Source organism: Micromonospora sp. NPDC047793 (genome assembly GCF_040642635.1).
Classification (GTDB): Bacteria; Actinomycetota; Actinomycetes; order Mycobacteriales; family Micromonosporaceae; genus Micromonospora.
In genome coordinates, this window is record NZ_JBEYSG010000003.1 from 1 (window position 1) to 57,671 (window position 57,671).

51 protein-coding genes and 1 riboswitch (1 of these 52 running past the window's edge) are annotated in these 57,671 nt (G+C 71.5%); of the genes, 25 read left to right on the forward strand and 26 right to left on the reverse strand.

Translation table 11 applies throughout. The features are described 5' to 3' along the window. Positions 1-365: 365 nt before the first annotated feature. From ABZ738_RS07735 to mshC, 4 genes are all read left to right on the forward strand, one after another. On the forward strand, positions 366-1,079 hold the full coding sequence (locus tag ABZ738_RS07735) for an MSMEG_4193 family putative phosphomutase (protein ID WP_357211805.1): 714 nt from the start codon (positions 366-368) through the stop codon (positions 1,077-1,079). 52 nt (positions 1,080-1,131) lie between these two features. Continuing rightward, positions 1,132-1,707 carry a DUF3090 domain-containing protein gene (locus ABZ738_RS07740; protein WP_131053436.1) on the forward strand — a complete coding sequence of 192 codons (576 nt, stop codon included), beginning with the start codon at positions 1,132-1,134 and terminating at the stop codon, positions 1,705-1,707. After that, positions 1,704-2,522, forward strand: a complete 819-nt coding sequence (locus ABZ738_RS07745) for an SCO1664 family protein (RefSeq protein WP_131053435.1) — start codon at positions 1,704-1,706, stop codon at positions 2,520-2,522. The genes ABZ738_RS07740 and ABZ738_RS07745 overlap by 4 nt, the downstream gene beginning before the upstream one ends. 66 nt (positions 2,523-2,588) lie before the next feature. Then, positions 2,589-3,821 (forward strand): cysteine--1-D-myo-inosityl 2-amino-2-deoxy-alpha-D-glucopyranoside ligase, encoded by a 1,233-nt coding sequence (mshC, locus tag ABZ738_RS07750; protein WP_131053434.1) that lies wholly within the window; start codon positions 2,589-2,591, stop codon positions 3,819-3,821. Positions 3,822-3,986: 165 nt separating this feature from the next. Here mshC and ABZ738_RS07755 read toward each other — a convergent pair whose 3' ends face one another. Together ABZ738_RS07755 and ABZ738_RS07760 are read right to left on the reverse strand one after the other, a co-directional pair. Continuing rightward, positions 3,987-4,778 (reverse strand): GntR family transcriptional regulator, encoded by a 792-nt coding sequence (locus ABZ738_RS07755; RefSeq protein ID WP_176094325.1) that lies wholly within the window; start codon positions 4,776-4,778, stop codon positions 3,987-3,989. Positions 4,779-4,928: 150 nt separating this feature from the next. Beyond that, on the reverse strand, positions 4,929-5,798 hold the full coding sequence (locus ABZ738_RS07760) for a PAC2 family protein (protein ID WP_117229830.1): 870 nt from the start codon (positions 5,796-5,798) through the stop codon (positions 4,929-4,931). 282 nt (positions 5,799-6,080) lie between these two features. Between ABZ738_RS07760 and metH the strand changes: the two genes are divergently transcribed. Beyond that, a complete protein-coding gene (gene metH, locus ABZ738_RS07765) occupies positions 6,081-9,596 on the forward strand; it encodes a methionine synthase (RefSeq protein ID WP_176094324.1) in 3,516 nt (1,171 codons plus the stop codon). A 12-nt stretch (positions 9,597-9,608) separates the two neighbouring features. On the opposite strand, the gene ABZ738_RS07770 is transcribed toward metH, so the two are convergent. Then, positions 9,609-10,388, reverse strand: a complete 780-nt coding sequence (locus ABZ738_RS07770; protein ID WP_131053432.1) for a glucose 1-dehydrogenase — start codon at positions 10,386-10,388, stop codon at positions 9,609-9,611. A 126-nt stretch (positions 10,389-10,514) separates the two neighbouring features. Here ABZ738_RS07770 and ABZ738_RS07775 point away from each other — a divergent pair, with 126 nt between their 5' ends. Beyond that, a complete protein-coding gene (locus ABZ738_RS07775) occupies positions 10,515-11,162 on the forward strand; it encodes a TetR/AcrR family transcriptional regulator (protein WP_357211809.1) in 648 nt (215 codons plus the stop codon). Between the two features lie 154 nt (positions 11,163-11,316). On the opposite strand, the gene ABZ738_RS07780 is transcribed toward ABZ738_RS07775, so the two are convergent. After that, positions 11,317-12,051, reverse strand: coding sequence for an SDR family oxidoreductase (locus ABZ738_RS07780; RefSeq protein WP_357211811.1), 735 nt, complete (start codon positions 12,049-12,051; stop codon positions 11,317-11,319). Between the two features lie 101 nt (positions 12,052-12,152). On the opposite strand from ABZ738_RS07780, the gene ABZ738_RS07785 reads away from it, so the two are divergent. Then, entirely contained in the window at positions 12,153-12,992 is an 840-nt protein-coding gene (locus ABZ738_RS07785; RefSeq protein ID WP_357212270.1) for a LysR family transcriptional regulator, read from the forward strand. A gap of 46 nt (positions 12,993-13,038) precedes the next feature. Here ABZ738_RS07785 and ABZ738_RS07790 read toward each other — a convergent pair whose 3' ends face one another. Then, positions 13,039-15,264 (reverse strand): discoidin domain-containing protein, encoded by a 2,226-nt coding sequence (locus ABZ738_RS07790; RefSeq protein ID WP_357211813.1) that lies wholly within the window; start codon positions 15,262-15,264, stop codon positions 13,039-13,041. Positions 15,265-15,530: 266 nt separating this feature from the next. After that, positions 15,531-16,730 (reverse strand): ROK family transcriptional regulator, encoded by a 1,200-nt coding sequence (locus ABZ738_RS07795; protein WP_357211815.1) that lies wholly within the window; start codon positions 16,728-16,730, stop codon positions 15,531-15,533. Positions 16,731-16,944: 214 nt separating this feature from the next. Here ABZ738_RS07795 and ABZ738_RS07800 point away from each other — a divergent pair, with 214 nt between their 5' ends. The 4 genes from ABZ738_RS07800 to ABZ738_RS07815 all read left to right on the forward strand — a co-directional run bounded on the left by ABZ738_RS07800 (position 16,945) and on the right by ABZ738_RS07815 (position 21,525). After that, on the forward strand, positions 16,945-18,240 hold the full coding sequence (locus ABZ738_RS07800; protein WP_131052662.1) for a sugar ABC transporter substrate-binding protein: 1,296 nt from the start codon (positions 16,945-16,947) through the stop codon (positions 18,238-18,240). Between the two features lie 66 nt (positions 18,241-18,306). Further along, positions 18,307-19,281: a sugar ABC transporter permease gene (locus ABZ738_RS07805; RefSeq protein WP_131052661.1), complete on the forward strand. Its 975-nt coding sequence runs from the start codon at positions 18,307-18,309 to the stop codon at positions 19,279-19,281. Next, positions 19,274-20,113, forward strand: coding sequence for a carbohydrate ABC transporter permease (locus ABZ738_RS07810; protein ID WP_131052660.1), 840 nt, complete (start codon positions 19,274-19,276; stop codon positions 20,111-20,113). Before ABZ738_RS07805 ends, ABZ738_RS07810 begins: the two co-directional genes overlap by 8 nt. Beyond that, complete coding sequence (locus ABZ738_RS07815) at positions 20,110-21,525, forward strand: GH1 family beta-glucosidase (protein WP_357211818.1); 1,416 nt, start codon at positions 20,110-20,112, stop codon at positions 21,523-21,525. The genes ABZ738_RS07810 and ABZ738_RS07815 overlap by 4 nt, the downstream gene beginning before the upstream one ends. A 70-nt stretch (positions 21,526-21,595) precedes the next feature. Here the strand turns inward: ABZ738_RS07815 and ABZ738_RS07820 are convergent, their stop codons facing one another. Further along, on the reverse strand, positions 21,596-22,540 hold the full coding sequence (locus tag ABZ738_RS07820; RefSeq protein WP_357211820.1) for an SDR family oxidoreductase: 945 nt from the start codon (positions 22,538-22,540) through the stop codon (positions 21,596-21,598). Positions 22,541-22,718: 178 nt separating this feature from the next. On the opposite strand from ABZ738_RS07820, the gene ABZ738_RS07825 reads away from it, so the two are divergent. Then, positions 22,719-23,561, forward strand: a complete 843-nt coding sequence (locus ABZ738_RS07825; RefSeq protein ID WP_176094316.1) for a helix-turn-helix transcriptional regulator — start codon at positions 22,719-22,721, stop codon at positions 23,559-23,561. 19 nt (positions 23,562-23,580) lie between these two features. Here ABZ738_RS07825 and ABZ738_RS07830 read toward each other — a convergent pair whose 3' ends face one another. The 3 genes from ABZ738_RS07830 to ABZ738_RS07840 all read right to left on the reverse strand — a co-directional run bounded on the left by ABZ738_RS07830 (position 23,581) and on the right by ABZ738_RS07840 (position 26,621). Beyond that, a complete protein-coding gene (locus ABZ738_RS07830) occupies positions 23,581-25,167 on the reverse strand; it encodes a hypothetical protein (protein ID WP_357211823.1) in 1,587 nt (528 codons plus the stop codon). 145 nt (positions 25,168-25,312) lie between these two features. Next, on the reverse strand, positions 25,313-26,053 hold the full coding sequence (locus tag ABZ738_RS07835; RefSeq protein WP_357211825.1) for a hypothetical protein: 741 nt from the start codon (positions 26,051-26,053) through the stop codon (positions 25,313-25,315). Beyond that, complete coding sequence (locus ABZ738_RS07840) at positions 26,046-26,621, reverse strand: RNA polymerase sigma factor (RefSeq protein ID WP_236145681.1); 576 nt, start codon at positions 26,619-26,621, stop codon at positions 26,046-26,048. The genes ABZ738_RS07835 and ABZ738_RS07840 overlap by 8 nt, the downstream gene beginning before the upstream one ends. A gap of 79 nt (positions 26,622-26,700) precedes the next feature. On the opposite strand from ABZ738_RS07840, the gene ABZ738_RS07845 reads away from it, so the two are divergent. Both ABZ738_RS07845 and ABZ738_RS07850 read left to right on the forward strand, forming a co-directional pair. Beyond that, complete coding sequence (locus ABZ738_RS07845) at positions 26,701-27,951, forward strand: hypothetical protein (RefSeq protein ID WP_357211827.1); 1,251 nt, start codon at positions 26,701-26,703, stop codon at positions 27,949-27,951. Positions 27,952-28,139: 188 nt separating this feature from the next. After that, positions 28,140-28,559: a roadblock/LC7 domain-containing protein gene (locus ABZ738_RS07850; RefSeq protein WP_131052654.1), complete on the forward strand. Its 420-nt coding sequence runs from the start codon at positions 28,140-28,142 to the stop codon at positions 28,557-28,559. A gap of 4 nt (positions 28,560-28,563) precedes the next feature. Here the strand turns inward: ABZ738_RS07850 and ABZ738_RS07855 are convergent, their stop codons facing one another. Then, a complete protein-coding gene (locus ABZ738_RS07855) occupies positions 28,564-28,968 on the reverse strand; it encodes a DUF2267 domain-containing protein (protein ID WP_357211830.1) in 405 nt (134 codons plus the stop codon). Between the two features lie 94 nt (positions 28,969-29,062). Further along, positions 29,063-29,268, forward strand: a riboswitch (cobalamin riboswitch). 29 nt (positions 29,269-29,297) lie between these two features. Between ABZ738_RS07855 and ABZ738_RS07860 the strand changes: the two genes are divergently transcribed. From ABZ738_RS07860 to ABZ738_RS07885, 6 genes are all read left to right on the forward strand, one after another. Then, on the forward strand, positions 29,298-29,990 hold the full coding sequence (locus tag ABZ738_RS07860) for an energy-coupling factor ABC transporter permease (protein WP_131052652.1): 693 nt from the start codon (positions 29,298-29,300) through the stop codon (positions 29,988-29,990). Then, complete coding sequence (locus ABZ738_RS07865) at positions 29,987-30,316, forward strand: energy-coupling factor ABC transporter substrate-binding protein (protein ID WP_131052651.1); 330 nt, start codon at positions 29,987-29,989, stop codon at positions 30,314-30,316. The genes ABZ738_RS07860 and ABZ738_RS07865 overlap by 4 nt, the downstream gene beginning before the upstream one ends. Continuing rightward, positions 30,316-31,059, forward strand: a complete 744-nt coding sequence (gene cbiQ, locus ABZ738_RS07870; protein ID WP_357211833.1) for a cobalt ECF transporter T component CbiQ — start codon at positions 30,316-30,318, stop codon at positions 31,057-31,059. Before ABZ738_RS07865 ends, cbiQ begins: the two co-directional genes overlap by 1 nt. Continuing rightward, complete coding sequence (locus tag ABZ738_RS07875) at positions 31,056-31,922, forward strand: ABC transporter ATP-binding protein (RefSeq protein ID WP_131052649.1); 867 nt, start codon at positions 31,056-31,058, stop codon at positions 31,920-31,922. The genes cbiQ and ABZ738_RS07875 overlap by 4 nt, the downstream gene beginning before the upstream one ends. Positions 31,923-31,953: 31 nt before the next feature. Next, positions 31,954-34,053 (forward strand): alpha-glucuronidase, encoded by a 2,100-nt coding sequence (locus ABZ738_RS07880; protein ID WP_357211835.1) that lies wholly within the window; start codon positions 31,954-31,956, stop codon positions 34,051-34,053. 137 nt (positions 34,054-34,190) lie between these two features. Next, positions 34,191-35,000: a hypothetical protein gene (locus ABZ738_RS07885; protein ID WP_236145679.1), complete on the forward strand. Its 810-nt coding sequence runs from the start codon at positions 34,191-34,193 to the stop codon at positions 34,998-35,000. 38 nt (positions 35,001-35,038) lie between these two features. Here ABZ738_RS07885 and ABZ738_RS07890 read toward each other — a convergent pair whose 3' ends face one another. Continuing rightward, positions 35,039-35,755, reverse strand: a complete 717-nt coding sequence (locus ABZ738_RS07890) for a MerR family transcriptional regulator (protein WP_357211837.1) — start codon at positions 35,753-35,755, stop codon at positions 35,039-35,041. An 81-nt stretch (positions 35,756-35,836) separates the two neighbouring features. On the opposite strand from ABZ738_RS07890, the gene ABZ738_RS07895 reads away from it, so the two are divergent. Then, a complete protein-coding gene (locus ABZ738_RS07895; protein WP_357211838.1) occupies positions 35,837-37,399 on the forward strand; it encodes a DUF6194 family protein in 1,563 nt (520 codons plus the stop codon). 55 nt (positions 37,400-37,454) lie between these two features. Here ABZ738_RS07895 and ABZ738_RS07900 read toward each other — a convergent pair whose 3' ends face one another. From ABZ738_RS07900 to ABZ738_RS07920, 5 genes are all read right to left on the reverse strand, one after another. Continuing rightward, positions 37,455-38,135 carry a DUF624 domain-containing protein gene (locus ABZ738_RS07900; RefSeq protein ID WP_131053699.1) on the reverse strand — a complete coding sequence of 227 codons (681 nt, stop codon included), beginning with the start codon at positions 38,133-38,135 and terminating at the stop codon, positions 37,455-37,457. Between the two features lie 150 nt (positions 38,136-38,285). Continuing rightward, the gene (locus ABZ738_RS07905) at positions 38,286-39,926 is read right to left on the reverse strand and encodes an extracellular solute-binding protein (RefSeq protein ID WP_131053698.1); all 1,641 of its coding nucleotides are present in this window, start codon (positions 39,924-39,926) and stop codon (positions 38,286-38,288) included. Between the two features lie 43 nt (positions 39,927-39,969). After that, positions 39,970-40,893 (reverse strand): carbohydrate ABC transporter permease, encoded by a 924-nt coding sequence (locus tag ABZ738_RS07910; protein WP_131053697.1) that lies wholly within the window; start codon positions 40,891-40,893, stop codon positions 39,970-39,972. After that, positions 40,890-41,867: an ABC transporter permease subunit gene (locus ABZ738_RS07915; RefSeq protein WP_357211840.1), complete on the reverse strand. Its 978-nt coding sequence runs from the start codon at positions 41,865-41,867 to the stop codon at positions 40,890-40,892. Before ABZ738_RS07915 ends, ABZ738_RS07910 begins: the two co-directional genes overlap by 4 nt. Next, a complete protein-coding gene (locus tag ABZ738_RS07920) occupies positions 41,864-44,242 on the reverse strand; it encodes a glycoside hydrolase family 3 N-terminal domain-containing protein (protein ID WP_357211842.1) in 2,379 nt (792 codons plus the stop codon). The genes ABZ738_RS07915 and ABZ738_RS07920 overlap by 4 nt, the downstream gene beginning before the upstream one ends. A gap of 297 nt (positions 44,243-44,539) precedes the next feature. Between ABZ738_RS07920 and ABZ738_RS07925 the strand changes: the two genes are divergently transcribed. From ABZ738_RS07925 to ABZ738_RS07935, 3 genes are all read left to right on the forward strand, one after another. Next, positions 44,540-45,568: a LacI family DNA-binding transcriptional regulator gene (locus tag ABZ738_RS07925; RefSeq protein WP_131053695.1), complete on the forward strand. Its 1,029-nt coding sequence runs from the start codon at positions 44,540-44,542 to the stop codon at positions 45,566-45,568. Between the two features lie 20 nt (positions 45,569-45,588). Further along, a complete protein-coding gene (locus tag ABZ738_RS07930; RefSeq protein ID WP_131053694.1) occupies positions 45,589-46,632 on the forward strand; it encodes an acetylxylan esterase in 1,044 nt (347 codons plus the stop codon). Positions 46,633-46,895: 263 nt separating this feature from the next. Then, a complete protein-coding gene (locus tag ABZ738_RS07935; RefSeq protein ID WP_357211844.1) occupies positions 46,896-48,308 on the forward strand; it encodes an endo-1,4-beta-xylanase in 1,413 nt (470 codons plus the stop codon). Between the two features lie 170 nt (positions 48,309-48,478). Here ABZ738_RS07935 and ABZ738_RS07940 read toward each other — a convergent pair whose 3' ends face one another. The 4 genes from ABZ738_RS07940 to ABZ738_RS07955 form a co-directional block, all read right to left on the reverse strand. Next, on the reverse strand, positions 48,479-50,080 hold the full coding sequence (locus ABZ738_RS07940) for an RICIN domain-containing protein (protein ID WP_131055738.1): 1,602 nt from the start codon (positions 50,078-50,080) through the stop codon (positions 48,479-48,481). Positions 50,081-50,260: 180 nt separating this feature from the next. Next, on the reverse strand, positions 50,261-51,589 hold the full coding sequence (locus ABZ738_RS07945; protein ID WP_131055736.1) for a PHB depolymerase family esterase: 1,329 nt from the start codon (positions 51,587-51,589) through the stop codon (positions 50,261-50,263). Positions 51,590-51,775: 186 nt separating this feature from the next. Next, a complete protein-coding gene (locus tag ABZ738_RS07950; protein ID WP_162854384.1) occupies positions 51,776-51,946 on the reverse strand; it encodes a hypothetical protein in 171 nt (56 codons plus the stop codon). A gap of 94 nt (positions 51,947-52,040) precedes the next feature. Beyond that, on the reverse strand, positions 52,041-53,147 hold the full coding sequence (locus ABZ738_RS07955; RefSeq protein WP_131055734.1) for an L-dopachrome tautomerase-related protein: 1,107 nt from the start codon (positions 53,145-53,147) through the stop codon (positions 52,041-52,043). A 211-nt stretch (positions 53,148-53,358) separates the two neighbouring features. Here ABZ738_RS07955 and ABZ738_RS07960 point away from each other — a divergent pair, with 211 nt between their 5' ends. Further along, entirely contained in the window at positions 53,359-53,916 is a 558-nt protein-coding gene (locus ABZ738_RS07960) for an STAS domain-containing protein (RefSeq protein WP_131055733.1), read from the forward strand. 310 nt (positions 53,917-54,226) lie between these two features. Here the strand turns inward: ABZ738_RS07960 and ABZ738_RS07965 are convergent, their stop codons facing one another. From ABZ738_RS07965 to ABZ738_RS07985, 5 genes are all read right to left on the reverse strand, one after another. Beyond that, on the reverse strand, positions 54,227-54,526 hold the full coding sequence (locus ABZ738_RS07965) for a BON domain-containing protein (RefSeq protein ID WP_131057253.1): 300 nt from the start codon (positions 54,524-54,526) through the stop codon (positions 54,227-54,229). 205 nt (positions 54,527-54,731) lie between these two features. Continuing rightward, positions 54,732-55,937: a HAMP domain-containing sensor histidine kinase gene (locus tag ABZ738_RS07970; protein WP_131057250.1), complete on the reverse strand. Its 1,206-nt coding sequence runs from the start codon at positions 55,935-55,937 to the stop codon at positions 54,732-54,734. 22 nt (positions 55,938-55,959) lie between these two features. Continuing rightward, positions 55,960-56,655: a response regulator transcription factor gene (locus tag ABZ738_RS07975; RefSeq protein WP_357211848.1), complete on the reverse strand. Its 696-nt coding sequence runs from the start codon at positions 56,653-56,655 to the stop codon at positions 55,960-55,962. 7 nt (positions 56,656-56,662) lie between these two features. Then, on the reverse strand, positions 56,663-57,607 hold the full coding sequence (locus tag ABZ738_RS07980; RefSeq protein ID WP_357211850.1) for a trypsin-like peptidase domain-containing protein: 945 nt from the start codon (positions 57,605-57,607) through the stop codon (positions 56,663-56,665). A gap of 20 nt (positions 57,608-57,627) precedes the next feature. After that, on the reverse strand, positions 57,628-57,671 hold the end of the coding sequence (locus tag ABZ738_RS07985) for a VWA domain-containing protein (protein ID WP_357211852.1). Its footprint extends 907 nt past the window's final position; 44 of the gene's 951 nt are visible here — the last part of the coding sequence; the start codon falls outside the window, past its right edge — the gene reads right to left on this strand; the stop codon is at positions 57,628-57,630.

Consider the following 57,671-nt stretch of genomic DNA (forward strand, 5'->3'; position numbering starts at 1 on the left):
GGGTGGCCCTGGCTGGCGGGGCGTGGTGGCCGCTCGCGGTGCCGGGTCCAGGTGTAACGACTGGCGGAGGCGGGCCATTCCCGTGGGGATCCGGCATAGCCGTCTCGGGCGCTGGCCTGGCCGGTCCCTCATTACAACGACACGCGGCCGACGAGAATTCCATCGCCAACTAGGGCGTAACAGACATATCACCCAGATGCGTCGCGCGGCTCTCCTCGTACCCGGATGTTAGGAGGGGTCCCCTGCTATGCACCAGGCGTTAGCAGGGGACCCCTCCTTGCGCACCCACCCCCGGGCGTGTGAGGTATGTCCGGGTTCGCGCTGGCGGCGGGACGGGCCGGGACAGGCGGCGGCGAGGGCCTAGGGTGGTGCGGGTGGCGACTCTTCTCCTCCTGCGGCACGGACGCACCACCGCCAACGCCGACGGCGGCCTGGCCGGTCGGCAACCGGTCGAGCTGGACGACACCGGCCGCGCCCAGGCCAGCGCCGTCGGCGAGCGGTTGGGCGGCCTGCCGCTGGCCGCCGTGGTGACCAGTCCGCTGATCCGCTGCCGGCAGACCCTGGAACTCGCCCTTCCGCAGGCCGTGCCGGTCGTCGAGGACGGGCTCATCGAGTGCGGGTACGGCACCTGGGAGGGCCAGCCGTTGAAGAAGCTGGCCAAGGAGCCACTCTGGGCGGTGGTGCAGCAACATCCGAGCGCGGCGGTCTTCCCCGAGGGGGAGTCGATGGCGCAGATGGCGGCCCGCGCGGTCGCGGCGGTACGCGCCTGGGACGCCCGGATCACCGCCGAACACGGCCCGGAGGCGGTCTGGCTGGCCTGTGGCCACGGCGACGTGATCAAGGCGATCGTCGCCGACGCGATCGGCGTACACCTGGATCTCTTCCAGCGCATCGTGGTCGACCCGGCGTCGGTGACCGCGATCCGCTACACGCCGCTGCGTCCCTTCCTGGTACGCCTCAACGACGTCGGCGGCGACCTGACCGGGTTGGTGCCGCCGGTCCGCAAGCGGCGTCGCCGGGCGACCCGGCCGGCGGACTCGGACGCCGCCGTCGGCGGTGGCGCGGGTGGTGCCCGGTGACGCGGCTTGGTGGGGTGCGCGGCGTGTCGGGCCGCCGGATAGGGTCGTGGGTATGACGCACCAGGTGCACGCCTTCGAGCCGCCTGAGCGGTTCGTCGCCGGGACCGTCGGGCCGCCGGGGGAGCGTACGTTCTTCCTCCAGGCCCGTGGCGGCGGCCGGGTGGTCAGCGTCGCGCTGGAGAAGGTCCAGGTCTCGTTGCTCGCCGAGAAGCTGGAGGAACTGCTCACCGAGGCGCAGCGCCGCTTCGGCGTCGACCTGCCCGAGGCTCCCGCCGCACTGGGCGACAACGAGCCGTTGGAGACGCCGGTCGACGAGGAGTTCCGGGTCGGCACCCTGGGGTTGGCCTTCGACGCGGACACCGCGACCGTGGTCATCGAGGCGATCGCCGTCGGCGAGGCGGAGAGCGAGTTGGAGCTGGGGGAGTCGGAGGAGGACGAGGCCGACGACGTCGAGCCGGACGAGGACCTCGACCGGCTCCGGGTCCGGCTGACGCCGGAGGCGACCCGCGAGTTCATCGAGCGGGCGCGGCGGGTGGTCAACGCCGGCCGTCCCCCGTGTCCGCTGTGCGGCCAGCCGCTCGACCCGGCCGGCCACCTCTGCCCCCGGAACAACGGCTACCACCGGTGACCTCGTCCGGCCTGGCACCTCGGCAGGACGGTGGCGCGGCGTTGCGGCTGCTGCGCGACGGTGACCTGAGCATCGAGGGCCGGCTGGTCGACGCCTCCAACACCACCCTGCGGGGTGTCCTCACCCTGGGCGGCGAGACCGCCCGCTGCGTCTACAAGCCGGTACGCGGTGAGCGCCCGCTGTGGGACTTCCCGGACGGCACGCTGGCCGGCCGGGAGGTGGCTGCCTACCTGGTCTCCGCCGCCAGCGGCTGGGACCTGGTGCCGCCCACGGTGCTGCGGGACGGCCCGTTCGGCCCGGGCTCCTGCCAACTGTGGATCGACGAGCCGGACGACGCCGAGCCGCTCGTCGGGTTCGTGCCGGCCGACGCCGTACCGCCCCGCTGGTTCCCGGTGGCGGCGGCCCGCGACGACGACGGCACGGCGTACGCGCTGGCCCACGCCGACGACCCGCGACTGGCCCGACTCGCGGTGCTCGACGCGGTGATCAACAATGCCGACCGCAAGGGCGGCCATGTGCTGGTCGGTCCGGACGACCGGCTGTACGGCGTCGACCACGGCGTCAGCTTCCACGTGGAGGAGAAGCTGCGGACGGTGCTGTGGGGTTGGGCCGGCCGACAGTTGCCGCCCGACGCCGTCGAGACGTTGGACCGGCTCGCCGTCCAGGTCGCCGGTCCGCTCGGCGACGACCTCGCCGACCACCTCACCATCGGTGAGATCACCGAACTGGCCGCTCGGATCGGTCGGCTCCGCGAGGAGTGCCGTTTCCCGCAGCCGTCCCACGACTGGCCGGCCGTGCCGTGGCCGCCGGTGTGACCATGTCGGCTTGATCACTGGAGAGCCCGGCGTGACGCCTACGGTCGGCTGGCTAGGCTGGCGGTCATGGAGTCTTGGGTGGGGCACGAGGTGCCGCGGCTGCCGGGCAGGGGTGGGCCGCTGAGGTTGTACGACTCGGCGCGGCAGGGTGTGCACCCGACCGAGGGACCGACCTCCATGTACGTCTGCGGTATCACCCCGTACGACGCCACCCACCTGGGACACGCCGCCACCATGATCACCTTTGATCTGGTGCAGCGGATGTGGCGCGACGCGGGCCACGAGGTGCGGTACGTGCAGAACGTCACCGACATCGACGACCCCCTGCTGGAGCGCGCCGAACGCGACGGCGAGGACTGGAAGGTCCTGGCGATGCGGGAGACAGCGCTGTTCCGGGAGGACATGGAGGCGCTGCGGATCATCCCGCCGGCACACTACGTCGGCGCCGTGGAGTCGATCCCGGACATCGCCGAGAAGGTGTTGCTGCTGCTCAAGGACGGCGCCGCGTACCGCATCGAGGACGGCACCGGCGACGTCTACTTCGACGTCTCCACCGCACCGCGCTTCGGCTACGAGTCGAACCTGTCCCGGGACGAGATGCTGGAGATCTTCCCCGAGCGCGGCGGCGACCCGGACCGGGCCGGCAAGCGCGACCCGCTGGACCCGTTGCTGTGGCGCGGCGCCCGCGAGGGCGAACCCTCCTGGCCGGGCGGCGACCTCGGCCCCGGCCGCCCCGGCTGGCACATCGAGTGCACCGTCATCGCGCTGAACCTGCTCGGCGCCACCATCGGTGTCCAGGGCGGCGGCAACGACCTGGTCTTCCCGCACCACGAGTGCTCCGCCGCGCACGCCGAACGGCTGACCGGCACGCTGCCCTTCGCCGAGCACTACGTGCACGCCGGCATGATCGGCCTGGACGGCGAGAAGATGTCCAAGTCCCGCGGCAACCTCGTCTTCGTCTCCCGGCTGCGCGCCGACCGGATCGACCCGATGGCCGTCCGGCTGGCCCTGCTCACCGGCCACTACCGCGCCGACCGCTCCTGGACCGACGACCTGCTGACCACCGCAGAGGAGCGCCTGGCCCGCTGGCGCCGGGCCGCCGTCGCGCCAGCCGGGCCGTCCGGCGAGACCTTCCTCTCGGGCGTACGCGACCGCCTCACCGACGACCTCGACTCCCCGGGTGCCGTACGGCTGGCCGACGAGTGGGCCGACCGCACGCTGGCCGGTGACGTCGAGGATCCGTCCGCTCCGGCCCTCTTCGCCACCACCCTGGACGCCCTCCTCGGCATCCGCCTCTGACCCCCACGCCGCGCTGTGCCTGCGCCTGCGCCTGCGTCGATCATGGAGTGGTGGCAGTCGTTTCGCTGGTTTATGAGCCGATATGACCCTGCCGTAAGTCCATGATCGGCGACACGTGGGCCCCGCCAGTGACGCGTGGCCCGGAGCGCGGACCGGGGAGCGGGGTCAGCCGAGGACCAGGCCGGGGTCGGGGTCGGGGGTGCTGGTGGGGGCGGGGATCGGGTACTCCTCGGTCAGCGTGGTGACCGGGCCGGGCCAGGTGGCCTGGGCGACCTCGATCGGTCTGCGCCGCTCGTCGTACGCCACGTGCAGCAGGTGCAGCACCGGGGTGTCCGGCCGGATCTGGAGGGTCTCCGCCTCCTCGCGGCTGGGCTGGCGTGCGGTGATCGTGTCGGTGGCGGTCGCGTACCGGCGTCCGGTGGCCTCCTCGGCCTCCTGGTAGAGCGGGCGGCCGAAGGCCTCGGCGCGTTCCAGTGTGGTGCCGGCGGTGTCGGTGGGCAGGAACCAGGAGGCGCCCACCTCGACCGGTGAGTCCTCGGTGCGGACCAGGTGGCGGCGGCAGAGCAGTTCGGTGCCGTCGGGTACGCCGAACGCGTCGGCGACCTCGGGCGGTGCGGGGGAGCGGCCGACGGCGACGAGTTGCTGCCGGTACCGGGCGGCCAGGTCGGTGTGGTAGCCCCGGAAGCCGCCGTAGCGGCCTCGGGAGAGCCGGTTGAGTCGCCGCCGGGTGCCGCGTACGTACGTGCCGGAGCCGGGCTTGGTGATCAGGATGCCTTCGACGCGGAGCTGGTCGACGGCGCGTTGCACGGTCTGCTTGGCCACGCCGAACATCTCGGCGATCGCCGGGATCGACGGCAGACGCTCACCCGGACCCCAGTCGCCCCGGCGGATCTGCGTCTTGAGCTGCGCGGCGATCTGCCGGTGCGGGAACTCCGCGGCACCCGGGTTGATCTGCATCCCCGACCTCCTCAGCTAGGTTCCTAGGATGCCCTACGCGGTACGTGCCGCGCCACCCTGAAACGAGCACCCGACGGACACGCCCAGCGAGACAGGAACGCCCCGGACACGTGGACCGTGTCCGGGGCGTCGCGAAGAAACGGGGAAGGGCTACCAGGATCCGGCGGTCGGGCCGGCGGACCCGCCCCGGCGGCGCAGGTACTTCTCGAACTCCTGCGCGATCTCGTCCCCGGTCAACGGGGTGATGCCCGCGTCGCCGACGCGTTCCTCCAGCTCGCGGACGTACTCGCCGAGTTCGGCGTCCTGCTCGGCGGCGCTGCGCACGCGCTGCTCCCACTCGGCGGCCTCCTCGGCCAGGTCGGCCATCGGCACCGGCAGGTCGAGGACCTCCTCGACCCGGTGCAGCAGGGCGAGCGTGGCCTTGGGGCAGGGCGGGTTGTTGGCGTAGTGCGGCACGTGCACCCAGAACGAGACCGCGTCCACCTCCGCGCGGGTGCAGGCGTCGTGCAGCACGCCGACGATGCCGGTCGGTCCGTCGTACCGGGTGGGGGTGAGCTGGTAGCGGCGGGCGGCGTCGGCGTCGGAGGCGCTGCCGCTGATCGGCAGTGGCCGGGTGTACGGCACGTCGGCCAGCAGCGCGCCGAGCAGGACCACCCGTTCGACCTCCAGGCTGTGGCAGATCTCCAGCACCTGCTCGCAGAAGGTGCGCCAGCGCATGCTCGGCTCGATGCCCCGGATCAGCACCACGTCGCGTTCGGTGCCGGACGGGCTGGCCACCGTGAACCGCGTGGTCGGCCACTCCACCCGTCGGGTGGCGCCCTCGGCCATCGTGATGGTGGGCCGGCTGACCTGGAAGTCGTAGAAGTCCTCCGGGTCCAGTTCGGTGATCGGCCGCGCCTCCCACACCTGTTCCAGATGTTCCACTGCGGCGGTCGAGGCGTCGGCGGCGTCGTTCCACCCCTCGAAGGCGGCGATGGCCACCGGGGATCGCAGCACCGGCAACCCGTCGAACTCGGTCACGCCGTCACCTCACCCTGCTCGTCGCCGACGGCCCCGGTCGGCCGCCCGCCGTGCGTGGTGGTGTCGCTGATGTCCCTCACATCAGTCAGCCTACGTGCCGCGCCCGTACCCGGCCCGTCGGCCGCGCCGGATCCGGCGCTGGCCACCACCGTCGGTGGCGACCGGATCGGCCACCGGTAGCTCGCATAGTGGTCGAATTCGGGCAGGTGATCCCGGCGACACATTGTGGGAACGAGCCGTACGTGGGGATGCGCGGCACCCGGGTCGCACTAACCTGAGAGCGTGCGGACTTCGTTGCTCGATGCGCTGACAGACCGGATCCTCGTCACCGACGGGGCGATGGGCACGATGCTGCAGGCCGCGGACCTGAGCCTCGACGACTTCGACGGTCTGGAGGGGTGCAACGAAATTCTCAACGTCACCCGTCCGGACGTGGTGCGCGGGGTGCACGAGGCGTACCTGGCCGCGGGCGCGGACTGTGTGGAGACGAACACCTTCGGTGCCAACCTGCCGAACCTCGCGGAGTACGACATCCCCGAGCGGATCTGGGAGCTGTCCGAGGTGGGGGCGCGGCTGGCCCGGGAGGCCGCCGACGCGTACTCGACGCCGGAACGGCCGCGCTGGGTGCTCGGCTCGATCGGCCCCGGGACCAAGCTGCCCACGCTCGGGCATGCCGCGTACGCCACGCTGCGCGACGCGTACCAGCAGAACGCCGGTGGTCTGATCGCCGGTGGCGCGGACGCGCTGATCATCGAGACCTGCCAGGACCTGCTCCAGGTCAAGGCAGCGGTGACCGGGTCGAAGCGGGCCATGGCCGAGGCGGGCGTCCAGGTGCCGATCATCTGTCACGTCGCGGTCGAGACCACCGGCACCATGCTGCTGGGCAGCGAGATCGGCGCGGCGCTGACCGCGATCGAGCCGCTCGGCGTGGACCTGATCGGGCTGAACTGCTCGACCGGCCCGGCCGAGATGGGCGAGCACCTGCGCTACCTGGCCCAGCACTCCCGCATCCCGGTGTCGGTGATGCCCAACGCCGGCCTGCCGGTGCTCACCGCCGACGGCGCGTACTTCCCGCTCGGCCCGGAGGACATGGCCGACGCCCTGGAGCGGTTCGTCGTCGAGTACGGCGTCGCGCTGGTCGGTGGCTGTTGCGGCACCACGCCGGAGCACATCCGGGTCCTCTCCGAGCGGATGCGCGAGCTGCGGCCGGTGGCCCGCGAGCCGCGGGCCGACGCCGGTGTCTCCTCGATCTACCACCATGTGCCGTTCGCGCAGGACGCCAGCGTGCTGATGGTGGGGGAGCGGACCAACGCCAACGGTTCCAAGGCGTTCCGGGACGCGATGCTCGCCGCCGACTGGCAGTCCTGCGTGGAGATCGCCCGTGCTCAGGCCCGGGACGGCTCGCACCTGCTGGACCTCTGCATCGACTACGTCGGCCGCGACGGCACCACCGACATGCGGGAGCTGGCCGGACGCTTCGCCACCGCCTCCACGCTGCCGATCATGCTGGACTCCACCGAGCCGGCGGTGATCGAGGCCGGGCTGGAGACGCTCGGCGGCCGGTGCGTGGTCAACTCGGTCAACTTCGAGGACGGCGACGGCCCGGACTCCCGCTACGCGCGGATCATGCCGGTGGTCGCCGAGCACGGCGCCGCCGTGGTCGCGCTGCTCATCGACGAGGAGGGCCAGGCCCGCACGGCGGAGTGGAAGGTACGCGTCGCCGAGCGGTTGATCGAGGACCTGACCGGCCGGTGGGGACTGCGCCGGGCCGACATCCTGATCGACGCGCTGACCTTCCCGATCGCCACCGGTCAGGAGGAGACCCGCCGCGACGGCATCGAGACCATCGAGGCGATTCGGGAGATCGCCCGCCGCTGGCCGGGCGTGAACTTCACGCTGGGCATCTCGAACGTCTCGTTCGGGCTCAACCCGGCGGCCCGGCAGGTGCTCAACTCGGTCTTCCTGCACGAGTGCGTGCAGGCCGGCCTCACCTCGGCGATCGTGCACGCCAGCAAGATCCTGCCGATGTCCAAGATTCCCGACGAGCAGCGCGAGATCGCCCTCGACCTGGTCTACGACCGCCGTCGCGAGGGCTACGACCCGGTGCAGCGGTTCATCGAGGTCTTCGAGGGCGTGGACGCCGCGTCGGCGCGCGCCACCCGGGCCGAGGAGTTGGCCGCGCTGCCGCTCAACGAGCGGCTCAAGCGGCGGATCATCGACGGCGAGCGCAACGGCCTGGAGGCCGACCTGGACGCGGCGATGGCCGCTGGCACCGCGCCGCTGCTCATCATCAACGACATCCTGCTGGACGGCATGAAGGTCGTCGGTGAGCTGTTCGGCTCCGGCCAGATGCAGCTGCCGTTCGTGCTCCAGTCCGCCGAGGTGATGAAGACCGCGGTGGCGTACCTCGAACCGCACATGGAGAAGAACGACGACGGTGGCAAGGGCCGCATCGTGCTCGCCACCGTCAAGGGCGACGTGCACGACATCGGCAAGAACCTGGTCGACATCATCCTCTCCAACAACGGCTACGAGGTGGTGAACATCGGCATCAAGCAGCCGATCTCCGCCATCCTCGACGCGGCCGAGCAGCACCGCGCCGACGCCATCGGCATGTCGGGCCTGCTGGTCAAGAGCACGGTCATCATGAAGGAGAACCTGGTCGAGATGGCCACGCGCGGGGTCGCGGAGCGCTGGCCGGTCCTGCTCGGCGGTGCGGCACTGACCCGGGCGTACGTCGAGGACGACCTGCGGTCGATGTTCCCCGGACAGGTGCACTACGCCCGCGACGCCTTCGAGGGACTCTCTCTGATGGACCGGGTGATGACCGCCAAGCGCGGCGGCGCTCCCGTGGTCGACGCCGAGCGGGAGGCGGCCCTCGCGGCCCGCCGGGCCCGTCGGGAACGGCAGCGCGCCGTCGTCTCCGAGTCGCTTCCGGAGCTGAGCGACACCTCGGTCCGCTCCGACGTGGCCGCCGACGTGCCGGTGCCGAGCGCACCGTTCTTCGGCACGCGGGTCGTCAAGGGCGTGCCGCTGGCCGACTACGCGGCGCTGCTGGACGAGCGGGCCACCTTCATGGGCCAGTGGGGCCTGCGCGGCGCACGCGGCGGCAAGGGTCCGTCCTACGAGGAACTGGTGGAGACCGAGGGCCGGCCCCGGCTGCGCTACTGGCTGGACCGCCTGATCGCCGACAAGGTGCTGGAGGCGGCCGTGGTGTACGGCTACTTCCCGGCGTACTCCGAGGGCAACGACCTGGTGGTGCTGGACGAGAACGGCCACGCCGAGCGGGCCAGGTTCACCTTCCCCCGGCAGCGCCAGGAACGGCGGCTCTGTCTGGCCGACTTCTTCCGTCCGCGCGGCGACGACCTGGACGTGGTCGCCCTGCAACTGGTCACCGTCGGTCATCCGGTCAGCGAGTACGCGGCCAAGCTCTTCGCCCGCAACGAGTATCGCGACTACCTGGAGGTGCACGGGCTGTCCGTGCAGCTCACCGAGGCGCTGGCCGAGTACTGGCACCAGCGGGTCCGGGCCGAGCTGACCCTGCCCGACGGCCGTACCCTCGCCGCCGACGACCCCACGGACCTCGCCGGTCTGCTCCGCACCGACTACCGGGGCTGCCGGTACGCGTTCGGCTATCCGGCCTGCCCCGACCTCGAGGACCGGGCGAAGATCGTGGAGCTGCTCGGCGCGGAGCGGATCGGCGTGGAGTTGTCCGAGGAGTTCCAGCTCATGCCGGAGCAGGCCACCGACGCCATCGTGGTGCACCACCCGGAGGCCAGCTACTTCAACGCCAAGTGACGCTGCCGCCGGTCACGCGGCTTCCTTCTGCAGTGCGGGGCCGAGGAGTAGTCCCCCGTCTATGACGTACTCGGCGCCGGTGATGAAGGTCGCGTGCGGCGAGGTGAGGAACAACAGCAGCGCGGTGATGTCGGCGGGCTGCCCGAGTCGCGGGACGGCGAACGGCTCGGGCGAGTAGAAGTCGGCGATCGGGGCGTCGGCGCCGGCCGCCGGCTCGGTGATGAACGGGGTGGCGATCACCCCGGGGTGGATGGTGTTGACGCGGATGTTGTCGCGGCCCAACTCGATGGCGGCGGTCTGAGTGAGCCCTCGAATCGCCCACTTGCTGGCGGCGTAGGGCGCATAGAAGGCAGTGCCGGTGAGGCCCATGGTGGAGGCGATGTTGATGATCGATCCTCCCCCCGCGCGCCGTAGCGCCGGGGCGGCTGCCTTGATGCCGAGGAAGGTGCCGGTGAGGTTGACGTCGAGGATGCGAGCCCAGGTGGCCACGTCGGTGGACTCGATGAGGGCCGGCGGGTTCTGTACCCCGGCGTTGTTGACCAGGATCGTGAGTGCGCCGAAGGCGTTCTCGCTTTCCGTGACGGCAGCGGCCCACGACTCCTCCTGGGACACGTCGAGGCGGACGGAACGCGCCCTGTCGCCCAACTCGGCGGCGAGGTCAGCCCCACGCTCGGCGTTCCTGGCACCGATGACGACGTTGGCGCCTTCGGCGTGCAGGGCCCGCACGTGGCTGGCCCCCTGCCCGCCGGTGCCGCCGGTCACGAGAACGGTCTGATCAGCGAAGAGGGACATCGGATCCTCCGAGTACGGACGAGAGACGACTACCCGAGACCGGGTGGTGAGTCGAGCGACTCACTACCCCGAAGTTACGCCCTGTCAGGTGGTGAGTCAACCCACTCACCTCGCTATGATGGTCGCATGACTCCAGCGCCGTCGGCCTATCACCAGCGCGTGGCGGAGGAGAAGCGCGCGCTCATCGTGCAGGCCGCCACCGAGCTCTTCCTTGAGTTGGGCTACGACCGGGCGTCCCTGGCGCGTGTCGCCGACAGCGCCGGCGTCTCGAAAGCGACGCTGTTCAAGCAGTTTCCGACGAAGGCGGCATTGTTCGATGCCATCGTCATCGACTCGTGGGCCGAGAGCGACGTCGCCGACGTGCCACCCGCCGGTGACCTGACGACCGGGCTGACGGCTCTCGGACGGCGCTACGCGACGCTGGTGAGCCAGCCGGAGATGACCGATCTGTTCCGCATCGTCATCGCCGAACTGCCACGCTTTCCCGAGTTGGCCAAGGCGCACTTCTCGCAGGGCAAACTGCCGTACTTCGAGTCCGTCCGGATCTACCTCCTGGCGGAGTGCGACGCGGGGACCGCGGACATCGCCGACCCGGAGATGGCCGCCACGCAGTTCCTCGGGATGATCTCCAACTACCTGTTCTGGCCGCGTCTTCTGCTTCCAGACTGGACGGTGACCCCGGACCGCACGACGGCGGTGGTGGAAGAAGCCGTCCGCACCATCGTCGCCCGGTATGGCACCGGTCACCGGGACCGCGAGACTGCGGTGCCGTAGCAGCCGGGCCGGAAGCCGGAGATCGCCCTGCACGCCGGGGTCAGGTGGTCGGCGGTCGTCAGGCGCACGCCGCCCGCGAGAGCACTCGCGGGGCGACCGGGACCGAGGGCCGCCCCCTCGGCGGCCGGAGAGCGGTCGAGGGGGCAGCCGGAGATCACCAGGGGATGGGGCCGTCGTCGTTGGAGAAGGTGCCGGTGGGGCCGTCGTCGGGCAGGGTGGCGAGCCGGATCGGGGTGGCGGCTGCCTCGTCGGCCGGGCGTCCGAGGCCGCCGGTGAAGTCGGTGGCGACCAGGCCGGGGCAGGCGGCGTTGACCAGGATGCCGGTGCCGGCGAGTTGTCGGGCGTAGTGCACGGTCACCGCGTTGAGGTACGACTTCGTCGGTGAGTAGGCGGCCATGATCGGGCCGACCTCGACGGTGGGATCGGTCTGCCAGGTGAGGGATCCGACGCTGCTGGAGACGTTGACGATGCGCGGGGCGGGGGAGCGGCGCAGCAGCGGCAGCATCGCATTGGTCACCCGGATGACGCCGTGGACGTTGGTGTCCACGACGGCGCGGACGACGTCCAGGTCGAGGGTGGTCGGGTCCTGCGCCCACCCCGGCCCGGTCGGTCCGGAGATGCCGGCGTTGTTGACCAGGACGTCCAGGCGTCCGCCCTGGCGATCGATACGGTGGGCGGCCTCGGTGACGCTGCGGTCGCTGGTGACGTCCAGGGGCACGGTGAACGCGTCCACCCCGGCGGCGTGCAGCGTCTTCACGGCCGCCTCGCCCCGGGCCTCGTCGCGGGCACCGACCGCGATCCGGTAGCCGCGTACGCCCAGGCCGGCCGCGATCTGGTAGCCGAGTCCCTTGTTCGCGCCGGTGATCAGCGCGGTCTTCGTGTCGTTCATGACGCCGATGGTGGCGCGGCGGGCAGCGGTGTCCTTACACCGTTTCGGTCCGTGCTGATACCTCACCGGTATCGGCGCAGTACCGTCGGGAGGTGGACACGCTGGAGACCCGCGAGTTGCGGTACTTCGTGGCCGTCGCGGAGGAGCTGCACTTCACCCGCGCGGCGGAGCGCCTCGGCATGGCCCAGCCGCCGCTGTCGCGGGCGATCCGGCAGCTCGAACGGCGTCTCGGAGTGACGCTGTTCGACCGTGACCGGCGCGGCGTCACGCTCACCGGCGCGGGTCGGGTGCTGCTGGACGAGGCCCGCACGATCCTCGACGCCACGTCGGCGGCCGCCCGCCGGACCCGTCGGGCGGCGACCGCCCCGGACCGACTGACGCTGGCCACCAAGGCCGGCACCAACCACGAGCTGCTGCGCACACTTCTCACGGCGTACGCGGCGGAGCCCGGCGCGGCCGAGATCGAGGTGCTGTTGTGCGGGATGGGGGACCAGGCGCGGATGCTGCGGGACGGTCGCGCCGACGTGGCGTTGATGCAGCGGCCCTTCGACGACCTGGCCGGCTTCGACACCGAGGACCTGCTGACCGAGCAGCAGGTGGCGATCCTGCCGGCCGGGCATCCGCTCGCCGCGCGTACCTCGCTGAGCATGGCGGAGATCAGTGACCTGCCGGATCTGCCGGTGGCCCGGTGGCCGCGTCCGGACGGCAGCTACGAACCGGGCCCGGGGCCGGAGATCCACGACCAGTCGCAGGTGGCCCAGTTGATCGCCCTCGGGCACACCATGGCGGTCCTCTGTGCCTCGTCGCGGTCCTGGCTGTGGAGCGCGCACACCGCCGTACCGCTGACCGACGCCGCGTACGTATCGACCGTGCTCGCCTGGCCCGCGCACAGCCGCTCGCGGTCGGTGGCCGGGCTGGTCCGCACCGCGGCCGCGCTCTAGACCGGCGTCGGGTGCCGGGCGCACGGCCCGGCACCCGACGGTGGTCCTACGGGTAGGTGGTCAGGTACGCGACCTGGTTGGCGCTGTTGACCGTGTTCCCGGTGTTGTTGATCATCCGGTTGATGGTGCCGACGCCGCCGAGCGACACGGTCACCATGTTGGTGAAGCGCACGTTCGGGTTGTTCGGGACCTCGAAGGAGCGTTCGGCGACCACCGACGGGTCGACGTTGAAGTAGGCGTAGCTGCCCAGCCCCCACGCCTGGTGACCGGTCACCGAGTCGGCCACCTTGTACGCGGCGTAACCCCGGGTCGACCCGTTCATCCAGGCGGCCTGGTTCGGCGGGTCGTACGGCAGCTCGTTCTGGTAGAAGTACGTGCGCCCGCGGTCGCCGTTCCAGATCGTCTGGTACTTCTGGTAGTGCTCGACGAAGAGGCCGTACATGGTGACGTCGTCGCCGTTGACGACCAGCCCGGTGTCGGCGGTGTTGACGGTCCAGCCGACGCCGTCACCGTGGTCGGCGCGCCACAGCCACATGTGGTCGCCGATCACGTCGTCGCTGTTGACGACGAGGCTGGTGGTGGCGCGGCCGACGCCCGGTCCGCCGATGCGGAAGAAGACGTCGTGCAGCGAGGTGGGGTTGGCGGCGTGGTCGGCCGACGAGCCGGACGGGCCGACCTCCATCAGGACCGGTGAGGTGGTGGTGCCGGCCTCGAACATGATGCCGGCGACCTTGACGCCGTCCACGTCGGCGACCCGCATGCCGACGGTGCCGTTGTCGGTCTGGATGGTGGCCAGGCCGAGGCCGAGGACCACCGTGTTGGCCCGGTTGACCTGGATCGGTGCGGTGACCCGGTGCACGCCGGGGGTGAACAGCAGGTTCTTGCCCTGGGTGAGGGCGGCGTTGATGGTGGCCGCCGAGGTGCCGGGCCGGACGACGAAGAAGTCGGCCAGCGAGATCGACGAGCCGGCGGGGGTCTTGTTGTACCAGGTGGTGCCGGTGGAGTTGGTGCGCAGCGCGGGCACGAAGACGCGGTACTCGCCGGTGCCGTCGACGTAGAGGAACGGCTTCTCCCGCACCACGGGGGTGGTGGGGACGACGGTGTGCGACGGGTTGGGGAAGCTCGGTGCGGGTGCGCCGGCCACGCCCTGGAAGACCATGTTCCACACCGAGCCGGTCCAGCCGTTGCCGAACTCGCTGTTGCGGGAGTACCACTGCTGTTGTGAGCCGGAGACGACCAGGCCGTCGATGCGGGTGTCGGCCATCAGGCCGCCGCTGGACCAGCCGTCGTGGCCGTTCCAGAGTTGGATCTGGTTCTGCGCGCCGCGCAGGTGCATCCGCCGGTACGGTGCGGCCTGCGACACCGCCCAGCGTTCCACCTGCACCCCGGTGGGCAGCGTCACCGACAGGTTCTCGGCGGCCCGCCAGAAGTTCTGGGTGGCGTTGCCGTTGAACCAGTTCGCCTCGACCCGCACGTGCCCGTTGAGGTTGACGTCGTCGGGTGACATGCCGAGTCCGGCGACCTGGGTGAAGAAGCCGAGGTTGACGTCGGCGGTGTAGGTGCCGGGCTTGAACAGCACGGCGTAGCGCTGCGGCCCGAACTGGTTGGTCTCCTGCTGGGTGAAGAGCGTGTTCAGCCGGCTCTGGATGGTCGCGGTGGGGGTGGACGGGTCGAAGACGAACGTGTTCGGGCCGAGGTTCGGGTTACGCGGGTCGGTCGGCTCGACCGGGTCACCGGTGCCGCCGCCGGTCTCGCCCCAGACCTGGAACTCCCACAGCGAGTAGCCGTATCCGGTGGCCCGCTGGGTGCCGTACATCCGCACGTAGCGGCCGGCGCCGCTGACGGCGACGGTCTGGGTGCCGCCGGTCGCGGTACCCGTGCTGTACACGGTGGTCCAGGCGGCGCCGTCGTCGGAGACCTGGATCTGGAAGGCACGGGCGTGCGCGGCCTCCCAGGCCAACGTGACCTGGGTGAGGGTGGCCCGGACGCCCAGGTCGACGCGGAGCCACTGCGGGTCGCCGAACGCGCTGGACCAGCGGGTGCCGGAGTTGCCGTCGACGGCGGCCGAGGCGGGGTAGGCGCCACCCTCGGTGGAGGACGCGGTGGCCGGGCGGCCCTGGGACAGCAGGGTGGGCGCGGCCTGGGCGGGTGCCGCGCCGACGGTCGGGACGAGGGCGGCGACCAGGGTCACCGCCAGCCCGGCGAGCAGGCGCCGGGTGGTGGGTCGTCGGCGGAGGTGCGGTGGCGGTGCGTGGGGTGCGCGTGCGGTCATGACGTCGCCTGTCGGTCGTGGGGTGCGGACGTCGGGCGCGACGGGGTGCGGGACGGGACGGGCTGGTGGTGAGGCCGGGTGTGAGGAGGGGACCCCGCTACTACCGCAGGCGTTGGCAGGGGCCTTTCCTCGCACCGAGGGTGGTGCCGCCGGGAGGGCACCGTGGACGCCGGGGCGTCTGCCGCAGAGTGTTGCGGTGGCGACACGGCGGCGTCAAGACATCGATCTATAACTTCGTTATTTATCCCGAAGGTTCGCTTTGTCGTTCAGCGACGGGCGCCGCCGGTGGCGAGCAGCCGGGCGATCGGCAGGGTGGCCGCACCGAGCGCCACCGCGTCCACGCCGAGTTCGCCCAGCTCGATCGAGACCTGGGCGTACGGCAGGCGCAGCGCCTGGCGACCGGCGGCGGCCCGGACGGCGGGCAGCAGCTCGGCCAACGCCATGATGGCCCAGCCGCCCAGCACCACCCGCTCGGGGTTGAACAGGTTGATCAGGTTGGCGACCCCGGCGCCCAGGTAGTCGGCCGTCTCGTCGAGCACCCGGCGGGCGGTCGACGACGTCTCGGCCGCCGCCACCAGCGCGGCGATCTGCGACTCCTCGTCGGCTCCGGGCACCGCCCGACCGCGCCGGGCCTCGCGATAGCGGTCGATGATCGCCTCGGCCCCGACGTACGCCTCAAGGCAGCCCCGGGCACCGCAGCGGCAGGGGCGTCCGCCGTACACGAGGGTGGTGTGCCCCCACTCGCCGGCGCTGCTGGACGCGCCCCGGTAGGTGACGCCGTTGGTCACCACGGACGCGCCGACACCGGAGCCGACCAGGGCGAACACCGCGTGCCGGGCGCCCCGGCCGGCACCGAACCACATCTCGGCCTGGCCGAGGGTCTTGGCGCCGTTGTCGATGTGCAGCGGCAGGTCGGTGCCCTCGGCGATCAGGCGTTCCAGCGGCACGTGGTCCCAGCCGAGGGTCTGCGCGTCCACCACGGCCCGGTCGCCCTGCTCGACCACCCCGGAGACGCCGATGCCGACGCCGAGGACCTCGTCGTGGCGTGCGTCGGCCTCGGCGAGCACCCGGTCGATGCCGGTCAGCACGTGCCCGGCCACCGTGGCCGGCTCGGTGCCGCCGTCCTCCAACGGGTACTCGGCGCTGGCCAGCAGGATCATCGCCAGGTCGAACAGCTCGACCCGGACCCGGGTCTCGCCGACGTCCACCCCGACGACCACGGCGTGCCGGGGCGCGATCCGCAGCATCATGCTCGGTCGGCCACCGTCGGACTCGGCGGCACCGGCCTCCATCACCAGGCCCTCGTCGATCAGGTCGCCGACGACGTTGCTCACCGCCGGCTGGCTCAGGCCGGTGCTGCGGACGAGATCCTGCCGGGTCAGCGGGCCGTCGAGGAAGATCCGGGACAGCAGGGCCGACCGGTTGCGCACCCGGACGCTGCGGTTCGTCGCCCGCGCCAGCTCCACGTGTCACCTCATCCTGATCGGCCCGCCCCGGGGCGACTGTACGGCCCGTGCTTGACGGCCCCCCGCCGAGCCATTTTAATGACGACATTAATTAAGCCGTGATGTAACTCGGCGGGAGCCTCTCCGCCTCCACCCACCGCCCGGTCCCGCCCACCCTGCCCCGTCCTCCCGGGCCCGACCGGCGTCCCCACCACCCCCATCGAAAGGGCAGACCGTGTCGAGACGACACCTCGCGATCCTCACCGCGACCGTGCTGGCCGCCGCGTCGCTCACCGCCTGCGGCTCCGGCGACTCCTCCGGCGGGTCCGGCAAGACCCTCACCTACTGGGCCAGCAACCAGGGCGCCAGCCTGGAGGCCGACAAGGCGATCCTCCAGCCCGAGCTGGACAGGTTCACCCAGCAGACCGGCATCACGGTCAACGTCGAGGTGGTCCCCTGGTCGGACCTGCTCAACCGGCTGCTCGCCGCGGCCACCACCGGGCAGGGCCCGGACGTGGTCAACATCGGCAACACCTGGTCCGCCTCGTTGCAGGCCACCGGCGCGCTGGTCGAGTTCGACGACGCCACGCTCGACAAGATCGGCGGCAAGGACCGCTTCGTCCCCGCCGCCCTGGCCGCCGCCGGTGCCGCCGACAAGCCGCCGGCCGCCGTCCCGCTCTACAGCCTCGCCTACGCGCTGTACTACAACAAGAAGGCGTTCGCCGACGCCGGCGTCACCGCCCCGCCGACCACCTGGGAGGAGTTGACCGAGGTCGGGAAGAAGCTCACCGGCGACGGCAGGTGGGGCCTGGCCGTGGAGGGCGCCAACCCGTCGGAGAACGCCCACCACGCCTTCACCTTCGGCCAGCAGTACGGCGGCGACTGGTTCGACGCGGCCGGCAAGCCCAGCTTCGACACCCCGCAGAACGTCGCGGCCGTCAAGCGCTACGTCGACCTGATGGCCGCCGACAAGATCGTCAACCCGAGCAACGCCGAGTACGCGCAGAACCAGTCGGTCTCCGACTTCGCCAACGGCAAGGCCGCCATGCTGCTCTGGCAGGCCGCCGGAGCCAACCTGCGGTCACAGAACATGGCCCCGGACGCGTACGGGGTGGCGCCGGTGCCGTTCCCGGCCACCCCGCCGGCCGGCGGCAAGCAGGTCAACAGCATGGTCGCCGGCATCAACATCGCCGTGTTCAAGCACACCGGGAACCTCGACGGCGCACTGGACTTCGTTAAGTTCATGACCAGCGACACCGCGCAGGTGACGCTGAACAAGACGTACGGCTCGCTGCCGGCGGTCAACACCGTCGCCGCCGACCCGGCGTTCGCCGCCGACGAGCAGAAGGTCCTCGCCCAGACGCTGGCCACCAGCGCGGCCCCGCTGCCGCAGGTGCCCGAGGAGAGCACCTTCGAGACCCTGGTCGGCACCGCCATCAAGGAACTCTTCGCCGACGCGGCCAGTGGCAGGCCGGTCACCGAGGACAGCGTCCGGGAGAAGTTGACCCGGGCCCAGCAGCAGATGCGCTGACCACGGACCGCTGGCCGTGGGAGGTGCCCGCCGACCCTCCCACGGCCAGCCTGCGGAAGGACCCTGATGGCCGTCACCACCTCGCCGCCCGTCGGCACCCCCACCGAGACCGGGCCGCCCGCGCGACGACGCTCCCGCCGACCCCGCCGCTCGCTGCTGCCGTACCTCCTGCTCGCCCCGGCCATCGTGCTGGAGTTGGCGATCCACGTCGTGCCGATGCTCGTCGGCACGTGGATGAGCCTGCTGGAACTCACCCAGTTCCACATCCGCGACTGGTCCGGCGCACCCTTCGTCGGGCTGGACAACTACCGCGTCGTGCTGGACGTCGACTCCGCCGCCGGAGCCGAACTGCTGCGCTCGTTCCGGGTCACCGTCGTCTACACGGTGCTCTCCGTCGGGCTGTCCTGGGTGCTCGGCACCACCGCCGCCGTCCTGCTGCAACGCCCCTTCCGGGGCCGGGCGGTGCTGCGCGCACTGTTCCTCACCCCGTACGCGCTGCCGGTCTACACCGCCGTGATCACCTGGACCTTCCTGTTCCAGCGCGACACCGGCCTGGTCAACCACGTGCTGGTCGACCAGTTGGGGTTGGTCGACGAGCCACCGTTCTGGCTGATCGGCGACAACAGCTTCGTCGCGCTGCTGATCGTGTCGATCTGGCGGACCTGGCCCTTCGCCTTCCTCTGCATCATGGCCGGGCTGCAGAACATCCCCGACGAGCTGTACGAGGCCGCCGCCATGGACGGCGCCGGGTTCTGGCGTCGGCTGCGCTCGGTGACCCTGCCGATGCTGCGCCCGGTCAACCTGGTGCTGCTGCTGGTGCTCTTCCTCTGGACGTTCAACGACTTCAACACCCCGTACGTGCTCTTCGGCGGCTCGGCACCGGCCGAGGCCGACCTGATCTCGCTGCACATCTACCGCAGCTCCTTCCAGACCTGGGACTTCGGCACCGGCTCGGCCATGTCGGTGGTGCTGCTGCTGTTCCTGCTGCTGGTCACCGCCGGATACCTGCTGCTGACCAACCGACGGAGGAACGATGCGTGAGACCGCCGCCGAACGCTGGTCCCGCCGGATCGTGCTGACGCTGCTCGCCGGGTTCGTGCTCGTTCCGCTCTACGTGATGGTCAGCTCGGCGCTCAAACCGTTGCAGGACGTGCAGGCCGCCTTCACCTGGTGGCCCCGACGCCCGACCGTGCAGGCGTTCGTGGACATGTGGTCGACCGTCCCGCTCGGCCGGTACCTGCTCAACAGCCTGCTGGTGGCGAGCGTGGCGGCCCTCTTCTCGGTCACTGTGGCGGTCTTCGCCGCGTACGCGGTCAGCCGCTACCGGTTCCGGGGCCGCCAGATCTTCTCGGTGACCGTGCTCTCCACCCAGATGTTCCCCGGCATCCTGTTCCTGCTGCCGCTGTTCCTGATCTACGTCAACCTGGGCAACGCCACCGGCATCGCGCTCTACGCCACCCGCACCGGGCTGATCATCACGTACCTCACCTTCTCGCTGCCGTTCTCGATCTGGATGCTGGTCGGCTACTTCGACTCGATCCCGCGCGGGCTCGACGAGGCCGCCCAGGTCGACGGCGCCGGCCCGCTGCGCACCCTGTTCCAGGTGGTGCTGCCGGCGGCGGTGCCCGGCGTGGTCGCGGTGACCGTGTACGCCTTCATGACCGCCTGGGGCGAGGTGCTGTTCGCCTCGGTGCTGACCAACGAGAGCAGCCGCACCCTCGCCGTCGGCCTCCAGGGCTACTCCACCCAGTTCAACGTCTACTGGAACCAGGTGATGGCCGCCTCGCTGGTGGTCAGCGTGCCGGTGGTCGCCGGCTTCCTGGCGTTGCAGCGCTACTTCGTCGCCGGCCTCACCGCCGGTGCGGTCAAGTGAGCCCGTCCACCGTGATAACCGAGGAGAACCCGCCCGTGCCGGACCTGTCCCCGCTGCCGCCCGACTTCCTCTGGGGAGTCGCCACCTCGGCCTACCAGATCGAGGGCGCCGTCCACGCCGACGGCCGCAGACCCTCCATCTGGGACACCTTCTGCACCCGGCCGGGTGCCATCGACAACGGCGACACCGGCGAGGTCGCCTGCGACCACTACCACCGGTGGCCGCAGGACGTGTCGCTGATGCGCGAGCTCGGCGTCGAGGCGTACCGCTTCTCGGTGGCCTGGCCCCGGGTCCGACCCGACGGCGTCGGCCCGGTCAACGCCGCCGGGCTGGACTTCTACGACCGGCTGACCGACGCGCTGCTGGCCGCCGGGATCCGCCCCTTCGTCACGCTCTACCACTGGGACCTGCCGCAGGCGATGCAGGACCGGGGCGGCTGGCCGCAGCGGGACACCGCCGAGGCGTTCGCCGACTACGCCGCCGTGGTCGCGGCCCGCCTCGGCGACCGGGTCACCGACTGGTGCACCGTGAACGAGCCGCTCTGCGTCGCCTGGATCGGTCACCTCGAAGGGCGGATGGCCCCCGGCGAGCGGGACCTGGGCCGTGCCGTGCACACCGCCCACCACGTGCTGCTCGGCCACGGTCTGGCCACCACCGCGATCCGGGCGCACGCCGCCGCCCCCGCGTCGATCGGGCCGGTGCTCAACCTCAGCCCGATCGACCCGGCCAGCGACCGACCCGCCGACCTGGCCGCCGCCCGCCGACTCGACGGGCACGTCAACCGCTGGTGGCTGGATCCGCTGCACGGCCGGGGCTACCCGACCGACATGGTCGCCACCTATGGCGTGGAACCGCCGGTGCGCGGCGACGACCTCGCGATCATCGCCACCCCGACCGACTTCCTCGGCGTCAACTACTACTTCCGGCAGGTCGCCGCCGACGACCCGGACGGCCCGGCACCGTACGCCCGGCAGGTGCCGGTGCCCGACGTGCCGCACACCGCGATGGACTGGGAGGTGCATCCGGCCGGCCTGGAACGCCTGCTGGTCGAGGTCGGCCAGGAGTACGCCCCGCCCCGCATCCTGGTCACCGAGAGCGGCTCGGCCTGGCCGGACGTGGTCGCCGCCGACGGCACCGTCACCGACCCGGAACGCACCGACCACCTGGAACGGCACCTGGCGGCGTGCGCGGCGGCGGTGAACCGGGGCGCCCCGGTGACCGGCTACTTCGCCTGGTCCCTGCTGGACAACTTCGAGTGGGCGTACGGCTACGACAAGCGTTTCGGCCTGGTGCACGTCGACTACGCCACCCAGCGGCGCACGCTCAAGGCCAGCGGTGCCCGCTACGCCGACCTGATCCGCACCCACCAGCGGCGTACCGCGACGGTCGATCCCGTCGCGGTACGCGGATGACGGGCCGACGGGGCCCGGGACGCCCCGGGTGCCGCGCCGGGCGGCATCCGGGGCACCCACCGCACTCGCCTCAGTCGGTCGGGTACGACACCGACGTCAACTCCTCCGACACCCGCCAGACGCGCTGCGCCTCGGCGGCGTCACCCAACCGGGAGTAGAGCTTCTGCTCGGCCGGCGCACCTCCCAGGTTCCCGATGCCGCTCGGCCCGTAGAACCGGCCACCGGCGGCGTCGGGGGAGGTGGCGGCGTACAGGGCGGGAAGCTGCGCGGTGCGGACCGTCCCGGCGACGATGCCGAGCGCGGACATGGTCCGGATCATGCGTCGGCCCATGGTGTCCCGCTGGCGGCCCACCTCGGGACGCGCGGCGAGCAGGCTGGTCGGGGCGATCCCCGGGTGGGACAGGTTGCTGGTGATGCCCCAGCCGTGGGCCCGACTGCGGCGGTCCAGTTCGAGCCCGAACAACCCGAACGCGATCTTGGACTGGCTGTATGCGCGCATCCCGTCGTACGAGCGCTCCCAGTTCAGGTCGTCCCAGTTGATGGCGTTGCGGTTCGCCGCGATGCTGAGCTGCGACGTCACCCGCGCCCGACCGGCGCGCAGCAGCGGCAGCAGGTGACCCACGAGCGCGACATGCCCCAGATGGTTGGTGCCGAACTGCAGCTCGAATCCGTCGGTGGTGCGTTGCAACTGCGGCGGGGTCATCACACCCGCATTGTTGACCAGGAGATGGATCGGCCGACCCTCCGCACGCAGCGTCTCGCCCAGCGTGGCGACGGAGGCGAGCGAGGAGAGGTCGAGCGCCCGCAGCGACACGGTCGCCCTCGGGTGCTGACGGCGGATCGCGGCGACCGCCGCCTCGCCCTTGCCCGGATTGCGTACCGGCAGGATCACCTCGGCTCCGGCTGCGGCGAGCCGGCCGGCGATGCCGAGCCCGATGCCGTCGCTGGCGCCGGTGACGACCGCCCGCTGTCCGGACAGGTCGGGAACGCTGATGTCGATCGTCTTACCTGGCATGTTCGTACTCCTGGGATCGTGTCGGTGTCTCCACCCTCGGAGATCCCGGCGGCGTTATTCAGGGACCGTCGATCCCCGGATCGCGCGGCCGGGTCAGCGCGGCGAAGGGGGGATCGGCGGGCCGTGGCTACCGGCCGACGCGGGCGGTAGAAACGAGGCGGCACCGAAGGAGGCACCCATGGCGATCGACCGGACCGGACTGGCGCAGTTCCTGCGGCGGCGTCGCGAGTCGCTGCAACCCGCCGACGTCGGCCTGCCGCGCGGGCAACGCCGCCGCACGAGCGGGCTGCGGCGCGAGGAGGTCGCGGCGCTCTGCCACATGTCGACCGACTACTACTCCCGGCTGGAACGCGAACGCGGCCCGCAACCCTCGGAGCAGATGATCGCCTCCATCGCCCAGGGCCTGCACCTCTCCCTCGACGAGCGCGACCACCTGTTCCGGCTCGCCGGGCACAACCCGCCCGCGCCCAGCGCCGCCGGCACCCACATCAGTCCGGGGCTGCTTCGCATCCTCGACCGCCTCCAGGACACGCCCGCGGAGATCGTCACCGAACTCGGCGAGACGCTCCGACAGAGCGCGCTCGGTGTCGCGCTCACCGGCGACCTGACCCGCTACCAGGGCCCGGCCCGCAGCATCGGCTACCGCTGGTTCACCGACCCGGATACCCGCGCCCGCTACGACCCCCGCGACCACCCGCACCTCACCCGGATGTTCGCCTCCGGACTACGCGAGATCGTCACGCTGCGCGGCCCCGGCTCCCGCGCCGCGTACCTGGCCGACCTGCTCCTGACGCAGAGCGACGAGTTCCGGCAGGTGTGGGAGGACCACGAGGTCGGCATCCGCCCGCACGAGGTGAAACACTTCGTCCACCCCGAGCTGGGCATGTTGGAGCTGACCTGCCAGGCGCTCGTCGACCCGGGGCAGGGCCACTCGCTGCTCGTCTACACCGCCGTCCCCGGCAGCGAGAGCTACGAGAAGCTGCAACTACTGGCCGTCATCGGCACCCAGGCGATGCACTGACCGCCCGACCGTCACCCGGTCACGGGGTGCTCGTCTGCTCCACACCGAGACCGGCCAGCACCGCGCCCCGGTAGACGACGACCGGTTCGCCGGAGCCGTCGCGCCGCGCCACCACCACGGCGTCGAGATCGCTCGGCTGCCCCCGGGGACGGGTCGGACGCAGCGAGAACAACAGATGTCCACCGTCCGGAGTGAGGATCACCCGGTCGACACGCTGGTCGTCGCCGGCGCCGGTGGACACCTCGGTCGCACCGCCGGACCCGTCGGTCACCAACACCCGGTCGGCCCGCTCCTCCCCGTCGGAGTCGACCAGCGTGTGCAGCACCGCACCGCCACCGAGGCTCGCGGTGGGCGTGGCTCCCGGCGGGGCGGTGGTCACCGTACCGTCGGGAGTGAGGGTGAGCGTCTCGCCGCCCGGCTGGAACATCACCGCCGACACCGTCGACGCGACGGCCGGCGGGGTGTCGGTCTTGCGTACCAGCACCGCCGACGCGGCGGGCGGGTTCGGCTGCGGCGTCGCGGTGGCCTCGGCGAGCCGCACCGACCAGGCGCGCGTGGGTCGCGGCGTCGGCTCGCCGCTGTCCGGCCCGAACGGCACGTCCACCACCAGGGCGGTGTCCCCGGACACGGTCGCGGTCACCGACCCCGTCATCGGCGGCAGGTCCGCCACCGGCGTGACCGCGCCCGACGAGAGATCGAGCACGGCGAGCCGTTTACTGTCGGAGCGGGTGTCCACCACCACGGCCCGACTCCCGTCCGGCGCGAAGGCGACCTCTCCGACCGGGCTGAGCAGGGTCCGCACCGCACCGTCCGGGGCGACCACACTGACCGCCCGCTGCCGGTCGACCAGGTGCAGCACCGCGAAGCCGCCCTCTGTCATCGCCCCCTGGACGGTCCCGCCGCCGAGCTCGACGGTGGGCCGGGACCGCCCGTTCGAGGTGTCCGCCACGACGAGCCGCCGGGGCCGATCCTTGCTGAGCGCCGCGAGGTAGCGGCCGTCCGCGCTGGCGGCGATCGGGTACGACGGCAACGTCACGGGCGGACTCGCCGCTCCGGTCGTCAGGTCGATCCCCCCGTACCCGGTGCGCGGCCGGTCCTGCCACATCACACCACCCAGCTCGGCGGCCGTGCAGGACGCCTCCACCGACGGCTGCGCGATCGCACCCTCGCCGGTCACCGTGAGGCACCGGGATCCCGTGATCGACAGCCCGGCAGCGACGCCGGTGACCTCCCGGGCGTACGTGTGCTCGGGCAACGTGACGTCCCGCAGCCGACCGCCCACGAGCAGCGCGTCCCGCCGGTCCTCCGCCAGCCCTCGCGCGACCGTCGGGAACCGGGGATCACCCAGGGCGAGGTCGACGTGCCGCCGGACCGGCGTCACCCCCGCCACGTCGTCCCCGAACCGGTCCACCGCCAGCAAGCCGACCAGGTCGCTACGTCGCTCGTCCGCCACCGGCACCGCCAACACCGCCGCACCGAGCCCCCGCACCTCGGCCGGCAGGGGCGCCGACCGCACCGGCAACTCCGACTCCGCCCCGTCGGAGCAGCCGGCGACCGTCGCGAGAGCGGCCACCGCGATCAGGGCGGTCCAGCGGGTACGCGTCATCCCGCCATTCTGATCACCCCAGGCAACCACCGCGACTCGAGGTCGCCGGGCGAGGTGTGGAGGTTAGGAGGGGTCCCCTGCTAACGCCTCATGCATAGCAGGGGACCCCTCCTTACATCCGGCGGCGCCGGCGCGCTGGATTCCGCTATCCGAGCGACGATGCGATCTCGACCGCCTCGATCACCGTCAGCTCGCCTTCGAGGCGGTAGGTCACCCCGTCCTGCTCCCAGATCAGCGTCGCGGCGGCGAGCCGGGCGCTCTCCTCCCGCACCACCCCGTCCCGATCCACGTACGAGATCGGGTGCGGGCCGGGAATCCACGCCGCCTGTCGTCCGCCGACCTCCGTCCACTGCGCCCCGGATCCGCCGGCCTGTTTGAGGAAGACGCCGTCGAGCCGTCCGTCGAAGGCGTCCAGCCGGATCTGACCGCCCCGGTAGAGCAGCGTCGCCACCCGGTGTCCCCCCGCGCCGTCCGGGTCGGCCACCAGCACCCGGTCGGGCGGGCCGAGCGCGGACGGTACCCGGACCGGGAACCGCACCAGCCGGTGCACCTCGCCCAGATCGGTCAGGCGTTGCGCGGGCAGCGGCGACGGGGAAGCCGTCGGTGGCGGCGGGTCGGGTGCGGTGCTGATCGTGATGCCGGCGAAGCGCAGCAGTCCGGCCACCGCGTCGGCCAGCGCGGCCCGTCCGGGCGGCAGGGCGATCACCAGCAGGGCGGCGAGAAGCGCGGCCACCGCGTACCGCCATCGACGACGGCGTCCCTCGATGGTCCGCGAGGATCGGGCGGGGGCGGCCAGCCGGGCGCGGACCCGGGCGGTGACGTCCGGCGGCTCGGGGGTCTCCAGCCAGGCGGACAGCTCGCGCAACTCCCGTTCGAGGTCAGCCACGGCTCAGCTCCTCGACGTCGAGCAGGCCACGCAGCTTCACCAGGGCGCGGGACGTCCGCGACTTCACCGTGCCGCGTGCCCAGCCGAGCATGGCGACCGTCTCGTCCTCGGACAGGTCGAGGAAGTAGCGGCAGACGATCACCTCGCGGTCGCGCTCCGGCAACGACCGCAGAGCCTGGACCAGGGTGGCTCGCCTTTCCCCGGCGAGGACGGCGTCGACGGCCCCGTCCTCGGCGGCCTCCGAGTACGGTGCCGCCCGGGCGGCCCGCAGCACCAGACCGGTACGCCGGTCGCGCGACCGGTGCAGGTTGCGTGTCTCGTTCGCCACGATCGCCAGCAGCCACGATCGGAACGAGGCGTCGCCGCGATAGCGAGACAGTTTCCGGTAGCCCTTCACGAACGCCTCCTGGACCATGTCCTCCGCGTCAGCTCCCGCGCCGAGCAGGATCGCCGTCCGGTACGCGGACGCGGTGTGCCGGGCGACCAGGAGTTCGTACGCCTCCAGGTCACCTGCCTGCGCGCGGGTGACGAGTTCCTCGTCGTCCAGGGGAACCTCCGGTGGGATCACTGTCCTGACACCGGTCGTGGCGTTCAGGTTCCACTCTCCGCCGACGGAACCGGAATCGGCGTGACGGTGTCATCCGGGCATGATGGCGACGAGGACGACCACCCGCCGTACCCTGTTGTCCGCGCTGGTGGGCGCGGGTGCCGCGACGCTGGTCGGGTGTGATCCGACCGGGTCACCGGTGGCAGGCGTGCCGCCGGATCCGCTGCTCGTGGACCTGGCCGACGGACTCGGCCTGCTTCGTGGTGCCGAACGGCAGGTGGTCCCGCACGCCGTCGCCACCGCCGACGGGCGGTCGGTGTACGCGAGCACGCCGGAGGGTGCCGACACCGCGTTCTGGCGGATCGAGACCGCCACCGGTGTCGCCTCCGCCCGGGTGCGGCTGCCCGGCCGCTGGGTGCCGCAGACGGTCTCCGCCGACGGCACGTGGGTGGCACTGACCACCGAGGCGGTGAGCGTCACCGCAGCGTCTCCGGCCGGGCGGGACGCCACGCCGGTGCTGATCGCCGACGCGGGTGGGGTGCGGCACCGGCGGCGACTGCCGGGCAACGTCGTCCCGGAGGCGTTCACCCACGACCACACCGGCCTCTTCGTGCTGGAGTGGCTGCCGCCGCAGACGCCGGACCGGTACCGGGTTCGGGTGGTCGACCTCGCCACCGGTGTGGCCGGCCCGTTGCAGACCCGCCTCAAGCAGGCGATCCCGGCGGGCGCGGAGGAGGAGATGCGCGGTGACGGGCGTCAGGCGGTACTCGCCCCGGACCGTCGCGTCCTGTACACGCTCTACACCCATCAGCCCGAGCATCGGCACACCCGGGACCGCATCAGTGGACGGCCGGGGAGCGACGTCCACGCTTTCGTGCACACGCTGCACCTGCACGAGCGGTGGGCGTACTGCGTGGATCTGCCGCACCCGTTCGGGGAGGGAACGGCCGACGGGCACGCCATGGCGATCGCCCCGGACGGTTCCCGGCTGTACGTCGCCGACCTGACCTCCGGGACCGTCGCCGAGATCTCCACCGAGGAACTGACGGTACGCCGTACCGCCGTCGTGCCCGGGGCGTCCGGCCCGGCGTACGCGACGGCGGACCACGATCGGCTCTTCCTCGGCGGGGCCGGTGTGCTGCGTACGGTGGATGCGGTCGGTCTGCGGGTCGTCGCCGAACGACCGGTCGACGCCCCCGTCACTGGTCTCGTCCTCGGCCCCGACGGCGGCCGTCTCTATGTGGGTGGGCCGTCGGCGGTGCGGTGGCTCGACCCGACCAGCGGTGCCGAACTGGGTCGTGTCGCCGTGCCCGGCCTGGTGGGGTTGCGGGGTCCGGTGCCGTCGTCCTGAGCGGGTGTCACCGTCGGTCAGAAGAGGGATTCCCGGTGTGACCGGGACGTCCGACCCGTCCGATTAGGGTGACCAGCGTCGTCGTACGTTAGGGGGATCAGAGAACAGGATCGGGCCACCAGTGGGCTCCTGAGGCCGCGTCTTCTCTGGTACGAACGTAGGAGTTTCGACGAGAGGACAGCGCCCTTATGACCCATGCCCTGGTCACCGCCGAGAACCTCAACGACGCGCTCGACGACATCGTGGATCGGGTGCCCGGTGCCAAGTTCGCGGTGGTGCTCTCCCCGGACGGCATCATGCTGGGGGCCTCGCGGGGCATCGACGAGGAGATCGCCGAGGAACTGTCCAGTGTGGTCTGTGGGCTCCAGGCGCTCGGTCTGGCCGCCGCCCGATTGTGCGGTGAGGGTGAGCTGCACCAGGTGGTGGTGCAGATGTCGCGGGCGTTCCTGTTCCACGCCACCACCGGCAACGGGGCGATCCTCACCGTCGGTATCGACGGCTCGGCGGAGGTGGGGGACATGGCGTACGAGGTCGCCCTCTTCTGTGCCAGGGCCGGGCACCACCTGCCGGTGTACGTGGAGCCGGCGCCCCACCTGACCGGGCGGTGACCCGCTAGCCGCGGTCGCGCTGCGCGTCGTACGACGGCGCCGGGTTGGCCGCCTGCCACAGTTCGGCCGGCAGGTTCGCGATGACGTCGTCGTGGTCGGCGGGGGCGACGTCACCTCGAATGGTGTCCAGGACCGCCCGGATGCCGGCCTCGGCCAGGTCGGGATCGACGTCGGCACGGCCGCCGACGCGGTCGACGAACACGTCGAGCCCGAAGCGTTCGGCGGTCTCGCTGGGCGCGAACGTGTACGCCCGCAGCCCTTCCGGGAGTCGGTCGGCCAGGTCCCGTGCCTCGCCGCCGTCGATCCGCTCGGCGAGCGTGGTCAGGGTGGCGCGCGCGATGGCGGTCGCCTGCTCCGTCGACGCGCCGGTGCGGTGCGCCACGGAGTCGATGAACTCGTTCTCGTCCAACCGGTCGGCCCCTTCTCGCAACGGATCTGGCGTCTACCCGTGAATCGTCGTGACAAACGGCACTCTTCACCCGCGTACGGTCGCGGTGGCATCGACGAGTCTTGTGCGTCGGTGTGCAGAACGGATAACGTCGCGCCGTCGCGGTAACGGGAAGCCGGTGTGATACCGGCGCGGCCCTCGCCACTGTGACCGGGGAGTTCACTCCGACTTGTACGCCACTGGGTCCGTGGAGGACCTGGGAAGGCCGGAGTACGCGACGATCCGGGAGCCAGGAGACCGACCCCGACATGTGATCTCGTCCACGAGGTGTTGGAAGGGGAGGTCGACTCATGCACATCGCTGAGGGCTACCTACCACCGGTGCAGGCGGCGGCATGGTTCGCGGTCTCGACACCGTTCGTCATCCACGGTGCGCGCAACCTGGTCCAGCAGGTCCGCGCGAACCCCGACGCGAAGCTGTTGCTCGGCGCGGCCGGGGCGTTCACCTTCGTCCTGTCGGCGCTGAAGATCCCTTCGGTGACCGGCTCCTGTTCCCATCCGACGGGAGTGGGTCTCGGCGCGATCCTGTTCCGGGCACCGGTGATGAGTGTGCTCGGCACGATCGTGTTGCTGTTCCAGGCGCTCCTCCTGGCGCACGGCGGGTTGAGCACGCTCGGCGCGAACGTCTTCTCGATGGCCATCGTCGGCCCCTGGGTGGCCTTCGGCGTGTACGCGTTGATCCGCCGGTTCGGTGGCGGCCTCGGCATCTCGGTGTTCTTCGCCGCTGCCCTGGCCGACCTGGCGACGTACTGCGTGACCAGCGCGCAGCTCGCGCTGGCCTTCCCGGATCCGGATTCGGGCTTCGTCGGCGCGCTGGCCAAGTTCGGGTCCATCTTCGCGGTCACCCAGATCCCGCTGGCGATCAGCGAGGGGCTGCTCACGGTCCTGGTGGTCCGGCTGCTGGTCCGGGTGAGCCCGCAGGAACTCCGCCGGCTCGGCATCCTGCGCCGTCCGGCCCCGACGACCCAGGGAGCGGTGGCGTGAAGTCGTTCGGCCGGACCAACCTGTTGTTGCTGCTCGCCGTGGTGGCGTTGGCGGTGGCGCCGCTGGTGCTGGGGCTCGGCAGCGGCGAGGAGCCGTTCGCCGGTGCCGACGCCCTCGCCGAGGAGGCGATCGTCAACGACCATCCCGACTACGAGCCGTGGTTCAGTTCGATCTACGAACCGCCGTCGGGTGAGATCGAGTCGGCGTTGTTCGCGCTTCAGGCCGCCCTCGGTGCCGGGTTCCTCGGCTATTACTTCGGGGTGGCCCGGACCCGGCAGCGGCTGCGTGGCGAGCAGTCCGCGACCGGGGAGAAGACCACCGACTAGTGCTCGCGTTGGACGTGGCGGCGTACGCCAGCCCCTGGCGACGCCGCCACCCGGTGGAGAAGGCCCTGTTGGCCCTGGGGCTGTTGAGCTGTTCCCTGCTCCTGCCGCCGTGGCCGGGCGCCCTGGTGGTGGGCCTGACCGCAGCGGTGGCGTTGCTCGGGCCGGCGGCGCTGCCGCCGCGTCTGCTGGTGCGGGTGGCCCGGACGCCGTTGCTGTTCATCCTGACCGGCTCGGTGCCGATGCTGGTGGCGGTCTCCGGTCCGACGCAGTTCCGGTGGGCGCCGGAGGGGCTGGTGACGGCCGCCACGACCGCCGGTCGGGCCTGCGCCGCGCTGCTCTGCCTGCTGCTGTTCGCCGCCACCACGCCGCTGGCCGACGTGCTGCCCCGGCTCCAGCGTCTCGGGGTGCCCAGCGCGGTCACCGAGGTGGCCGCGCTGATCTATCGGATGCTGTTCCTGCTGCTGGAGAGTGTGCACGCGGTGCGGCAGGCCCAGGCGGCCCGGCTGGGTTACCGGACCTGGGCCAGCACCTACCGGTCGCTGGCCGGGCAGGCCGGCGCGGTCTTCGTCCGGGCGTTCTCGCTGGCCCGGCGCTGGGAGGAGGGGTTGGCGCTGCGCGGTTACACCGGCTCGTTGGCGGTACGCACCGAGGTCCGCCAGCCGTCGGCGGCGTTCCTGGTCGTCACCGTGCTGCTGCTGGCGGCGGTGGTGCTGGCCACCCGGTTGCTGGTGGTGCTCGGGTGAGCGGCGATCCGCCGCTGTTGGAGCTGCGCGGGGTCAGTTTCGGGTACGAGGCGGAGCGTCCGGTACTGACCGGCGCCGACCTGTCGGTGCCGGCCGGGCGGCGGATGGCCGTGCTGGGGCCCAACGGCGGTGGCAAGACGACCCTGTTCCGGCTGATGGTCGGATCGCTGGCCGCCGACGCCGGCACGGTGCTGGTCGGCGGGGTGCCGCTGCGCCGGACCCGGGCGGGGCTGCTGGACGTCCGTCAGCAGGTGCAGCTGGTGCTCCAGGACCCCGACGACCAGTTGTTCGCCGCGACCGTCTTCCAGGACGTCTCGTTCGGGCCGGTCAACCTCGGTCTGGACGACGCGCAGGTGCGGCAGCGGTGTACCGAGGCGCTGGCCGCGTTGGAGATCGGCGACCTCGCCGACCGTCCCACCCACCTGCTCTCGTACGGCCAGCGTAAGCGGGTGGCGATCGCCGGGGCGGTGGCGTTGCGGCCCCGGGTGCTGATCCTGGACGAGCCGACCGCCGGACTCGACCCGTCGGGGGTGGAGGCGTTGCTGCGGACGCTCGACGCCCTGCACCGGGCCGGCACCACGCTGCTGCTCGCCACGCACGACGTGGACCTGGCGTACCGGTGGGCCGACGAACGGGTGCTGGTGGCGGGTGGCCGGATCCGGCAGGGGGTGTCCGGCGCCGAGTTGGGCGGCGGGGACCTGCTCGACGGTGCCGCGTTGACTCCGGCGTGGGCACCGGTGGTGCATCGGCTGCTGGACCGCGTGCCCGGCCTGGCCGGGGCCCGTCCGCGTACCCCGGGGGAGTTGGCGCGGCTCCTGGAGACTCCGGTCGGTACCGCCCGAAAGGTTCCGGAAGGACCTTGACGCATCGATCGACTTAGTTACGATCTGCGTAATGCGACGGATTTGCCCGGAGCGCGACACCGGCTTCGACCCGACCGACGTCCACCCCGCCTGGCTGCCGCCGGCCGCGTTCCGCGCCGTCGGTTCCCGGCACACCCTCGTCCACGGTGACGGCCTGCTCGTCGACACCGTGTGGCACGAGGTCCGGACCGCCTGCGCCACCCACGGCGGCACGGTCCGCCGGTCCGCCGACGGCCCACCCGCCCACCTCGTCCTCACCCTGACCGACCACCGTGCGTCCACAGTGGACGGCGACGGGACGCAGGGCGTCCTCGACGCCGCGCGGGCCGACCTGGACGCCGCCGGTGGCGGTCCGCTCGGTCCCGAGGGGTACGCGGTCGTCCGCCACGGCGAGGTCACGGTGGTGCTGGCCGACGCACCGGCGGGCCTGCTCCACGGGCTGTTCCACGTGGTCCGGCTCGGGGAGTCGGCGTTCGGCGCACCGCATCCGGCGCGGGCGTACCGGCCGGTGATGCGGCGACGGATGCTGAACCACTGGGACAACGTCGACGTGCATCCGGTGATGGGCCAGGTCGAACGCGGGTACGCCGGCGGGTCGATCCTCTGGCGTGCCGGCCGGGCACATCCGGACCGGGCGCGGGTGCGGGCGTACGCGCGGTTACTGGCGGCGTGCGGGATCAACGCGGTGTCGGTGAACAACGTCAACGTGCACGCCACCGAGGCGCGGCTGCTCACCGACCGGCTCGACGACGTCGCCGAGATCGCCGAGGACCTGCGTCCGTACGGCATCCGGGTGCACCTGTCGGTGAACTTCGCCGCGCCGGTGATGGTCGGTGGGCTACCCACCGCCGACCCGCTCGACGAGACGGTGCGTGCCTGGTGGGCCGGGACCACCGCCCGGGTCTACGCCCGCATCCCGGACTTCGGCGGATACCTCGTGAAGGCCGACTCGGAGGGACAGCCCGGCCCGTTCAGCTACGGCCGCGACCACGCCGACGGGGCGAACCTGCTGGCCGAGGCGCTGGCACCGTACGGGGGCGTGGTGCACTGGCGGGCCTTCGTCTACAACCACCGCCAGGACTGGCGGGACCGCTCCACCGACCGGGCCCGCGCCGCCGGTGACCACTTCGCCCCGCTCGACGGTCGCTTCCGGGACAACGTGATCGTGCAGGTCAAGCACGGTCCGCTGGACTTCCAGACCCGGGAGCCGGTGTCACCGGTGATCACGGCGATGCCGGACACCCGGTTGGCGGTGGAGTTCCAGGTGACCCAGGAGTACACCGGGCAGCAGCGGCACGTCTGCTATCTGGCGCCCTGGTGGCACGAGGTGCTGCGGTTCACGCCGTGGGGCGAGGACGGGCCGACGGTCGCCGACGTGGCCGCCGACGGGGGCGGGCTGGCCGCCGTCTCCAACGTGGGCGACGACCCGTTCTGGACCGGTCACCCACTGGCCCAGGCCAACCTGTACGCCTACGGCCGGCTCGCCTGGGACCCGCGTCTGCGCCCGGAGGACGTGCTCGACGAGTGGATCGACCTGACCTTCGATCCGGCGGCCAGCGCCGATCCCGAGCTGCTGCGGCGGACGCTGCACGGGGTCATGGACGACTCGTGGCGCACCTACGAGCGGTACACCGCCCCGCTGGGGGTGGGTTTCATGGTGCGCCCCGGGCGTCACTACGGCCCGGACGTCGACGGGTACGAGTACACGAGCTGGGGCACCTACCACTTCGCCGACCGGGACGGGGTGGGCGTGGACCGCACCCGGGCCACCGGCACCGGCTTCACCGGCCAGTACCCGCCACCCTGGTCGCAGGTGTACGAATCGGTGGAGCAGTGCCCCGACGAGCTGCTGCTCTTCTTCCACCACGTGCGCTACGACCACGTGCTGCACAGTGGCAGCACCGTCGTGCAGCACATCTACGACACGCACTTCGCCGGGGTGGCGGAGGTGGCGGCGATGAGCGATCGCTGGGCGGCGCTGGACGGGCTGGTCGACCCGGTCGTGTACGCCCGGGTGGACGAGCGCCTGGCGGAGCAGCGGCGCAGCGCCCAGGAGTGGTGCGATCAGATCAACGCGTACTTCCATCGCAAGTCCGGAGTGCCGGACACGTACGGTCGTCCGCTGTTCTGAGGCCGCGCGGACGTCGGTGGGTCGCACGGGGGTTGACCGACTCCGGTAGCGTGTCGGCGGTCTGGCTGGGGGAGGTCCCCCAGAGTTTGTCAAGGGAATGGGGCTGTCAGTTGTCACTGTCCAAGAGGGTCGCCGTCGTGGCGGTCTCCGCGCTCACGGCACTCGCGATGACCGCCTGCGGCGGCGGCGGTTCGGCGTCCGACTCGGATGCTGCGGCGCAGCCGAACGTGCTGGAGCAGCTCGCCAAGGACCTCAAGGGGTCGCTGCAGAAGACCGTGGAGAAGACCCAGTCCAGCGACTCGGTGACCATCTCGATGGAGGGCACGGCGGCCGGTGAGAAGATCACCGCCAAGGGCGTCATCGATCTGCGTGATCCGGTCAAGGTCGAGATGACGACCACCGACTCGGACGGCAAGCCGACGACGATCCGGATGATCGAGACCGCGGTCTACGTCGAGGTCCCGGAGACCGAGCGCGCCAGCATGGGCGGCAAGCGTTGGCTGAAGATCGACGTGGCTGCCGCCGGCGCGGAGGGCGGGGCGAACTTCACCAAGCAGCTCGAGGACGTCGACCCGAGCAAGCAGGTCAAGGCGCTGCTCGCCAGCGAGAACGTCAAGGTCGTGGGCGAGGAGAACGTGAACGGGGTGGACACCGTCCACTACACCGTGACCCAGACGATGGATGAGTACCTCCAGCAGGTCGACGCCGAGATGCGCAAGGGCGTCGAGCAGGAGCTGGCCAAGCAGGGCGTCAAGGAGATCACCATCGACCTCTGGGTCGACGGGCAGTACCAGCCCCGTCGGGCCAAGGTCGTCACCGGCAACCTCGGCGACATCACCGTCGACTACACCGACTACGGCAAGCCGGTGAACATCGAGACCCCGCCGGCGGCGGAGACCACCGACTTCGCCGAGATGATGAAGGGCCTCGGGGACCTGACCTCCTGACCCGGAACCACCACGACTGCCCGGTCGGTGAGCACCCCTCACCGGCCGGGCAGCGGCGTCTCCGCAGGAGAGTCCAGGTACGCGGCGAGTCGCGCCGCGCCGGTGAGCAGGTGCCGGCCGCGGACGGTGAGGCGCTCCCGCCAGCCGTGCAGCGACGCGGCGAGCGGCGCGGCGCCCCCGGCGGCGCGTACCCGGTCGAGCACGTCGGCGATGTGGTCGAGCCGGTATCCGCCGCGCCGCAGCAGATGGGCGAGTTCGGCGTCCCGCACGTCGTCGGGGGCGTAGACGCGGTAGCGGGTCGCCGGGTCACGGTCCGGTCGCAGCACGCCGGCCCGTTCCCACTTGCGCAGGGTCGCCGGCCGTACGCCGAGCCGGTGCGCCAGGGCACCGATCGACAGCTCCGCCCGGCGGGGCGCGTCGGGCGCGGCCCCGGTGAGGACCGCCACCGCCGTCTCGACCGCGTCCAGGGTCTCCCGGTCGCGGTGCAGCAGAGCGTGACCCTGGTCGATCACCCGCAACGCCGTGTCGATCTCGCCCCGGTGCACGGCGCGCATGATCTCGCCACTCGCCGCGTACCCGTGCCCCGGAATCAACGCCAGGTACGCGTCCAGGGCCCGGGCGTGCCGCTCGGTGTATCGGCGGTAGCCGCTCGGACTGCGCGGGGCGGGCGGCAGGACCCCGTCCCGCTCGTAGTTGCGCACCGCCTGGGGGGACAGGCCGTGCGGACGGGCAAGGTCGATCGGCCGACGTGTCACGCTGTTTGAGGGTTGCACCACGTTCACCGTGCCAGTCTGCTCGAAAGTCTCAACGGATGGTTCAGCGATACGGTCGATGGAGTGACGAATCTCCTGGACCTGCTTCCCGTACCGCCGACCCTGCTCGCGCTCGGCGAACCGACACACGGCGAATCCGCCTTCCTCCAGATCCGCACCGAGCTGTTCCTGGCGTTGGCGCAGCGGGGATACCGGTCGATCGCGTTGGAGAGCGACCGCGCCGCCGGCCTGGTCGCCGACGAGTTCGTGCAGGGCTCCGCCACGGTGACCCTGGAGCGTGCGCTCGCCGAGGGGTTCAGCCACGGGTTCGGTGACGCCCCGGCCAACCGGGACCTGCTGGTGCGGATGCGGGAGTACAACGCGGGGCGGCCGACGGCCGAGCGCCTGACGTTCCACGGCTTCGACGCCCCGCTGGAGATCACCGGTGCGCCGAGCCCCCGTGCGTTCCTGCTGCGGGTCTGCGAGTACCTGGGCCAGGACCGGACGGCCGAGATCGACTCCCTGGTGGGTGACGAGACCCGATGGAGCGACCAGGCGGCGATCTGGGAGCCGGGGCGGTCGGTCGGCGGCACGCCCGAGGCACAGCGTCTGCGGGTGCTCGCCGACGACCTGCTGACCGAGTTGTACCTGCACGCGCCCCGGAGGCCGGACGGCTGGCGGGCGGCGTACGCGCAGGCCACGTCGGCGGTCGCGGTGCTGCGTTACCACGCGGCGGCGGCCGCGCCGCTGGGCCGGGAGGAACGCTTCGCCCGACTGGTGGCGGTCCGGGCCGCGCTGATGGCGGAGAACCTGCTCGCGATCCGCGCGGCCGAGGCGGACCGGGGCCCGACCCTCGTGTTCGCGCACCACCGGCACCTGCAACGCGACCCGGGCACGACGACGATGGCCGGCACCGAGGTCACCTGGTGCAGCGCCGGTGCGATCGTCGGCTCGCTGCTGGGCGACGGGTACGCGGTGGTGGTCGGCAGCCTCGGCGTCAGCCCGGCCCTCGGCATCGGGGAGCCCGAGCCCGACTCCTTCGAAGGAGCCCTCCAGCGCGACGGCGACCTGCCCCGGTACGTCCCCGCTTCGACGGTGCGACCCGCCGGGAAACGGACCCACGACTACCGCTACTTCCCGCTGGAGCAGGCGACCGTCGACCACGCGGACGTGCTGCTGCACGTGCCGACCGGCACCGACCCGGCGATGCTCGCGGCCCGGATCCTGGCGCTGCCCGGCACCACGCAACTCGTGGCGAGCGAGGAGACCGGGGCGCCGGAGGGCGCCTGGGGCGACAGGTTCTTCTCCGTCGGCCCGGATCACCGCCGGCCGTTCGCCACCATCGTGGAACGCGACGTGCCCGGCTTCGACGAGGAGGCCGGACTCGACCGGCCCGGTGTCTTCCGGCTCAACCTCGACCTGGGACGGACCGAGTTCACGCGGCTGTTCGGCTTCCCGCCCGCCGACTTCCCGCAGCATCGACACGAGTACGACTTCGCCCGGCTGGACACCGTGCTGCCGCATCCCGCGTACGCCCGGCACGGCTTCGTCGGCATCGTCATGCCCGGCCCGCAGATGCTGCCCGAGATCGACCGGTTGCTGGCGATCGCGCACGCCCGCGCCGTCGCCCGTCGCGCCGAGATGTAAGGAGGGGACCCCTGCTATACACGAGACGTTAGGAAGGGGCCCTTCCTTACATCCGTCACCGCACGAACTCCTCGCGGACCACGTCGGTCATCGGCACCGCGCCGCGTACCAGCGCCAGTGCCAGCAGCGACCCCAGGGCCGCGGTCGCCGCCTCCGACGCGACAAGCGTCAGCGCCGTCGCCGCCACCAGCAACAACGCGGTGCCGACCGCCACCACCGGCGTACGCAGCACGAAGTAACCGGCCAGCCGCAGCACGTCGCGCAGCCGGAACGCGAACAGCGAGGTGATGACCAGCGCGTTGATCCCGACCACGGCGACCCCGACACCGACCGCCACCAGCGGCACCACCCACCAGCCGGGAACTCCGGCCACCGGCAGGTTGACCAGGTTGACCGCGATGACGGTCAGCCACGCCAGCGTCGCCACCCAGACCAGCAGCGCACCGACCAGGTTGGCCCGGTAGCCGCGCCAGAACAGGCGACCCGGGTGCAGGTCGGTCAGGTCGAGGCGTTGGTGGTGCAGCGTGTAGAGCGCGGCGGACAGCGCCGGGCCGAGCGGCACCGCGCAGAGCGCGACCAGTGGCAGGTTGCTCGGGTGCCGTTCGAGCGCGAAGAGTGCGATCAGGCCGGGGGCCGCGCAGACCAGCAGCAGCACCTCGACCACCAGCAGCGTGTAGATCAGCGCGGCCCCCCGCGACAGCGGCCCGTCGCCGAACTCCCGCACCACGGCGCTCACGGCCGCTCCTGGCCGCGCAGGCGGCTCGCGTTCCCGCAGGGCGCGGTGTGGTCGACAACGGTGCGCATCCTCGTCCTCGGGGGCTCGCGGGGGCGGGGCGGGGAAAGTGGCCGGTCCGATCGCACCGACACGATCGGACCGGCCCCGGGGTCAGCCGTTCGCCTCCTTGTAGCGCGCGTGCGCCTTGTTCGCCAGCTCCACGTACGCGTCCATGTTCTTGGCCTTCAACTCCGCCAGGTAGGCGTCCCACTGGCCGAGGTCCCGTTGGCCGAGGATGAACTGGAGGGTGGCCTGGTAGACGTGGTCACGCAGCGGCGTCTCCCAGAGCGACACCTGCTCGCGTTCCTCGTCGTTGAGCGGGTACGGCGGCGGCGGTGACTTCGGCGCACGGGCGTTCATCACCTGCTGGAACTCCTGCTCCTCGGGGGAGAAGAACGCCTGGACCAGCTCGGGCTTGCCACCGTAGGCGAACACGCCGTTGTAGAAGCCGAAGTCCTTCTGCAGGTGCTTGGGCGCGCTCGGGTTGAGGCCGATGACGTTGACGTCGGGTGCCAGCGTGGGCTTGCCGGAGGCGTCCTTGACGAAGGTGGTGCCCTCCACGCCCCACTTGGCGAACTCCTGGCCGGCGTCGGAATACCAGAGCCAGTCGACGAACTGCATCATGGCCACGAAGTTCTTGCTGTCCCGCGCCTTCGACGAGATCATCATGCCGTTCTCCAGCCGGCTGGAGGGGTTGATCTCACCGGCCGGTCCGACCAGCAGCGGGATCTTGGCGATCTTCGCCTTCGGGTTGGTCGCCGCCAGGTCCGGCCGGTAGTCGTTCACGACGGCCTGGGCGTTCGCGCTGATCACGAAGGACTTGCCGTTGGCGAGCTTCTGCCGGGCGGCGTCGTCGGTCTGGGTGAAGCTCTCCGGGTCGAGCAGCTTCTCGGCGACCAGCTTGTTGAGGTACTCCAGCACGTGCCGGTAGTGCTCGGTGGCGCCGGTGTACTCGAACTTCTGCGCCTGCGCGTTCCAGCTCATGTGCTGGAAGTTCCAGCCGGCGCCGTCCAGCCCGTGCGTGACGGCCAGCAGGTTGAGCAGGTTGCCGGCCGGGTTGGGCTGGCTCCACCGGTCGGAGAACGGGTAGACGTCCGGGTACGCGGCCTTCATCGCCTTGAGCACGGTGTAGAGCTCGTCCCAGGTCTTCGGGACCTCCAGGTTCAGCTCCTCCAGGATGTCGGTGCGCATCGCCAGCGAGTAGTCGTGCCACGGCTTCTCGTGTAGACCGGGCAGCAGATAGAACTTGCCGTCCTGCTGGCGGAGCGTGTCGATCTCAGGCTGGAGGTTCCACTTCTCGATCTTCTCCTTGAGGTTCGGCATCAGATCGAGGTAGTCGCTGACCGGCAGGATCGCCCCGGAGGAGACGAACGTGTTCACGTCCGGCGGGTACGTCTTGGGGATCAGCAGAGGTGCGTCGCCGGCACCGATCAGCAGGCTGCGCTTCTGGTTGTAGTCGCTCAGCGGCACCGCGACCGGTTCCAGCGTGACGTTCGTCCGGGACGTCAGCTCGGACCAGAACAGCCAGTCGTTCTTCAACGGGTAGTTCGGGTGGTTGTTGTAGAGGACGGAGAAGGAGATCGGGTCGGTGGCCTTGAACTGCGTACCGACCGCGTAGTTCTCCATCGCCCCGGCCCGGTTCTCCGACAGGTCCTGGTTGTCGGACGGGTCGTCACCACAGGCGACGAGGGTGGAGGCGGTGAGCAGGGCGGCAGCGGCAATCGCCACCTGTCGCCACGATCTGCGGAACATGGCGGTCCTTTCGGTGTGGTGGGAGCGGGGATGGAACCGCTGGTCAGCCCTTGACCGCGCCGAGCATGATGCCCCGGACGAAGTACCGCTGGACGAAGGGATAGACCAGGAGGATGGGCAGGGTGGTGAGCACGATGGTCACGGACTTGAGGGTCGCCTCGGCCTGCACCTCGTTGGCCTCGGCGATCGCGCCGACGTTCTCGGCGCCGGTGGCACCGGCGATCAGGTTGCGCAGGTACACGGTGACCGGCCACAGCTCCTGCTGGTCCATGTAGAGGAAGGCGGCGAACCACGAGTTCCAGAAGGCCACCGCGTAGAACAGCACCATGGTGGCGACGATGGCCTTCGACAGCGGGAGCACGATCCGCAGCAGGATGCCGTACGTGTTCAGCCCGTCGACGGCGGCGGCCTCCTCCAGGTCGTTCGGCAGGCTCTCGAAGAACGCCTTCATCACCAGCAGGTTGAACACGTTGATCGCGTTGGGCAGCGCGATGGCCCAGACGCTGTTCTTCAGGCCGAGGCTGGTGACCAGCACGTAGTTGGGGATCAGACCGCCGGAGAAGAACATCGTGAACACCGCGATGCCGACCAGCGCGCCGCGTCCCTTCAGGTCCTTCTTGGACAGCACGTACGCGTAGCAGGTGGTGAGCACGATCGAGATCAGCGTGGCGGTCACCGTGTAGACCAGAGTGTTGCGGTAGTTCGTCCAGAACAGCGAGTCGGACAACACCAGGCGGTACGTGTCGACGGTGAACCCGCGCGGCACCAGGTTCACCTCGCCCGCGATGATGAACGCCTCACTGCTCAGCGAGCGGGCCACGATGTTGACGAACGGATAGAGCGTCACCAGCACGACCAGGGTCAACACGATCGCGTTGGCCACCTGGAACGCCCGGTAGCCCCGGCTCTGCCGGATGCCCCGTCGGCGGCGGGGACGGGACCGGGCGGTGGTGGAGTCGACGGTCACCACAGGCTCGTCCCCACCGTGCGACGGGCGATCAGGTTCGCCGACAGCACCAGGATCAGCCCGATCACGGCCTCGAACAGACCGATCGCGGCGGCGTAGCTGAAGTTGCTGGACCCGAAGCCCATCCGGAACAGGTACGTGGAGATCACGTCGGCGGTCGGGTAGGTGAGCGGGTTGTACAGCAGCAGGATCTTCTCGAACCCGACCGCCATGAACGTGCCGATGTTGAGGATCAGCAACGTCACCATGGTCGGCCGGATCCCCGGCAGCGTGACGTGCCAGGTCTGCCGCCAGCGGTTCGCGCCGTCGATGCGGGACGCCTCGTACAGGTCCTCGTCGATGGTGGTCAGCGCGGCCAGATAGAGGATGGTGCCCCAGCCGACGGTCTGCCAGACCTCGGACGAGATGTAGATGGTCCGGAACCACTCGGGGCGTTGCAGGAACGGCACCGCCTCGCCGCCGGCGGACGTGACCAGTGAGTTCACCGTGCCGTCCATGGAGAGCAACTGCATCACCATGGCGGCCACGATCACGATCGACAGAAAGTGCGGCAGGTACGACACGGACTGCACGAACCGCTTGAGCCGGCGGGCCCGGACCTCGTTGAGCAGCAGCGCCAGCACGATCGGCAGCGGGAAGCAGAACAGCAGGGTCAACCCGCCCAGCACCAGCGTGTTGGTGAAGACGTTCCAGAACGTCGGGTCGGCCAGGAACATCTTCACGTACCGCATGCCGACCCAGTACTCGCCGAAGATGCTCCCGCCGGGCTGGAACCGGCGGAAGGCGATCACGTTGCCCAGCATCGGCAGGTACCGGAAGATCAGGAAGAACAGCAGCGGCAGGATCGCCAGCGAATAGAGCTGCCAGTCCCGGCGCAGCGCCCGCCGCCACGTGCGCCGGGTCGGGCGCGGGGTGCCGGGTGGGCGCGTCGGTGGGTCGGGGGCTGGTGCCGTCACCGAGGCCGGGGCACTCATCGCCGGCCCTGGGTGGCGGGCGTGACGTAAGCGCGGGAGACCAGTTCCCGGTCGGTGCCGACCTCGCGTTCGGCGCCCACCAGCCGCAGCGCCAGCCGCGCCACCGGGTCGCCGCTGGACCGGGCCAGCCGCAGCTCGACGTCACCGGGTTCCACCACGCGCCGGCCGTGCAGTCCGGTGAAGGAGGTGACGTCGGCGGGAACCTCGAAGGTGACCCGGGCCGCCTCGCCCGGTCGCAGCGGCACCCGCGCGTACCCGACCAGGCGGACCACCGGTCTGGTGGTCTGCGCCACCGGATCGTGCAGGTAGAGCTGGACCACCTCGGTGCCGTCCCGCGCTCCGGTGTTGCGGACCGTGACGCCGACCGTGGCGGTGCCGTCGACCGGCCACGGCGTGGGACCGCTGTCCTCGGGGTCGGTCACCGCCGCGTCGTCCCACTCGAAGGTGGTGAAGCTCAGGCCGTGCCCGAACGGGAACGCGGGCGTCGGGTCCACCGACGACACCTGCGTCCGGTGGCCGAGCGGCGGGGAGAGGTACGTGCCGGGCAGGCCCCCGCCGTGCCGGGGGACGCTGACCGGCAGCCGTCCGGACGGGTCGACCTCACCGGTGAGCACCTCGGCCAGCGCCTGACCGCCGAGCTGGCCGGGGAAGAACGCCTGCACGACGGCGGCGGCGTCGGCCACCTGCGCGCCGAGCGCGTACGGCCGGCCGGAGAGCACCACCAGCACCACCGGCGTACCGGTGGCCAGCACCGCGCGGACCAGTTCGGCCTGGACGCCGGGCAGGTCGAGGTCGACGGCGTCGCAACCCTCGCCGGAGGTGCCCCGGCCGAACATGCCCGCCCGGTCGCCGACCGCCAGGACGCAGACGTCGGCCTCGGTGGCGGCCTGGACCGCCGCGGCGATGCCGGAGGTGTCGTCGCCGGTGACGGCGGTCCCCGGGTGGTACGTCAGGCGGGGGTGGCGCTGCTGGAGGGCCGTGCGCAGCGACGGGATCTCGACCCCCACGCCGTGCTCCGGATGGTGCACGCCCACGTGCAGCGGGAACGAGTAGCAGCCGAGCATCGCCATCGGGTCGTCGGCCACCGGGCCGATCAGGGCCACCTGCCGGTCGGCGGCGAGCGGCAGCGCGCCGTCGGAGTTGCGCAGCAGGACGACGGACTGGCGGGCCAGCCGCAGCGCGACGGACCGGCCGGCCTCGTCGTCCAGGCGTAGTTCGTCGACGTCGGCGGGCAGTTCCTGCCAGCCCTCGTCGAGCAGCCCCAACTCGATCTTCTGAATCAGGACCCGGCGCAGCGCGCGGTCGACGAGCGTCTCCGCGACGGCACCGGAACGGACCGCCGCCACCAGCGGGGGACCGTAGGCGTCCACGGTGGGCAGTTCCACGTCGATGCCGGCGCGCAACGCGAGACCGGCGGCCTCCCCGGCGTCGGCGGCCACCCCGTGCAGGCTCTGCAGGAAGCGGACCGCGAAGTAGTCGGCGACGAGGACCCCGGCGAAGCCCCACCGGTCGCGCAGCACTCCGGTGAGCAGCTCCTCGTCGGCGGCCACCGGCACCCCGTCGATCTCGGCGTAGGAGTGCATCACCGAGCGGGCGCCACCGAGCCGCAACGCCATCTCGAACGGCGGCAGGATCACGTCGGCGAGTTCCCGGCGGCCCATCGGCACCGGCGCCAGGTTCCGCCCGCCCCGGGAGGCCGAGTAGCCGGCGAAGTGCTTGAGGGTCGCCACCACCCCGGCCCGTTCCAACCCCCGTACGTACGCCGCGCCGGTGGTCCCGACGAGGTACGGGTCCTCACCGATGGTCTCCTCGGTGCGTCCCCACCGGTAGTCGCGGGTCACGTCGAGCACCGGGGCGAGTCCCTGGTGGATGCCGGCCGCCCGCATGGACCGTCCGATCCGGTCGGCCATCTCCTCGACCAGTTCCGGGTCGAAGGCGGCGCCCCAGCTCAGTGGTGCCGGGTAGACGGTGGCCCGCCAGGCGGCGAAGCCGGTCAGGCACTCCTCGTGCACCTGCGCCGGTATGCCGAAGCGGCTCGCCGCCACGATCTGCGCCTGGCTGGCGGCCAGCGACCGGGCGCCGAGAACCGGATCGACCGGTGCGGTGCCGAACGGTCGGGTCAGCTGCCCCAGGCCGTACCGGATCGCCTCGGGCCAGGGCGGAGTGTGCTCGACCATGTCGGTCTGGTGGGGCGCGACACCCTCGCCGGAGGCGTCGGCGCCGACCCAGAGGCCGACCAACTGGGCGACCTTCTCCTCCAGCGACATCAGCGGGATGAGCGCGTCGGCCCGTTCGTCGGGGCGCCGCGTCGGGTCGCGCCACCGATCGTCGTCCGGGGACGTCAATCGATCGTCGACAGGTAGCTGACTCGTCATGCGAACCCCTCTGGCCGCACCGGGGCAGGTCGTTCCGGCAGGCCACACGGACGCCGCTGCGGACGGCGATTCTCGATAGTTTCGGAAACCAGTTCGTCACCTGTGTCGGGAACCTATGGGTGTCGATGGAGTGTGTCAAGGGCTCACGAACCGACTGCCCACACGGTTCCCACAGGGCAGGCAAGCGATTTCCGGACCTTCGTGCACGCTCCCGCCATATCGACTGTCGTCGTCGCCAGTGGAGGGATCCCGTGCTATGGTTCCCCGAAATTTTCGGGATCGTTGCAGAGGGTCGGTATGACGGAGAACCGATCGCCGGACGTGCTCGGCCCCACCACCATCGCGACCATCGCCCGGGAGGTGGGGGTCTCGGCAGCGACCGTCTCGAAGGTTCTCAACGGCCGGTCCGACGTGGCTGCCGGCACCAGGGCGCGGGTCGAGGCCAGTCTGGAGCGACACCGGTATCGTCGCCGCGCCCGACGGTCCCCGGGTGCGGGACAGATCGAGCTGGTGTTCCACGAGTTCGGTTCGGACTGGGCCCTGGAGATCATCCGTGGTGTCGAGGCCGTCGCCGCCCTGCCTCCGGTGAACCTGGTGCTCTCCCAGCTCGGCGGGGCACGTCGACCGCCGCAGTCCTGGGTGGACGCGGTGCTCGCCCGGCGCCCGCTCGGCGTGCTGCTGGTCATGTGCAACCTGACCGACCAGCAGCGACGACGGTTCGACCGGCAGTCGATCCCGGTGGTGGTGATCGACAACGACAGCGCCAGCGTCGCCTCGGTGCCGGCGGTCGGCTCGAACAACTGGAACGGTGGGCTGCTGGCCACCCGTCACCTGTTGGAGCTCGGCCACCGGCGGGTCGCGGTCATCTCCGGTCCGCAGGACGTGCTCTGCGCGCGGGCGCGGACGGCGGGGTTCCGCTGCGCGCACGAGGAGATGGGCGTACCCGTCGCACCCGACCTGGTCCGCTTCGGCAACTTCCACGTCGATGCCGGCTACACCCACGGCATGCAGTTGCTCGATCGCCCGGACCGCCCGACGGCCGTCTTCGCCGGGTCCGACCTCCAGGCGATGGGGGTGCTGCGCGCCGCCCGGCAACTCGGCCTGGACGTGCCCGGGGACCTCTCCGTGGTCGGCTACGACAACCTGCCCATGTCGGCCTGGATCGGACCCGCGCTCACCACCGTCCACCAGCCGCTGCGCGACATGGCCGGTACGGCGACCCAGATGCTGCTCGACCTCGCGAACGGGGTCGCGCTGCCGACCAGCCGCATCGACCTGGTCGCCGAGTTGATGATCCGCGAGAGCACCGCCCCTCCACCCACCTGAGCGACCTGCTGCGAGGTGCCATGCCCCTGTTCGACCTGCCCCTGGACGACCTGCGACGGTATGCCCCGGCCGTGCCGGAGCCCGCCGACTTCGACGCCTTCTGGCAGGACACCCTGCACGCGACGGCGGCGACACCGGTGCTCATCGACGTCCGGCCCGAGCCGACCGACCTTCGTCTCGTCGACAGCTGGGACGTCACGTTCGCCGGGTTCGCCGGGGAGCCGGTCCGGGCCTGGTACACCCGCCCCTCCGGGGTGGACGGACCGCTGCCGGTGGTGGTGGAGTACGTCGGCTACGGGCGTGGCCGGGGCCTGCCGCACGAGCGGCTGACCTGGCCGGTGGCCGGGTACGCGCACCTGCTGATGGACGCCCGGGGCCAGTCCGGCCTCTACGGCCTGGGTGACACGCCCGACCCGCACGGCGCGACGCCCGGCGGGCCGACGCCGGTGACCCGGGGCATCCTGGCACCGGAGGGCTACTACTACCGCCGGCTCGTCACCGATGCGGTCCGGGCCGTGCACGCCGCCCGTGCCCTGCCCGGCGCCGACCCGGCGCGGGTGGTCGCCGCCGGCAACAGCCAGGGCGGGGGACTGGCGCTGGCCGTCGCCGGTCTGGTGCCCGACCTCGCCGCGCTGGTCACCTCCGCGCCGTTCCTGTGCCACGTGCAGCGGGCCATCGAGATCACCGACGCCGGCCCGTACGGCGACATCGTCACCTACCTCGCGGTGCACCGGGAGGCGGAGGCGGCGGTGCGGCGCACCCTGTCCTACGTCGACGGGGTCAGCTTCGCCCGGCGGGCCCAGGCGCCCGCGCACTTCGGGATCGGCCTGCGGGACACCGTCTGTCCGCCGAGCACCGGTTTCGCCGCCTACAACCAGTACGGTGCCGCCACCGGCGGTCCCGCCCCGCAGCGGAGCATGCACGTGTACCCGTTCAACGGCCACGAGCACGGCGACGCGACCCACGTGCGCCGTCAGCTGCGGTGGTTGGCCGACCTGTTCTCCGGGGCGGTGGACGGGCCCGGGGCACCGAAACTTCCGGAGACGTCGGTCGGGACCGGCTGAGGGCCTGGCCACAGCGTGATCCCGCTGTGGGACGCGCCGCGCTCCGGTTCCGCAGGGCCGAAAGTGTGTCGACGCGCGTTGAGCTTTCCGACGTGTTTCGATACTGTTTTCGATACAACAGCCTCGATCTACTCATGGTGGCGGGCTGCAGGCACCGACCGGCGCGGCTCACGGGCAACCGCGCAGACGGCGGGAGCCACCATGTTTGGGCAGTAGTCGGGGCCGGCTTCCATCAAGCACGGCTTCGTCGAAAGGCTCATGCCATGAACAACGCCTTCGCCCGCGGTAGCGGGCGTCCGGCTCCCCGACTGCGGCCACGCATCGCGTTGGTCGCTGCCGCCGTCGGTCTCGCCCTCGTCTCCACCAGCGTGGTGGTGGCCTCCAGCGCGAGCGCCGCGACCACCCTGGGCGCCTCGGCCGCCGAGAAGGGCCGCTACTTCGGCGCGGCCGTGGCGGCCAACAAGCTCTCCGACTCCACCTACGTCGGCATCCTCAACCGCGAATTCAACTCGGTGACCGCCGAGAACGAGATGAAGATCGACGCGACGGAGCCGCAGCAGGGGCAGTTCAACTTCGCCAACGCGGACCGGATCGTCAACCACGCCATCGCACGCGGCATGTCCGTCCGGGGGCACACCCTGGCCTGGCACTCGCAGCAGCCGGGCTGGATGCAGAACATGTCCGGCACCCAGTTGCGCAACGCCATGCTGAACCACGTCACCCAGGTCGCCACCTACTACCGGGGCAAGATCCACTCCTGGGACGTGGTGAACGAGGCGTTCGCCGACGGCAGCAGCGGCGCCCGCCGCGACTCCAACCTCCAGCGCACCGGCAACGACTGGATCGAGGCGGCGTTCCGCGCCGCCCGGGCCGCCGACCCCGGCGCCAAGCTCTGCTACAACGACTACAACACCGACGACTGGACCCACGCCAAGACCCAGGCCGTCTACCGGATGGTCCAGGACTTCAAGCAGCGGGGCGTGCCGATCGACTGCGTCGGCCTCCAGTCGCACTTCAACGCCAACTCGCCGTACCCGGGCAACTACCGGACCACGCTCTCCAGCTTCGCCGCCCTCGGGGTGGACGTGCAGATCACCGAGCTGGACATCGAGGGCTCCGGCACCTCGCAGGCGAACGCGTACCGCGGCGTGGTCACCGACTGCCTCGCCGTCGCCCGCTGCACCGGCATCACGGTGTGGGGCATCCGGGACACCGACTCGTGGCGCTCCGGCGGCACCCCGCTGCTCTTCGACGGCAGCGGCAACAAGAAGGCCGCGTACAACTCGACGCTGGAGGCCCTGAACGCGGGCGGCACCACCCCGCCGCCCACCACGACCCCGCCGCCGCCCACGACCCCGCCGCCGACCACTCCGCCGCCCGGCGGATCCGGCTGCACCGCGACCGTGTCGCTGAACTCCTGGACCGGCGGATTCGTCGCCACCGTCCGGGTCACCGCCGGCTCGACCAGACTGAACGGCTGGTCGGTGACGGTGGCACTGCCCAGCGGCAGCACGGTGACCAACACCTGGAACGCCCAGGGCAGCGGCACCAGCGGCAACGTGAGTTTCCGCAACGTCAGCTACAACGGCACCGTGAATGCGGGTACCACCACCGAGTTCGGCTTCCAGGGCAACGGGACCGGCCCGACCGCCACCCCCACCTGCACCGCCAGCTGAGATGAAAGGAAGGGCCCCCTGCTAACGCCTCGTGCATAGCAGGGGGCCCTTGCTAACACTGCACTCCGCACTCCGCACTCCGCACACCGCACTCCGCACTCCGCACACCGCACTCCGCACACCGCACACCGCACACCGCGCCCGGCGCGCCGGGCGCGGTGTGCGGGGGGTCAGCAGCGGCTGATGCTCGCGTTGGAGAGCGTGACGTTGCTGATGGTCAGGTTGGTGGCACAGGGGTTCTCCACGATCCGGTTGTTGGCCAGCGTGAAGTTCCGCAGGGTGATGTCCCGGTTGCCGGGGAACTCGGCACGGGCCGCCAGGCGGACCTCCCCGCCACCGCTGATGGTGCCGCCGCCCGCCGCGATGTCCACGCCCGTGCAGTTCTCGATCAGGACGGCGTTGTTGCCGGTGTTGGCGATGTCCACCCGGTTGATCGCCGTGCCGCCGGACTCCGAGACGCAGAAGACGCCCCGGCCGCCGCCGCGCGCGCGGACCGTACCGACCCGGATGTTGATCGGGTACGACGAGCCGATCCGACCCGCGCGGTTGGCGACCCGGAAGGCGGCGTAACCGGTACCGGTACCGGCGTTCTCCGCGTCCACGGTGGTCACCGTGGCGTTGATGGTCTCGTTGAGCAGCAGACCCGACTCGCCGACGTTGCGGGCGGTCACCGTGCCGATGGTCAGCCCGTCCACCCCGTACGTCTCGACCGCGTGCGCCCGGGCGCCGGAGACGTACACGTTGTCGATGCGGATGTTGCGCGACCACTGGCTGGTGTCGCCCCGGTTGTCGATGCGGACGCCCAGACCGCCGGAGAGCCGCATGTCGATCTGCCCGAGGATCACGTTGGTGACGTTGCGCATGAAGATGCCGTACAACGGGGCGCCGGTGACGCTGAGGTTCTGCACCTCGACCTGGGTGGTGCCGCGGGAGTAGATCGGGGCCTGGTCGCCGGTGCCGGACCCGGTGACGTTGATGGTGCCGCACACGTCGATCGTGGTGTAGCTGGGCAGCGAGATGCGGGACCCGGCGCTGATCGTTCCGGAGCCCCGGACCACGACCCGCTGCTTGCTGGTCCGGCCGGCGCTGAGGCTGTTCACCGCCGCCTGGACGGCGGCGCGCATGTCGGTGCCGGTGTAGACCGTGCTGCCGCCGTTACGGGCGGTCCAGGTGCCGCCGGCCAGGACGGCCTCCGCCTGGAACGCACCGCTGCCGCAGCCGCTGGAGCCGCCCAGGACGGCCAACTGCCACTGCTGGTTGGTGCCGCCGACGTCCTGGTACTGCGAGATCATGCCGCCGTCCGCGGTGGACCACTCCCACACGTCGAGCGCCTTGTTGGAGTGTCGGTTGACGAAGCGGACGTAACCGCTGTCGGAGTCGGCCAGCCGGAAGTGCTGCCGGTTGTTGCCGCTGACCGGCGCGTTCTGCACGAGTTGGACGCCGTCGTTGGCGTTGGGCAGTTCGAGGACCTTGCCGCTGTGCACGGAGCGGATCTGGTAGTAGCCGTTGCCCACGTCGACGAAGCGCCACTGCTGCACCGCCGCGTCGTTGCGGGTGAACTGGTTGACCGGGGCGTTGTCGGCGGTGGACCAGTTCCACACGTCCATCGCCTTGCCGCTGTGCCGGTTGACGAACACGTACGTGGCGTTGGGGTCGACGGTGGCGGCCCGTGCAGCCGGCGCGGTGACCGTCTCGGCGGTGCCGAGGAGCACCAGCGCGGCGACGACCACCAGGCCGAGGCGTGGTCGTCCCTTCGTTGTCCTGAGCAGCATGCGGTTCCTCCGGTGTGTGGATCGGTGGTGGCGCGCCTGCCGGGCGGGGCGGTGGGATGGGCAAACGCTTTCCTTGACACCAATATATCGACATAAGACGATTAGTGACAACGTGGCGACGCCCGCGCGGCCGTGGACCGCGCGGGCGCCGCCGGGTGGCGAGGGGTACGCCGGTCCGGGTCAGGCGACCGCGCAGGGCGTGCCGTTGAGGGCGAAGGCCGACGGGGTGGCGGTGTTGCCGCCGTGGGTGGCCTGGAAGCCGATGGTGACCGAGCCGTTGGGGGCGATGGTGCCGTTGTAGGTGGCGTTACGGGCGGTCACTGCGCCTGAGGTCGGGGCGTAGGTGGCGTTCCAGCCGCCGGTGATGCTCTGCCCACCGGGCAGCGTGAAGGCCAGGCTCCAGCCGTTGACCGTGGTCGGGCCGGTGTTGGTGATCGTCACCGAGGCGGTCAGCCCGGTGTTCCAGGCGTTGACCGTGTACCCCACCCGGCAACCCGCGCCCGGCGGCACGGTCGGGCTGGGCGGCACGGTCGGGGTCGGCGGCGGGGTGGTGGGGGTGATCGTCGGCGTCGGGGTGGTGGTCGGCGGCGTGCTGTCCAGACCGAAGAACCGCAGCGCACCGGCGGCGTCGACCGGCAGGTTGTGCGACACCCCCTGCATGCTGATCGCCTCGACCGGCGCGGTGCCGCCGCTGCCCCCGTACCGAGTCCGGGTGTAGCCGGCCTGCGGACTGTCGGTCGTCGTCGGGGTCTGGCTCACCCCGTGCACGTTCGTCCACTGCTTGACCTGCTCGCCGAAGTTCGGATACCGCAGGATGTCGTCGTTGGTGCCGTGCCAGATCTGCATGCGCGGTCGTGCTCCGGTGTAGCCCGGGTACGCGGCGCGGACCAGGTCACCCCACTGCTGCGGAGTACGCGTCACCTGCCCGTTGGCGCACTCGCTGTTCCACTCCGAGCCGTTGGTGGTGGCGAAGCAGCCGAACGGTACGCCCGCGAACGCCGCCCCGGCGGCGAACACGTCCGGGTAGACCCCGAGCAGCACATTGGTCATCATCGCGCCGGACGAGACGCCGGTGACGAAGATCCGTGCCGGGTCGACCGGGTAGCGCTGCCGGACGTGGTCCACCATCGACATGATGCCCACCGGATCGCTGCCGCCACCCCGGCGCAGCGCCTGCGGCGAGGAGACGTCGAAGCACTGGCTGCTGCGGGTCACCGACGGGTAGACGACGATGTAGCCGTACCGGTCGGCCAGTGCCGCGAACTGGGTGCCGGAGTGCAGTGCCGGCCCGCTTCCGGTGCAGTAGTGCACCGCGACCAGCAGCCCCGGCCGGGGCGCGACCCGGTCGGGCACGTAGAGGTACATGCGCAGGTTGCTCGGGTTGGTGCCGAAGTTGGTGACCTCGGTCAGTGTCGCTGCCGAAGCGGGTGTCGGGACCGACAGCGCGGCCAGCGCCGTCAACGCGATGGCCGCCAGGGCGGCGCACCACAGTCTGATCGCCGTTCTCATCGGGACGTGTCCTCCGGACGGGGGTGCGGACAGGGCGGTGTTCCGATCGAGGGCTGCCCGGTGCCCGTGGTCGTCCGGCTCAGGAACATCGATGATTATCAGTCGGCAGGGCGGCGGCTGGCAAGACGCACGACCCGTCCCGGCTGGCGCGGGACTGTCAGCGCCGCCTGACCGGGGTGCCCGTGCTCACTGCTCGTCGTCGACCACGTCGGTCTCGCCGTCGTGGGAGAAGAGCGACGGCAGGTGCTCGTCGGGTTGCGGTGCCTGCGCCGGGTCGTGGTGCGGATCGCCGTCGGGGGAGAAGAGCACCTGGTCGGTCTTCGCGGTCTTCTCGCGTTCTTCCTCCGGCTCGGTCACGACCCTCTCCTCCGCTCGTGGGCGTTGCTCCCCGACGCTACGGGCGGCCGACGGCACGCCAGGTGCGGCGATGCCGCCGACCACCCGAACGGGGTCAGGGCCGCAACAGCACCGGACCGGCGTCGATCCGGGTCCGGAACAGTGCGTACGGCTTGCGTCGCAGGTCCCGTCCCCGGTTGAACGGCGGCTGCCGGTGCACCTGGTTGGCGATCACGTACAGGTGCCGGTCGGTGGCCACGCTGAGCGTGTCCGGCCAGAGCAGCCGTGCGTCGTGCACCACGGTCTCGTACTCGCCGTCGGGTCGTCGGCGCAGCACGGCGTTGTGTTCGTAGTTGGTCAGGTAGAGGCGTCCGGCGTCGTCGGACTCCAGCCCGTCGGCGCCGCCGCCCTTGTCGCCCTCGTCCATCACGGTCGCCGCCACCGCCGCGTCGGTCAGGGTCCGGTCGGCCAGCGCGTCGGTGGCGACGCTGTACCAGCGGCGGGTGGCGAGGGCGCAGTAGTAGAGCCGGGCCCCGTCGGCGGAGATGGCGATGCCGTCCACGCCGACGCCCACCGGTTGGGGCGGGCCGTCCGGCGGCCGGACCAGGAACGGGCGGCCCTCGACCACCGGGCGGAAGTCCGCCAGCGGCGCGGCCTTGGTCGACGGATGGTCGTTGAGCCGCCGCCAGGACTCGCCGCTGGCCAGGTCGACCACGATCAGCGCGTTCGGTGCCCCGTCGGCCGAGTCGGTGAGGTACGCCAGGCCCGCCTCGCCGCGCCGCAGGTCGAAGCGGACGTCGTTGAGGTACGAGGTGGGCAGTGCCACGTCGGGCGGGAACGTGATCACCTGGGCGACGGTGTCGGTACGCAGGTCGATCCGGACCAGTTTCGGCCCGCCCGGCTCGGTCGGTTGGAACATCGGGCTGCCGGTGTCGAGCACCCAGAGCCGGTCGGCGGGGTCGACGACGACGCTCTGCACGGACACGAAGGCCGAGGCGTCGTCGTTGCCGGACGGGGTGTTCCACGCCCGGTCGGGATAGGGGACCTCGCGTCCGCGTCGCAGCTCGACCACGGTCGCGGGCACCTCGTCGCCCCAGCGGGGAAAGTTGACGAAGATTCGTCCCCGGTGCGAGACGGTGACCCCGGTCGGCATCGGGCCTCGGAAGCGGTGCACCACGTCCAGCTTGCCGACCGGCTCGTCGGTGGGTATTCCGTTGCGCATCTGCGACCTCCCGGAAGATACCGGCATCGGTTGATCTCTCTGTATCAATCATTGCAAATCGGTCAGGCGGTGCGACACCTCGCGTCAGCCATCCGACCCGCCGTCGGCCGGAAACGCATTCGTCACCGAACCGTCATGCGTCCGCGCGGTACCCGCCACCTGCCGGCGGCAGGGTGGGGCCGACCCCCTCTGACGTGGAAAGGAGCGCGCTATGGCCGTTGCACTGGACGACCACCTGGTCACCCTGACCTGCGACAACTGCGGTGACATCGTCACCGGGTCGGGTGCGCCCTCGGGCGGCGAGGTGGTGTGGACGCTGCTCTCCGAGCACGGGTGGAGCGGCTCCCCGCTCGCCGACGGCCCGCACCGATGCGCCCACTGCACCCGACTCGGCCCGGCCCCCGACGGCGTACCGGGAGGCGTCACCGGCATCGAGCACCTCGACGGCGTGACCGTGGTGACCATCGCCGGTGACGTCGACCTCGACACCGGCGACGCCCTGGAGTTGGCGTTGCGGCACGCGACCGACATGGGCGGCCACGTGGTGGTCGACCTCGGCCGCACCGACCTGATCGACTCGACCGCGCTGGGCCTGCTCGTCCGGGCCCACCACCGCGTCGCCGAGCGTGGCGCGACCCTCTGTGTCGCGGCGAGATCGCCGCTGATCCGTCAGGTACTGCGGGTCACCCGCCTGGACGAGGTGTTCCCGCTCGTCGAGACCCGCGCCGACGCGCTGGCCCGCCTCGACGCCACCGACCCGGCCCGCTGACCGCCGGCCGGCTCCCGCAGGCCACCTGAGACCCGCCGGCCGCCGACCGACGCCACCACCGACCCGGCCCACTGACCGACGGAATTCGCTGGCCCCCTGGTGGCCGGAACGGACGCCGCCCTCGACTCCGTCTCGGGAGCGAGGGCGGGGCGGTCAGAACGGGGCCGGGGTGATCGTGTCGCCCGATCCCGGGCCCTGGGGGAGGGGCCCGGGATCGGACCGGCCGCGGGACCCGGCCGGGGATAGGCGACTCGAACAGATCCGGCCCGCCCGTACCAACCGGTGCCTGGCGGTACGGGCGAGCCGGAGCTCAGTGGCGGCTGCGCCTGGTATTGGCCAGCCGCAGGGCGTTGCAGACGTCCAGCACGCCCTCGACGTCCCAGGCCAGCTCGCTGGCGGCGCGGCGGGTCTCCGCGCTGCCGACCAACCCGGTGAGGATCACCACGCTGTTCTGCACCATCACGGTGATCTGCTGCCGCCGGGTGGTCCAGTCGGCGCTCAGCCGCTGGGCGACCAGGGCGGCCAGTCGGACATCCTCGTCGTGATGCTGCGGTTCGTCCCAGAGTGCGCGGAAGGAGTGGTCGTCCGGCATCGGCCAGGGCCACGGCATCACCACAGCGGTCTCCTTCGTCGTCGACGCCGGCGACGCGAGGCGCCGTCCCGATCGACCACCACACTGCGCAACGACCTTGGAGTGGACCGCACGGTTGGATGACATTTGCATGACAGATCCTGCCGGTGCCCGCCGCCGACCGGTGCCCGCGCCCGACGGTCGGGCCTGTCCCGGCGCGGCGGCTGTGCGGCGCAAGGCCAGATCAGAGCGGTGAGGTGACCGGCGGCGGCGTGTCGTCGGCCCGGTCCGCGGCGGGCAACCACAACACGAAGACGCTGCCCGTTCCGGGCCGGGAGAAGACCGCGGCCTGCCCGCCGTGCGACTCCACGATCTGCCGCACGATTGCCAGCCCGAGTCCGGTACGCCGATCACCCGGCTCGCCCCGCCCGGTCTCGCCGCGCCAGAACCGGTCGAAGACCCGGCGCTGGTCGTCCTCGGCGATACCCGGTCCCTCGTCCGCCACCGCCAGCCACAACCAGCCGCCCGCACGCCCGGTCGCCACCTGGACGGCTCCGCCCAGCGGGGAGAGGCGTACCGCGTTGGAGAGCAGGTTGCCCGCCGCCCGACGCAGGGCGTCCGGGTCGCCGATGAGCCCCAGGTCGTTGCCGAGCGCGTACCGCAGCCGCAGCCCGCGCCCGGCGGCCAGTGGGGAGAAGTCCTCGCCCGCCTCGCGCGCCACCGCGCTCAGGTCGACGTCGGTGTCGGCCATCGCGTCGGCGTCCCGGCGGGCGGTGGCCAGCAGGTCCTCCACCAGCCGCGACATCCGGGTGGTGGCCCGGTCTATCGTCGCCACCGCCGCCGTCCGTTCCGGCTCGGTGGCCTCCGGCGAGTTCAGCGAGGCGTCCAGGTTCGCCCGGATGATCGCCAACGGACTGCGCAACTCGTGTGAGGCGTCGTCGATGAGCTGACGTTGGGCGTGGAAGGCATGGTCCAGCCGATCCAGCATCGAGTCGATGGTGTCGCCGAGATCCCGCAGCTCGTCGCGGGGACCGGCCAGCCGGATCCGGCGGGACAGGTCGGTGGCCTGGATGTCCCGGGCGGTACGCGCGATCGCGCCCACCGGACGCAACGCCCGCCCCGACAGCACCCACCCGATGCCGAGACTCGCCACGAAGAGTCCACCGAGCGCGATCAGCGAGTAGTCCCGGACGGTCTGCAACAGTCGCAGATTGACCTCGTCCTCTATCTGCTGCACCTCGGCCACCTCGATGGTGGTGCCGGTGGCCACCGTCCGGCCGTCGGCCTTCTGCTTGTAGAGCTGCGCCTCGTACCGTTTGGAGATCGGCTTCGGGTCGACCGCCCGGTCCACCGCCACGTACGCCACCGCCAGCCCCGCCCCGGCCAGCGCGAACAACAGCGTCGAGTAGAGCACCGTCAACCGGAACCGGATCGACCGGAACAGCCTCACGTCTACACCCCAGTCCGCTCGCTCACGCCGCCACCTCTCGCAACCGGTAGCCGCGCCCGATCACCGTCTCGATCGGTGGCTCGGTGTCGGTGCCGGTGAGTTTGCGCCGCAGCGTACCCACGGTGACCCGGACCGTCTCGGTGAACGGGTCGGCGTTGGCGTCCCAGACGTGCTCCAGCAGCTCCTCGGCGGGCACCACCCGGCCCGGATGCGTCATCAGGTACTCCAGCACCCCGAACTCCTTGCGGGTGAGCTGGAGTTCCCGTACGCCCCGACGGGCCTCCTGCCGCGCCACGTCCAGGCTCAACGCCCCCACGGTCAGCACCACCCCGGTGCCGCCGGTGTCCCGCCGCAACAGGGCCCGCACCCGCGCCAGCAGCTCGACGAGGGCGAACGGCTTCACCAGGTAGTCGTCCGCGCCCTCGTCGAGCCCGCGTACCCGGTCGCCGAGCGCGCCACGCGCGGTGAGCATCAACACGCGCAGGTCCCGCCCACCGGCGACCTCGACCGCGCCGGAGCGGATCGCCCGGCACACCGCGAAGCCGTCCTCGTCGGGCAGGTTGACGTCCAACAGCATCAGGTCGTACGCGTTGACCAGCAGCAGCTCGTACGCCTGCGCCGCGTCCACCGCGACGTCGACGGCGTAACCGGCGCGGACCAGCCCGAGCCGCAACGCGCCGGCCAGGTCCTCCTCGTCCTCCACCACGAGCAGCCGCATCTGTCCGTCACCCTCTCGCGATCAGCCTCTGCGCCACCTGCGACGCGCGGTCGATCGGGACCGCGAAGCCGATCCCGATGTTGCCGCCTCCCTCCAGTGTGGCGATGGCGGTGTTGACCCCGACCACCTCGCCCCGCCCGTTGACCAACGGCCCGCCCGAATTGCCGGGGTTGATGGACGCGTCGGTCTGCACCGCCGGTTGCCGGGTGCTGCCGCCACCGAGTCGGACCGGGCGGTCCAGCGCGCTGACGATCCCGGCGGTCACCGTGCCGGAGAGCCCCAGCGGCGAACCGACGGCGAGCACCGGTTCGCCCACCCGAGTCTGCCCGGTGGGGGCGAGCGGCAGCGGGCGCAGCCCGTTGCCCGGATCGACACGCAGCACGGCGATGTCCGTACCCGGGTCACGGCCGACCAACCGCGCGGTCAGCCGACGGCCGTCCTGACCGACCACCTGGATCGTGCCGCCCCGGGCCACCACGTGGTCGTTGGTGACCACATGCCCCCGACCGTCGATCAGGAAACCGGAACCGGAGGCACCGCGCCCGCCGGACGAGGTCTGCACCGACACCACCCCGGCCAGCACCCGGTCGGCGGCGGCCACCAGGTCACCCCCGGGGCCGAGGGCGAGCGGCGGCGCGGCGGCCTCCGCCGCCTCCGGCATATCGTCGCGGGCGGCGAGGTGACCGGCCACGCCACCGGCGCCCGCCGAGACCGCCACCAGCGTCAACCCGACCAGCAACAACCGGGGCCACCGGGACGGGCCGCCGCCGGGGGAGACGTCCGGCGGCGTGTCCGGCCCGACCGGCCCGACCGGCCCACCCGGCACGGCGGGTACGACCGGCGGCGCCGACGCGACTCCCGGTACGCCCGCCGCGGCGGCATCGCCATACAGGTTCGGGGAGACGAACCGCGGCCCGCGCGGCTCACCGAGGCCCGGAATCGTGCTCGTCATGAACTGTCCCTTCGAAGTCGTCACGGCAGGCGGGAGAACCAGAGCATCGACGCCGCCGCGGCCA

Excerpts from the sequence above, each read along its gene's own strand:
- ABZ738_RS07880 (WP_357211835.1), top strand. The coding sequence starts at position 31,954 with ATGCGACGGATTTGCCCGGAGCGCGACACCGGCTTCGACCCGACCGAC.
- ABZ738_RS07790 (WP_357211813.1), bottom strand. The coding sequence starts at position 15,264 with ATGACCGCACGCGCACCCCACGCACCGCCACCGCACCTCCGCCGACGA.
- ABZ738_RS07905 (WP_131053698.1), bottom strand. The coding sequence starts at position 39,926 with ATGTTCCGCAGATCGTGGCGACAGGTGGCGATTGCCGCTGCCGCCCTG.
- ABZ738_RS07935 (WP_357211844.1), top strand. The coding sequence starts at position 46,896 with ATGAACAACGCCTTCGCCCGCGGTAGCGGGCGTCCGGCTCCCCGACTG.
- ABZ738_RS07965 (WP_131057253.1), bottom strand. The coding sequence starts at position 54,526 with ATGCCGTGGCCCTGGCCGATGCCGGACGACCACTCCTTCCGCGCACTC.
- ABZ738_RS07850 (WP_131052654.1), top strand. The coding sequence starts at position 28,140 with ATGACCCATGCCCTGGTCACCGCCGAGAACCTCAACGACGCGCTCGAC.
- ABZ738_RS07975 (WP_357211848.1), bottom strand. The coding sequence starts at position 56,655 with ATGCGGCTGCTCGTGGTGGAGGACGAGGAGGACCTGGCCGGCGCGTTG.
- ABZ738_RS07820 (WP_357211820.1), bottom strand. The coding sequence starts at position 22,540 with ATGCCAGGTAAGACGATCGACATCAGCGTTCCCGACCTGTCCGGACAG.
- ABZ738_RS07980 (WP_357211850.1), bottom strand. The coding sequence starts at position 57,607 with ATGACGAGCACGATTCCGGGCCTCGGTGAGCCGCGCGGGCCGCGGTTC.
- ABZ738_RS07860 (WP_131052652.1), top strand. The coding sequence starts at position 29,298 with ATGCACATCGCTGAGGGCTACCTACCACCGGTGCAGGCGGCGGCATGG.
- ABZ738_RS07845 (WP_357211827.1), top strand. The coding sequence starts at position 26,701 with ATGATGGCGACGAGGACGACCACCCGCCGTACCCTGTTGTCCGCGCTG.
- ABZ738_RS07945 (WP_131055736.1), bottom strand. The coding sequence starts at position 51,589 with ATGAGAACGGCGATCAGACTGTGGTGCGCCGCCCTGGCGGCCATCGCG.
- ABZ738_RS07915 (WP_357211840.1), bottom strand. The coding sequence starts at position 41,867 with ATGAGTGCCCCGGCCTCGGTGACGGCACCAGCCCCCGACCCACCGACG.
- ABZ738_RS07940 (WP_131055738.1), bottom strand. The coding sequence starts at position 50,080 with ATGCTGCTCAGGACAACGAAGGGACGACCACGCCTCGGCCTGGTGGTC.
- mshC (WP_131053434.1), top strand. The coding sequence starts at position 2,589 with ATGGAGTCTTGGGTGGGGCACGAGGTGCCGCGGCTGCCGGGCAGGGGT.
- ABZ738_RS07960 (WP_131055733.1), top strand. The coding sequence starts at position 53,359 with ATGGCCGTTGCACTGGACGACCACCTGGTCACCCTGACCTGCGACAAC.
- ABZ738_RS07810 (WP_131052660.1), top strand. The coding sequence starts at position 19,274 with ATGCGTGAGACCGCCGCCGAACGCTGGTCCCGCCGGATCGTGCTGACG.
- ABZ738_RS07920 (WP_357211842.1), bottom strand. The coding sequence starts at position 44,242 with ATGACGAGTCAGCTACCTGTCGACGATCGATTGACGTCCCCGGACGAC.
- ABZ738_RS07780 (WP_357211811.1), bottom strand. The coding sequence starts at position 12,051 with ATGAACGACACGAAGACCGCGCTGATCACCGGCGCGAACAAGGGACTC.
- ABZ738_RS07825 (WP_176094316.1), top strand. The coding sequence starts at position 22,719 with ATGGCGATCGACCGGACCGGACTGGCGCAGTTCCTGCGGCGGCGTCGC.
- ABZ738_RS07805 (WP_131052661.1), top strand. The coding sequence starts at position 18,307 with ATGGCCGTCACCACCTCGCCGCCCGTCGGCACCCCCACCGAGACCGGG.
- ABZ738_RS07830 (WP_357211823.1), bottom strand. The coding sequence starts at position 25,167 with ATGACGCGTACCCGCTGGACCGCCCTGATCGCGGTGGCCGCTCTCGCG.
- ABZ738_RS07770 (WP_131053432.1), bottom strand. The coding sequence starts at position 10,388 with ATGTCCCTCTTCGCTGATCAGACCGTTCTCGTGACCGGCGGCACCGGC.
- ABZ738_RS07755 (WP_176094325.1), bottom strand. The coding sequence starts at position 4,778 with ATGCAGATCAACCCGGGTGCCGCGGAGTTCCCGCACCGGCAGATCGCC.
- ABZ738_RS07740 (WP_131053436.1), top strand. The coding sequence starts at position 1,132 with ATGACGCACCAGGTGCACGCCTTCGAGCCGCCTGAGCGGTTCGTCGCC.
- ABZ738_RS07930 (WP_131053694.1), top strand. The coding sequence starts at position 45,589 with ATGCCCCTGTTCGACCTGCCCCTGGACGACCTGCGACGGTATGCCCCG.
- ABZ738_RS07775 (WP_357211809.1), top strand. The coding sequence starts at position 10,515 with ATGACTCCAGCGCCGTCGGCCTATCACCAGCGCGTGGCGGAGGAGAAG.
- ABZ738_RS07955 (WP_131055734.1), bottom strand. The coding sequence starts at position 53,147 with ATGCGCAACGGAATACCCACCGACGAGCCGGTCGGCAAGCTGGACGTG.
- ABZ738_RS07925 (WP_131053695.1), top strand. The coding sequence starts at position 44,540 with ATGACGGAGAACCGATCGCCGGACGTGCTCGGCCCCACCACCATCGCG.